The 56,970-nt window shown below is 65.2% G+C and carries 49 protein-coding genes and 3 tRNA genes (2 of these 52 cut by a window edge); 21 read left to right on the top strand and 31 right to left on the bottom strand.

What is annotated here, in order from left to right; translation table 11 throughout:
• Positions 1–1,067: the 5' portion of an FAD-binding protein gene (locus EDF56_RS04840; RefSeq protein ID WP_132385546.1), read on the bottom strand. 622 nt of this gene lie to the left of the window's left edge; 1,067 of the gene's 1,689 nt are visible here — the first part of the coding sequence; it begins with the start codon at positions 1,065–1,067; the stop codon falls past the left edge of the window.
• A gap of 212 nt (positions 1,068–1,279) precedes the next feature.
• On the opposite strand from EDF56_RS04840, the gene EDF56_RS04845 reads away from it, so the two are divergent.
• Positions 1,280–2,089, top strand: a complete 810-nt coding sequence (locus tag EDF56_RS04845) for an enoyl-CoA hydratase/isomerase family protein (RefSeq protein WP_132385547.1) — start codon at positions 1,280–1,282, stop codon at positions 2,087–2,089.
• A 45-nt stretch (positions 2,090–2,134) separates the two neighbouring features.
• On the opposite strand, the gene EDF56_RS04850 is transcribed toward EDF56_RS04845, so the two are convergent.
• From EDF56_RS04850 to EDF56_RS04860, 3 genes are all read right to left on the bottom strand, one after another.
• Positions 2,135–2,470: a DUF4286 family protein gene (locus EDF56_RS04850; protein WP_132385548.1), complete on the bottom strand. Its 336-nt coding sequence runs from the start codon at positions 2,468–2,470 to the stop codon at positions 2,135–2,137.
• A 126-nt stretch (positions 2,471–2,596) separates the two neighbouring features.
• A complete protein-coding gene (locus EDF56_RS04855) occupies positions 2,597–3,661 on the bottom strand; it encodes an AraC family transcriptional regulator (RefSeq protein ID WP_132385549.1) in 1,065 nt (354 codons plus the stop codon).
• Positions 3,662–3,898: 237 nt separating this feature from the next.
• Positions 3,899–4,870 carry an enoyl-CoA hydratase/isomerase family protein gene (locus tag EDF56_RS04860; protein ID WP_132385550.1) on the bottom strand — a complete coding sequence of 324 codons (972 nt, stop codon included), beginning with the start codon at positions 4,868–4,870 and terminating at the stop codon, positions 3,899–3,901.
• A 164-nt stretch (positions 4,871–5,034) separates the two neighbouring features.
• Here EDF56_RS04860 and EDF56_RS04865 point away from each other — a divergent pair, with 164 nt between their 5' ends.
• Entirely contained in the window at positions 5,035–6,102 is a 1,068-nt protein-coding gene (locus tag EDF56_RS04865; protein ID WP_243652383.1) for an AraC family transcriptional regulator, read from the top strand.
• A 124-nt stretch (positions 6,103–6,226) separates the two neighbouring features.
• Here the strand turns inward: EDF56_RS04865 and EDF56_RS04870 are convergent, their stop codons facing one another.
• From EDF56_RS04870 to EDF56_RS04880, 3 genes are all read right to left on the bottom strand, one after another.
• Positions 6,227–7,312 carry an alpha/beta hydrolase gene (locus EDF56_RS04870; protein WP_243652384.1) on the bottom strand — a complete coding sequence of 362 codons (1,086 nt, stop codon included), beginning with the start codon at positions 7,310–7,312 and terminating at the stop codon, positions 6,227–6,229.
• Positions 7,313–7,422: 110 nt separating this feature from the next.
• Positions 7,423–9,972 (bottom strand): transglycosylase domain-containing protein, encoded by a 2,550-nt coding sequence (locus tag EDF56_RS04875; protein ID WP_132385551.1) that lies wholly within the window; start codon positions 9,970–9,972, stop codon positions 7,423–7,425.
• A gap of 89 nt (positions 9,973–10,061) precedes the next feature.
• Positions 10,062–10,931 (bottom strand): N-acetylmuramoyl-L-alanine amidase, encoded by an 870-nt coding sequence (locus EDF56_RS04880; RefSeq protein ID WP_132385552.1) that lies wholly within the window; start codon positions 10,929–10,931, stop codon positions 10,062–10,064.
• Positions 10,932–11,650: 719 nt separating this feature from the next.
• On the opposite strand from EDF56_RS04880, the gene EDF56_RS04885 reads away from it, so the two are divergent.
• Positions 11,651–14,488 carry a ribonuclease E/G gene (locus EDF56_RS04885; protein WP_132385553.1) on the top strand — a complete coding sequence of 946 codons (2,838 nt, stop codon included), beginning with the start codon at positions 11,651–11,653 and terminating at the stop codon, positions 14,486–14,488.
• 123 nt (positions 14,489–14,611) lie between these two features.
• On the opposite strand, the gene EDF56_RS04890 is transcribed toward EDF56_RS04885, so the two are convergent.
• Positions 14,612–14,896, bottom strand: a complete 285-nt coding sequence (locus EDF56_RS04890; protein WP_243652385.1) for a DUF4242 domain-containing protein — start codon at positions 14,894–14,896, stop codon at positions 14,612–14,614.
• Between the two features lie 295 nt (positions 14,897–15,191).
• Here EDF56_RS04890 and EDF56_RS04895 point away from each other — a divergent pair, with 295 nt between their 5' ends.
• Together EDF56_RS04895 and zapE are read left to right on the top strand one after the other, a co-directional pair.
• Positions 15,192–15,971, top strand: coding sequence for a succinate dehydrogenase iron-sulfur subunit (locus EDF56_RS04895; protein ID WP_132385554.1), 780 nt, complete (start codon positions 15,192–15,194; stop codon positions 15,969–15,971).
• A gap of 157 nt (positions 15,972–16,128) precedes the next feature.
• Positions 16,129–17,244 (top strand): cell division protein ZapE, encoded by a 1,116-nt coding sequence (gene zapE / locus EDF56_RS04900; protein ID WP_132385555.1) that lies wholly within the window; start codon positions 16,129–16,131, stop codon positions 17,242–17,244.
• A gap of 534 nt (positions 17,245–17,778) precedes the next feature.
• On the opposite strand, the gene EDF56_RS04905 is transcribed toward zapE, so the two are convergent.
• The 13 genes from EDF56_RS04905 to EDF56_RS04965 all read right to left on the bottom strand — a co-directional run bounded on the left by EDF56_RS04905 (position 17,779) and on the right by EDF56_RS04965 (position 36,034).
• The gene (locus tag EDF56_RS04905; protein ID WP_243652386.1) at positions 17,779–20,106 is read right to left on the bottom strand and encodes an EAL domain-containing protein; all 2,328 of its coding nucleotides are present in this window, start codon (positions 20,104–20,106) and stop codon (positions 17,779–17,781) included.
• Between the two features lie 200 nt (positions 20,107–20,306).
• Positions 20,307–22,202, bottom strand: coding sequence for an XrtA/PEP-CTERM system amidotransferase (locus EDF56_RS04910; protein WP_132385556.1), 1,896 nt, complete (start codon positions 22,200–22,202; stop codon positions 20,307–20,309).
• Positions 22,203–22,213: 11 nt separating this feature from the next.
• Positions 22,214–23,779, bottom strand: coding sequence for an exosortase A (gene xrtA, locus EDF56_RS04915; protein WP_243652387.1), 1,566 nt, complete (start codon positions 23,777–23,779; stop codon positions 22,214–22,216).
• Complete coding sequence (locus EDF56_RS04920; RefSeq protein WP_132385557.1) at positions 23,751–24,974, bottom strand: TIGR03087 family PEP-CTERM/XrtA system glycosyltransferase; 1,224 nt, start codon at positions 24,972–24,974, stop codon at positions 23,751–23,753. The genes xrtA and EDF56_RS04920 overlap by 29 nt, the downstream gene beginning before the upstream one ends.
• Positions 24,974–26,047, bottom strand: a complete 1,074-nt coding sequence (locus EDF56_RS04925) for a FemAB family XrtA/PEP-CTERM system-associated protein (protein ID WP_132385558.1) — start codon at positions 26,045–26,047, stop codon at positions 24,974–24,976. Before EDF56_RS04925 ends, EDF56_RS04920 begins: the two co-directional genes overlap by 1 nt.
• Complete coding sequence (locus EDF56_RS04930; RefSeq protein WP_132385559.1) at positions 26,044–26,913, bottom strand: XrtA system polysaccharide deacetylase; 870 nt, start codon at positions 26,911–26,913, stop codon at positions 26,044–26,046. The genes EDF56_RS04925 and EDF56_RS04930 overlap by 4 nt, the downstream gene beginning before the upstream one ends.
• Positions 26,914–26,946: 33 nt before the next feature.
• Positions 26,947–28,140 (bottom strand): XrtA/PEP-CTERM system-associated ATPase, encoded by a 1,194-nt coding sequence (locus EDF56_RS04935; RefSeq protein WP_132385560.1) that lies wholly within the window; start codon positions 28,138–28,140, stop codon positions 26,947–26,949.
• Positions 28,141–28,189: 49 nt separating this feature from the next.
• Positions 28,190–29,875 (bottom strand): preprotein translocase subunit YajC, encoded by a 1,686-nt coding sequence (locus tag EDF56_RS04940; protein ID WP_243652388.1) that lies wholly within the window; start codon positions 29,873–29,875, stop codon positions 28,190–28,192.
• A gap of 50 nt (positions 29,876–29,925) precedes the next feature.
• Positions 29,926–30,912, bottom strand: coding sequence for an AAA family ATPase (locus EDF56_RS04945; protein ID WP_132385562.1), 987 nt, complete (start codon positions 30,910–30,912; stop codon positions 29,926–29,928).
• Between the two features lie 11 nt (positions 30,913–30,923).
• Positions 30,924–32,444, bottom strand: coding sequence for an XrtA system polysaccharide chain length determinant (locus EDF56_RS04950; RefSeq protein ID WP_132385563.1), 1,521 nt, complete (start codon positions 32,442–32,444; stop codon positions 30,924–30,926).
• A 17-nt stretch (positions 32,445–32,461) separates the two neighbouring features.
• Positions 32,462–33,106, bottom strand: a complete 645-nt coding sequence (locus tag EDF56_RS04955; RefSeq protein ID WP_132385564.1) for an XrtA/PEP-CTERM system exopolysaccharide export protein — start codon at positions 33,104–33,106, stop codon at positions 32,462–32,464.
• Positions 33,107–33,275: 169 nt separating this feature from the next.
• Positions 33,276–34,502, bottom strand: coding sequence for a pyridoxal-dependent decarboxylase, exosortase A system-associated (locus EDF56_RS04960; protein WP_132385565.1), 1,227 nt, complete (start codon positions 34,500–34,502; stop codon positions 33,276–33,278).
• The gene (locus EDF56_RS04965) at positions 34,499–36,034 is read right to left on the bottom strand and encodes an acyl-CoA ligase (AMP-forming), exosortase A system-associated (RefSeq protein WP_132385566.1); all 1,536 of its coding nucleotides are present in this window, start codon (positions 36,032–36,034) and stop codon (positions 34,499–34,501) included. Before EDF56_RS04965 ends, EDF56_RS04960 begins: the two co-directional genes overlap by 4 nt.
• A 36-nt stretch (positions 36,035–36,070) precedes the next feature.
• Here EDF56_RS04965 and EDF56_RS04970 point away from each other — a divergent pair, with 36 nt between their 5' ends.
• The 4 genes from EDF56_RS04970 to EDF56_RS04985 are packed head-to-tail and all read left to right on the top strand — an operon-like array spanning position 36,071 to position 38,871.
• Positions 36,071–37,075 carry a GNAT family N-acetyltransferase gene (locus tag EDF56_RS04970; RefSeq protein WP_243652389.1) on the top strand — a complete coding sequence of 335 codons (1,005 nt, stop codon included), beginning with the start codon at positions 36,071–36,073 and terminating at the stop codon, positions 37,073–37,075.
• A 38-nt stretch (positions 37,076–37,113) separates the two neighbouring features.
• A complete protein-coding gene (locus tag EDF56_RS04975; RefSeq protein ID WP_132385567.1) occupies positions 37,114–37,377 on the top strand; it encodes a phosphopantetheine-binding protein in 264 nt (87 codons plus the stop codon).
• Positions 37,378–37,411: 34 nt separating this feature from the next.
• The gene (locus EDF56_RS04980; protein WP_132385568.1) at positions 37,412–38,086 is read left to right on the top strand and encodes a hypothetical protein; all 675 of its coding nucleotides are present in this window, start codon (positions 37,412–37,414) and stop codon (positions 38,084–38,086) included.
• The gene (locus EDF56_RS04985; protein WP_132385569.1) at positions 38,083–38,871 is read left to right on the top strand and encodes a hydrolase 1, exosortase A system-associated; all 789 of its coding nucleotides are present in this window, start codon (positions 38,083–38,085) and stop codon (positions 38,869–38,871) included. Before EDF56_RS04980 ends, EDF56_RS04985 begins: the two co-directional genes overlap by 4 nt.
• 235 nt (positions 38,872–39,106) lie before the next feature.
• On the opposite strand, the gene trxB is transcribed toward EDF56_RS04985, so the two are convergent.
• On the bottom strand, positions 39,107–40,075 hold the full coding sequence (gene trxB / locus EDF56_RS04990; RefSeq protein ID WP_132385570.1) for a thioredoxin-disulfide reductase: 969 nt from the start codon (positions 40,073–40,075) through the stop codon (positions 39,107–39,109).
• A 178-nt stretch (positions 40,076–40,253) separates the two neighbouring features.
• On the opposite strand from trxB, the gene EDF56_RS04995 reads away from it, so the two are divergent.
• The 4 genes from EDF56_RS04995 (at position 40,254) to EDF56_RS05010 (ending at position 45,389) form a co-directional block, all read left to right on the top strand.
• Entirely contained in the window at positions 40,254–41,132 is an 879-nt protein-coding gene (locus EDF56_RS04995) for an alpha/beta hydrolase (RefSeq protein WP_132385804.1), read from the top strand.
• Between the two features lie 147 nt (positions 41,133–41,279).
• The gene (locus tag EDF56_RS05000) at positions 41,280–42,389 is read left to right on the top strand and encodes an HlyD family secretion protein (RefSeq protein ID WP_132385571.1); all 1,110 of its coding nucleotides are present in this window, start codon (positions 41,280–41,282) and stop codon (positions 42,387–42,389) included.
• A gap of 10 nt (positions 42,390–42,399) precedes the next feature.
• Complete coding sequence (locus EDF56_RS05005; protein ID WP_132385572.1) at positions 42,400–43,944, top strand: DHA2 family efflux MFS transporter permease subunit; 1,545 nt, start codon at positions 42,400–42,402, stop codon at positions 43,942–43,944.
• A 2-nt stretch (positions 43,945–43,946) separates the two neighbouring features.
• On the top strand, positions 43,947–45,389 hold the full coding sequence (locus tag EDF56_RS05010) for an efflux transporter outer membrane subunit (RefSeq protein ID WP_243652391.1): 1,443 nt from the start codon (positions 43,947–43,949) through the stop codon (positions 45,387–45,389).
• Between the two features lie 12 nt (positions 45,390–45,401).
• Here the strand turns inward: EDF56_RS05010 and EDF56_RS05015 are convergent, their stop codons facing one another.
• Positions 45,402–45,605 (bottom strand): hypothetical protein, encoded by a 204-nt coding sequence (locus EDF56_RS05015; RefSeq protein WP_132385574.1) that lies wholly within the window; start codon positions 45,603–45,605, stop codon positions 45,402–45,404.
• A gap of 223 nt (positions 45,606–45,828) precedes the next feature.
• Between EDF56_RS05015 and EDF56_RS05020 the strand changes: the two genes are divergently transcribed.
• From EDF56_RS05020 to EDF56_RS05035, 4 genes are all read left to right on the top strand, one after another.
• Positions 45,829–46,212, top strand: coding sequence for a LysR family transcriptional regulator (locus EDF56_RS05020; RefSeq protein ID WP_132385575.1), 384 nt, complete (start codon positions 45,829–45,831; stop codon positions 46,210–46,212).
• 79 nt (positions 46,213–46,291) lie between these two features.
• The gene (gene modA, locus EDF56_RS05025; protein WP_132385576.1) at positions 46,292–47,062 is read left to right on the top strand and encodes a molybdate ABC transporter substrate-binding protein; all 771 of its coding nucleotides are present in this window, start codon (positions 46,292–46,294) and stop codon (positions 47,060–47,062) included.
• A 25-nt stretch (positions 47,063–47,087) separates the two neighbouring features.
• Complete coding sequence (gene modB / locus EDF56_RS05030; RefSeq protein WP_132385577.1) at positions 47,088–47,789, top strand: molybdate ABC transporter permease subunit; 702 nt, start codon at positions 47,088–47,090, stop codon at positions 47,787–47,789.
• A complete protein-coding gene (locus tag EDF56_RS05035) occupies positions 47,779–48,435 on the top strand; it encodes an ATP-binding cassette domain-containing protein (RefSeq protein ID WP_132385578.1) in 657 nt (218 codons plus the stop codon). Before modB ends, EDF56_RS05035 begins: the two co-directional genes overlap by 11 nt.
• An 18-nt stretch (positions 48,436–48,453) precedes the next feature.
• Here the strand turns inward: EDF56_RS05035 and EDF56_RS25850 are convergent, their stop codons facing one another.
• The gene (locus EDF56_RS25850; protein ID WP_165912075.1) at positions 48,454–48,594 is read right to left on the bottom strand and encodes a hypothetical protein; all 141 of its coding nucleotides are present in this window, start codon (positions 48,592–48,594) and stop codon (positions 48,454–48,456) included.
• Between the two features lie 179 nt (positions 48,595–48,773).
• Between EDF56_RS25850 and EDF56_RS05040 the strand changes: the two genes are divergently transcribed.
• On the top strand, positions 48,774–49,253 hold the full coding sequence (locus EDF56_RS05040) for a peroxiredoxin (RefSeq protein ID WP_132385579.1): 480 nt from the start codon (positions 48,774–48,776) through the stop codon (positions 49,251–49,253).
• Positions 49,254–49,422: 169 nt separating this feature from the next.
• Positions 49,423–50,103, top strand: a complete 681-nt coding sequence (locus tag EDF56_RS05045; RefSeq protein ID WP_132385580.1) for an SDR family NAD(P)-dependent oxidoreductase — start codon at positions 49,423–49,425, stop codon at positions 50,101–50,103.
• A gap of 86 nt (positions 50,104–50,189) precedes the next feature.
• On the opposite strand, the gene EDF56_RS05050 is transcribed toward EDF56_RS05045, so the two are convergent.
• The 3 genes from EDF56_RS05050 to EDF56_RS05060 all read right to left on the bottom strand — a co-directional run bounded on the left by EDF56_RS05050 (position 50,190) and on the right by EDF56_RS05060 (position 53,904).
• Entirely contained in the window at positions 50,190–51,686 is a 1,497-nt protein-coding gene (locus EDF56_RS05050) for a hypothetical protein (RefSeq protein WP_243652392.1), read from the bottom strand.
• 77 nt (positions 51,687–51,763) lie between these two features.
• Complete coding sequence (gene folE, locus EDF56_RS05055) at positions 51,764–52,375, bottom strand: GTP cyclohydrolase I FolE (protein WP_132385581.1); 612 nt, start codon at positions 52,373–52,375, stop codon at positions 51,764–51,766.
• Positions 52,372–53,904 carry a phospholipase D-like domain-containing protein gene (locus EDF56_RS05060; RefSeq protein WP_243652393.1) on the bottom strand — a complete coding sequence of 511 codons (1,533 nt, stop codon included), beginning with the start codon at positions 53,902–53,904 and terminating at the stop codon, positions 52,372–52,374. Before EDF56_RS05060 ends, folE begins: the two co-directional genes overlap by 4 nt.
• Before the next feature lie 413 nt (positions 53,905–54,317).
• On the opposite strand from EDF56_RS05060, the gene EDF56_RS05065 reads away from it, so the two are divergent.
• Complete coding sequence (locus tag EDF56_RS05065) at positions 54,318–54,863, top strand: hypothetical protein (protein ID WP_132385582.1); 546 nt, start codon at positions 54,318–54,320, stop codon at positions 54,861–54,863.
• A 330-nt stretch (positions 54,864–55,193) separates the two neighbouring features.
• Positions 55,194–56,456: a chloride channel protein gene (locus EDF56_RS05070; RefSeq protein ID WP_132385807.1), complete on the top strand. Its 1,263-nt coding sequence runs from the start codon at positions 55,194–55,196 to the stop codon at positions 56,454–56,456.
• Between the two features lie 101 nt (positions 56,457–56,557).
• On the opposite strand, the gene EDF56_RS05075 is transcribed toward EDF56_RS05070, so the two are convergent.
• The 4 genes from EDF56_RS05075 to EDF56_RS05090 all read right to left on the bottom strand — a co-directional run.
• A tRNA-Arg gene (locus EDF56_RS05075) sits at positions 56,558–56,634 on the bottom strand.
• A 58-nt stretch (positions 56,635–56,692) separates the two neighbouring features.
• A tRNA-Arg gene (locus EDF56_RS05080) sits at positions 56,693–56,769 on the bottom strand.
• 57 nt (positions 56,770–56,826) lie between these two features.
• Positions 56,827–56,903 (bottom strand) — tRNA-Arg (locus EDF56_RS05085).
• Between the two features lie 44 nt (positions 56,904–56,947).
• A protein-coding gene (locus EDF56_RS05090) for an NUDIX domain-containing protein (RefSeq protein WP_279389697.1) crosses the window boundary here: on the bottom strand, positions 56,948–56,970 show its 3' portion. 379 nt of this gene lie beyond the right edge of the window; the window shows 23 of its 402 coding nt (coding positions 380–402); its start codon lies off the right edge, out of view; it ends in the stop codon at positions 56,948–56,950.

The raw sequence follows: 56,970 nt of genomic DNA on the forward strand, positions 1-56,970 counted from the left end.
TTCATGTAGCGCACGCCGGACTGATCGACCTGAATCGCGTGGGGTTTACCGGTGGTGCTCTGGGTGCCGGGCTTGACGTAATCGGTATCCCAGCCGGGCGCCTCGCTCATCTGGAAGCCGACCATCTGGTCCATCTGTGCGAGCACCGCGCCCTTGCGCTCCAGCTCGACGTGCATGTCGCCCGCATCGCTCTCGATCCCGTTTGACCACACCGCACGGGTGCCGGGCATGTACCGGTCGCGCATGGGCTGGTTCTGCGAGAAGCCGCCCGCGTTCATCAGCACACCGAGGCGGGCGCCCACGCGCCAAGGCTTGCCGGCCTTCTTGGTGACAACGCCAACGGCCTTGCCATCCTCGATAATCACTTCGGAAACGGGCGATTCCAGACGGATGTCGGCGGCGTCCTTCTCGATGACGGCCTTGAGCATCCGCCCTTGCAGCGCCGCCCCCGCCGTGACCCAGTGCTTCCCGGTGAGCTTGCCTGCAATGATCTTGAGCCCGACCCGCACGAGCAGCATCTTGATCGCCCACGAGTGCTTGGCGAACGGCAGCTTCATACCGTCATCAAGCTTCACCGGCACTTCGGCAAAGCCTTGGCGAAGCCGGGGCGCCCATTCCTTGCCCAGCTGGTTCTTGTCGAACGGCAGCGCGGTGACAGTGCGGCTGGTCTTCATGCCGCCGGGAAGATCGTCGTAATAGTCCGGCCAGAAGGTCGAGCCGCGCTCCATCGCCACGCCTTGCGAGACGATAAAGTCGAGCATCTTCGGCGCTTCGCGCGCATAGGCGCGGCGGCGTTCGGGACTGGTGCCGGGGCTGTCCTCGCCATCGGGGACGACCGCGTCGAGGTACTGGCAGGCGCGTTCGAAGCTGTCTTCGCCGGGATCCATGAAGCGGTTGTTCGGAATCCACATGACGCCGCCGGACTTGGCAGTGGTACCGCCGACCCATTGCGCCTTTTCGAGAATGACGACCGACTTGCCCGCCTGCTTCATCAGCAGAGCCGAAGCCATAGAGCCCGCCCCGCTGCCCACGACCACCCAGTCGAACGTCTCGTCGAACTCAGCCATCTCGCCCTCTCACCCGTGCCCCGCGCTTACATGCGCGGGCTTTGGGCGAGGTAGATCGGACTTGCCGCCCAATGGCAAGCGAAGCGGACCATCAAGGCCTTGTCACCACGCATGTTTCGCCCCGGCGAAGGCTTCGCCCACCGGACGATTGCAGGTGGCCGAACGCGGCGAGGCGCTTATGAGCGAGGGAAACGAAGGGAGACACGCCGAAAATGAGCGACGATCTGCTGCCGCTGCCGGAGTTCGGCACCATCCTGCTTGCCCGTGAGGGGCGGCTCCTGCGCATCACGCTCAACCGGCCCGATGCGATGAATGCGGTGAACCTCGAGCTTCACGACGAACTGGCGGCGGCGCTGTGGTTCGCACAGAACGATGCCGGGTCGGACGTTATCGTGCTGACCGGCGCCGGTCGCGCCTTCTCGGCCGGAGGCGACCTTGACCACATCGAGAACTCGGCACGCAATCCGCACCTGTTCGATCATGAGGCCCGCGTCGCCAAGCGCATCGTCCTGACCCTGCTCGACATCGACAAGCCGGTTGTCTGCCGCCTCAACGGTCATGCCGTAGGCCTTGGCGCGACGCTGGCTCTGCTGTGCGACGTGATTTTCGCGGCCGAAGGCGCCAAGATCGGCGATCCGCATGTCGGCATCGGCCTTGTCGCGGGCGACGGCGGCGCGGTGATCTGGGCACAGCGCATCGGCCTGACCCGCGCCAAGGAATACCTGCTGACCGGCGAACTGCTCACCGCGAGCAAGGCCGCCGAGATCGGGCTGGTCAATCACTGCGTGCCCGCTGGCGAACTCGACGAGAAGGTCGATGCCTTCTGCGCCAAACTGCTCGGCGGCGCGACCATGGCGATCCGCGCGACCAAGCTGCTGACCAATCTGGAACTGAAGCGCCTCGCCACGGCGCTGATGGACGCGGGCATCGCCTACGAAAGCGTGAGCGTGCGCAGTGCCGACCATCTCGAGGCGGTTCTGGCGCTCAAGGAAAAGCGGGCGCCGAAGTTCATCGGCCGCTGAAAGTCGTACGGAGAATGCCCCGGCCGGGGCATTCTCCGCTAAGGTTCAGGCGGGCAGCACCGGTGCGCCCAGTTCCGTGAACAGCGCGGTGTAGCACACCGCCATGTCGGAAGCGTCGCTCTGGGTCAGTTCGCCGGCAGCGGTCGCCTTGCCGATCGCGCCGAGCAGGGCCATCGGGTCCTCGCACTCGATGTCATAGATCGCGAGATAGGGGTTGGTGTCGTTGCCGATAAGCTTGGCAACCAGCTCGTAACGCTGCGCGCCGTTCATGCCGAACTTGTTGACCAGCTCGGGCAAGTGCTTGGTATTGTACCACTCGTGGTAGTCGTCCTCACGGCCGGGCAGCGGCGTGGTCAGCGCAACAAGCTTGTAACGGGGCATCGGAAATCATCCTCTCATGCGTTTGCGGGCGAACATCGCCCTGCCCCGCACGCCTGCGCAAGCGCGGCGGCGAGACGGACGAAGGCATCGCCGGGGCGACATGCACCCCGGCCGCGGGAACAGAAATTACTGAAGGAGACTGGAGCCGGTGACGAATTCGCCGAACCCGGCCGCCCCGGTGGATGAGGGGGTGAGCGCGGGACGCACAGGCACTTCCGATCCGCAATCGCCCCGATATTCGCGAGGATTAGCGCCAAAGACTCGCTTGAACATCCGGCTGAAGTGCGCCGGGCTCTTGAAGCCGACGCCATAGGCGATCTCGCTGATCGAGATATCGCGCGGATCGGAATCGGTCAGCCAGTCGCGCGCCTTGGTCAGCCGCTGTTCCCAGACGAGTTCGGAGAACGAGGTCTCGCGCAGCCGCAGCAGGAAAGAGAGGTAGCGCGGGCTGATTCCACAGCCCTTGGCCACCATCGCGGTCGAGAGCTGCGGGTCGGACAAGTGCACCTCGATGAAGCGCAGAACATCCTCGAGCCGCCGTTCGGCTATCGACTGGCGAGCCGGACGCGGCTCTTCCAGCGCGCGCACGGCATGGCCGATCAGCCCGAAAGCGGTTTCGACCAGCAGCCGCGCCGAATTCTCGCAAAGACGGCCGTCGTCGGCAAACACGTCGCCCAACAGTTGTTCGGCAATTGCCAGTTCGGGGACCATCCGCGCCCGCAGCGCCGGCACGACCAGTGCGCTGTTGCAGTCCTGCGCGACGTGCGAGCGCAGCAGGTGCGTGGGCACGGTGACGTGCAGCACTTCGCTCTGCCCCGCCTCGTCCGTGCGGCATTCGATCAGGAACGGCTCCATAGAGCGGGTGATGACGAAATCACCCTCCACCGCGACTTTGGCGCCGCACTGGTTGGAGAACGCGAATTCGCCGCGCCGGACGAACCACAAGATCGAAAGATCGGTGGCATCCTCGCGAATATGCTGGCGCGAGCGGCGGAAAAACAGGTTGCTCGCCGAACGCTGGCGAATGATCGAAACCGGCCCGACGGCCCGGCGTTCCGACCGGACGTCGACATTGGGTGCATCTTCCACCCAGAAGTCGCCGCGATAGTATTCCTGCGCCCGGTCCCCCCGGAACACTTTCTGACCTTCGTGAACATTGCGCCTGTCCAGCGCGAACAATGTTTCAGCCATGACCCTCTCCTCGGGTGCTGGGGCCGGTGCATTGCTGCGCGCGACCCGTTGTGGCGAGGCTGCGGCCGACTGCTGACGGTCTCGCAAGCTCTCGATGAACCTATCATCAGAACGCGCCGCAACTCTACATCTCATGCACCGCAATCTGCAATGCGTGCATATATTGGCCGAAGCTGCAATTTGATGCGTCTGGCGCAGCCGCGCGCGGCTTGTTCGCGCACGGCTGCGGGCCCAAAATCAGCCCTTCCGGCCCTTCATCGAGAGACGCCATTCGGGCGGATAGTTCTCGTCATGGCCCTTCACGACTTTGCCGATACCCTGCTTGAACGTGCTGCCCTTGCCGAGATTGACGTCGTTCTCGCCATCGTCCTTCATCAGCGGCAGCATGCCTTCCAGCCAGCCGGTGAGCAGGCTGCCCATATATTCGCCGCGATACTGCTTGTAGGCTTCGATGAAGGTCTTCTGCGCCACCACCACGTCGGTCGGGCGGGTGATCGAGCAAGCGTGCGCATACTTGGCGGTCTCCGCCTCCAGCTTGTCGCGCGGGACGACCGAATTCACGAAATTGCAGTTGTTCATCTCGTCCGCCGTGAACGGGCGGCCGGTGAACAGCATTTCCGAGAAACGGCGCAGGCCGACCATCTCCAGCCACTGCCACATGCGCGGGCCCCAGCCGGCGTAGCGGAACGAGGGATGACCGAAGAGCGCATCGTCGGACGAGACGATGATGTCCGCATCGGCGCACTGATAGAAGTGCCAGCCATAGCAATAGCCCTTGGCCTCGATGATCGAGATCTTCTTGAATTCCTGAAGCGGGCGGTTCCCCGAACGCGCCTTGGCGTAATAGTCGGTCAGGCCGTGGAGATAGCGGAACGAACCCGGCGGCGGGTACTTCACGTCCGGATCCTCGATCTCCAGATCGACAAGGAAACCGTCGCCCGGCTGCGGATTCAGGTAGAGATCGCCATGCTCGTCGAGATCGCCGCCGCTGCCGAGATGATCGCCCATGCCGCGGATCACCAGCACTTTCACGTCGTCGTCGATGTTCGCCTTGAACACCAGCTCGCCAAAGCGCGCGCGCATGCCGATTGTGGCGGTATTGTGCTTTTCCAGACGGTTGAACGTGATCGTGGCGATCTTGGTAACGGGGTCCTTCTCGTAGAGGACATGCTGTTCGGCGACCTTCTTGTGGTCGGCAATCGTCTTCATGGTTCTCTCCCATTCTCCCGCATGGCGCCAAAGCTGACCCCCGGGGCTTGCCCGAGTGCTGCCACAGGCAAGGCAAGGGGGATTGGCATTAGGCGCGGCATTCTCGATATTGGATGCGCGACATGAAGAGGCGGAACTGCCCGAAATACATGCGCGAGAGGACGATGCCGAAAAGGACGCCGATGGACCGCAACAGCTTCTTCAGCCTCGATGGCCCTCTGGATGTCACACCCAGCGGCGGCCAAGTGCGCGCGGCCAATTTCGCGGGGCTCGCCAATCTGGCGCGCAGCCACGGCCGCGATGCGCGCGGCATTGTCGAGCGGCACGGCATGGAAGCGCGCGTGCTGACCGATCCGGAAAGCCTGATCGCCCCGCAGCAAGTGGCGGACACTTTCGAATATTGCAGCGCGATCTTCGACGATCCGCTGTTCGGTCTCCACTTCGGCTCGATGCAGGATCCGGAAGTATTCGGCTGCGTCACCGCGCTGTGCCGCGCCGCCCCCACCGTGCGCGCAGGCATTCGCTGCCTGATCGAGTTCCTGCCGGTGGTCCACGCCCCCGATTGCGAGGTCGTGCTGATCGAGGGCCGCGAAACCGCCGAACTGACCTGGCTGGTGAACACCGATATCGGCCTCAACGATCAGGCCAATTATCAGGCCGCCATGCTCAACCTGAAGCTGCTGCAAGCGATCGGCGGGCCCGCGTTCCGGCCGAACTGGGTGAGTCTTTCGGCCGATCCACGTTCCAGCGACCTGCCGGAAATCGAGAAACTGCTGGGCTGCAAGGTGCGCGGTCATTCGCCGCGCAATTCGGTGGCCTTCCCGGTGCGCACGCTGGAACAACCGGTGCCGAGCGCCAACCGGCTGCTCTACAAGCTGCTGGGGTCCTATCTCCAGCAGGTAAAGTCGTCCCACAGTCCTTCGATCGTCGACAAGGTCAACAGCTACATTCGCGGCGCGCTCGCCTCGGGAAGCTGCTCGATCGAGCGCTGCGCGGAAAAAACCGGGATCTCGGTGCGGACCCTGCAATCGCGGCTGGCCGAGCAGGGGGTGCGCTTCTCCGAACTCGTCGAGAAGCAGCGCGAGGCGCTTGCCCGCGCCCACCTTGCCGACCGCCGCCTGTCTTTGGACGAGATCGCCGACCGGCTAGGCTATGGCGAACAGACCAGCTTCGGCCGCGCATTCAAGCGCTGGACCGGCATCACCCCGCAGCAATTCCGAGCTGGGTCCTGATTGAAGCGAAGGCAATACGCGCCTTCGCTCTACCCCCCAATCCCCGTCGTCCCCGCGAAGGCGGGGACCCCGCTTTTCTTCAAGCAACACGTCGCCCCCGCCAAGCGAGGGCGACGCCTGAAACCTACTTCTTCTCCACTTCCGTCAGCATGACTTTCGCCAGCGTCAGGAAATTCTCGGTATCCTGCTGGGCCGAGGGGATATCCTTGCGGAACGTGGTGAAGCCGTGGACCAGCCCCCTGCCCTCGTAATAGACCGTCGGCACCCCGGCCTCGACCAGCTTGGCGGCATAGGCGCGGCCCTGATCGCGCAGCGGATCGAGCCCGGCGGTCACCAGAACGGTCGGCGGCAGGCCCTTGAGATCGCCCAGAAGCGGCGACGTGCGCAAGCTCTTCGGATCGGCCGCATAGTGCTTGCGGAACAGGTCCGTCGAACTCTTGTCCAGCCCGTAGCCGTTGGCGAACAGATGTGTGGAGGGATAGTCGCCGACGAAATCCGTCGCCGGATAGATCGGCACTTGCATGATGACCGGAACCGCCGCCGGCTTGTCGCGCAGGGCAGCGGCGACGATCAGCGTCAGGTTGCCGCCTGCGCTGTCCCCGCTGAGCACCAGTCCGGTGACGTCGCGGCCCAGCGCCTTGCCATTGGCGGCGACCCACCGGGCGGCGGCTTCGCCGTCGTCCGGCGCGGCGGGCCAGGGATTCTCGGGCGCAAGACGATATTCGACCGAGACCACCGGCAGGTCGAGACGGCGGGCGATTTCGGCCGCCAGCGCGGCATGGGTATCGATGCTGCCGAGAATGTAGCCGCCGCCGTGATAGAACACGAGCACCGGCCCGGGTCCCCGCTGGGCGCGTGCATCGAACAGGCGCAGCTTGATGGGGCCCGCGGGTCCGGGCATCTCAAGATCCTTGCTCACCGCGATCTCGCCCACCGGCACGTCGCGCGACGGCAGGGCGCCGGGTGGAAGCTTGCGGATCTGCGCCAGCACTTCGGCGGTCATCGCCGGCAGGGGATGGGCCTCCTGCGCCTTCAGATAGGCTGCCACATCCGGGCGAATATATGGCGTATCGGCGGTTGCAGCGGCCGCTGTCAAAGTGGCGGCGGGCGCATCGGCCAGCGCCGGACTCAATGGCACCAGCGCCGCAGCAGCGAGCGCCATAGCCAGAGCAGACTTCCGGTAACCCCCTGCACGATCGATCTTATTCATCGATGGATCCTCTCCCTGTTCCGGAAGCGATCCTAACCACGCTAGGTGTAACTGGCGAGACGGCCCGGGCAATCGCTTGCCCGGGCCGTCAAATCATCCATCTCGGACAGTCAGTAAACTCCGCCCTGTTCCTCGACGAAGTCGGTCGTGTCGCCGGAATTGGCGCCTGCCGCAGCTTCGCGCACATCGCGGGCATGGCGGATTTCGGCCACGAGCGCATCGCGGCGGCGGGTGAACTCATCCTCGGGCGTATACTGGCGTGGTTCCGTGTCGGGCTTGAAGGCCTCCCAGATCACCGCAGCCTTGGGATCGTCGCTGGGCTCCACGCCCATGACCCGCTTGCCGGTCACGCGATCGATCCGGACCATGCGGATGCCGGCGGGCGCGATGAACGGCTGCATCGACCAGCGCGGGCGCGTGGTATCGACGACCTGCTTGAAGATCGGTGCCGCAATGCGGCCACCCTGCGCATAACCGCCCAGCGAGCGCGGGTTGTCGTAACCGAGGTAGACGCCGCCGATATAGTCCTGCGTGCCGCCCACGAACCACACGTCGGTCGGGCCGTTGGTCGTGCCGGTCTTGCCGAACAGCGGCATGTTGAGTTCGCGCAGGCGCGCGGCGGTACCGCGCGTGACCACGCCCTCCAGCATGTGGACGACCTGAAACGCCGTAGGCGCATCAAGCACTTGCTTGCCGCGACGATCCACGCGCGGCATCGGCTTGCCGTCCCATTCGGGCATGTTGCAGGTATCGCAGCGGCGATTGTCCGACTTCCAGATGACCTTGCCGTTGCGGTCCTGAATGTAGTCGATCGGCGAGGACTGGAACTGCACGCCATTGTTGGCCAGCGCCGAGTAGGCATTGACCATACGCGCGACCGTGGTTTCGCCCGCGCCGAGCGCGAAGGACAGGTAAGGCTTGAAATCGCCGATGCCGACGTTGTGGAACGTCTTGATAACGCGCGGCATGCCGGTGTCGTTGGCGATGCGCACGGTCATCAGGTTGCGCGACTGTTCGAGGCCCCAGCGCATGGTGTGGCTGCCCGCCCCGCCCTCGTTGCCGAAGTTGCGGAAGCATTTGTCGCCCAGCGCCGCGCCCTGATAGACGCAGAACGTGCCGTCCAGCACCTGCGTCGCCGGGGTCATGCCGTACTGGAGTGCGGTGGCATAGACGAAGGGCTTGATCGTCGAGCCCGGCTGCCGCTCGGCCTGAACCGCGCGGTTGAACGAATCGAGCCCGGCATCGAAACCGCCCTGCATGGCGACGATGCGGCCGCTGCCCGGCTCCTGCATCATCATGCCGCCCGAAACCTCCGGGATCGTCCGCAGCGCATAAGTCCCGGCACCGACCGGGGCGACGGCAACGATGTCACCCGGCCGCGCCGCATCCGCGACATTGGCAAGCGTGCCCACATTGCCATCGGAGAAGCCGACGCGCCCGGTGCTGCCCGAACGGTCAAGGATGATGCCGACGCGCCAGTCCTTGTAATCGATCGTCTTGTTGGCGACGATCAGCTGGGTCTGCCAGTTCTCAAGATCGTCGACATGCGCGATCGGATGCGCCCATTCGCGATTGCCCTGATAGTTGAGCAGGCCCGCGCGCAGCGAGTCGCGCACCGCCTTCTGCATCTCGGTATCGAGCGAGGTCCGCACCCAGAGACCGCCCGCATAGACGCTGTTGGGGCCATCCTCGGCCTTTTCGCCATACTGGTCGATCAGGCGGCGGCGCACTTCCTCGATGAAATAGGCGTTGGCGGTGTCGTAAGTCTCGACGCGGCGGGGAATCAGGCCGAGCGGCTGCGCCTTGGCGGCATCGGCATCGGCGCGCGTCGCCCAGCCGTTCGACACCATCTGGTCGAGCACCCAGTTACGGCGATTGATCGCCATTTCCTCGTACTGCTTGCGGCCATAGCGCTCGGGCGCCTTGGGCAGGATCGCGAGGAACGCCGCCTCATGGAGGTCAAGCTGGTCCACGTCCTTGCCGAAATAAGCGCGCGCCGCCGCCTGCACGCCGAAGCTCTGACGGCCGAGCGGAATCTCGTTGAGGTAGAGTTCGAGGATCTGCTGCTTGGTCAGCACGCCCTCGATCCGCCGCGCCAGGATCATTTCCTTGAGCTTGCGGGTGACCGAATACTCGTCGCCGATCAGGATGTTCTTGGCGACCTGCTGGGTGATCGTCGAACCGCCACGCGCACGCCCGCCCGAGCCGAGCTTGGACGCATAGTCGACAACCGCGCCGGCAAGACCGCCGAAATCGACGCCGCCGTGGGTCCAGAACGTCTTGTCCTCGGCCGAGAGAAAAGCATCGACCAGCTTGGGCGGGAAATCGACGTAACGCAGCTGCACGCGGCGCTCGCGGGCATAGCTGTAGACGATCTCGCCATCGACGCCGCGCACCATGGTCGGCAGCGGCGGCTGGTATTCGAGCAGCTTGTTGGCGTCGGGCAGGCCATAGCCGATGGCAATGTAGCTCCCGCCAAGCACGATGGCGCCCGCTGCGGCCAGATAGCCGAAGCGGCGGAACCACTTGCGCTCGCGCCAGGTCTTGCGCAGCCCCGCAAGGCGACCGGAAATGGCGGCACGGGCACCCCCACGGCGCAGGCGGAAGTGAGCATCCCCGGGGTTCTGCTCGGCGCCGTTTTCGCTGATATCGTCAGTCATTGCGACCGCCCTCTAGCATGGGGATTTTGTGCTAGGCCAGACAGGACACGATCCGCCGCGCGCTTTTCGCGTCGGACGATGCCCATCCGTCACGCCCCGGCCCGGCGCGCGAACCACGCCCGGACCGCTCGCGCGGCCGCTTCCGCAAGCTGTTGCTGCCCTTGGTGCGAGCCCAGAAAGCGCGCATCGTCCGGGTTGTTGATGTATCCGGTTTCAAACAGGACCGAGGGGATATCCGGCGCCTTGAGCACGGCCAGCGCGGCTGTCTCGATCTGGTCATGGTGCAATCCCAGCCCGCCATCCTGCATCTCGCGCAAAATAAGACCGGCGAACTGGCTCGACCCCTGTTGCGCACCGCGCTGCGAGAGATCGAGCAGGATCGCGCCGACATCTTGGCTGGTCTGCGTGAGCGTCACGCCATTGACCTTGCCCGACTGGTTTTCGCGCGCGGCGAAGCGCTCGGCCGCCTCGCTCGATCCGCGTTCGGACAGGACGTAGACGCTCGCACCGCGTGCGCCGTCGCTTTCGGCGCTGTCGGCGTGGATGGACAGGAACAGGTCGGCATTGAGCCGGCGGGCGATGTCCGGTCTGTCGGCCAGCGCGATGAAACGGTCCGTGTCGCGCGTCAGCGCCACGCGAATGCCGCCCGCTGCCAATAGCTTCTCACGGATCGCCAGCGCGACCTGAAGCGCCACCGTCTTCTCGCGCAAGTCGCCCTGCCCGGCGCCCGGATCGAAACCGCCGTGACCGGGATCGATCACTACCAGCGGGCGGCTCGCATCCGCAGGGCCATCGACGCGCGGAAGGTTCACCGGCGCATCGGCGGTCGGCAGGTCGAAGCGGACGACATATTCGAGATCGCGCGCAGAAACCGCCAAACGCGGATAGAGCACAGGCAACGCCGCCAGCAGCGCCAGAGGCGCCGACAGGAGGAGAAGCAATTGCAGCCTGCGCGACATGGGCCTGTGACTAGGCGGCGGCAATGCGCTCGGCAATCCCGCAGGACCACGCTTTCCCCCGGTTATCGGCGGAAAAACTTGTTGCGCCGGCAACCCGCCCTGCCCCGCCGAACCGGCCAATATTCCCAGGCCATCCAACAGGCTCCCCCATGCAATGAAAGCATGGCAATGACCTTGCCGTGCAAGGCTATGAATGCTAGGCGTTTCGGCCCGGGCCCATAAAACTTCCGGTCCAAGCAATTCGGCAAGTGCATGCCTACATGCCGCCGGACAGGACCGAAGAAGCCAGTACCCGGTTGCAAGATCCGGATGAATTCTGTCCGGAACGAACAGGTTGATGCGAGAGATGAGAAGCCAATTGCCGCCCTGCAAGCCGACGCCCGAAGGGGCGTGGGCAGCGTGGCTGCAATTTTCCGCGTATCCAAGATCGCATTCCGGATCACTGCGCGAACTCACTCTGGCAGACACGCTCACGTCCGCAGGCACGCCATTCGGCATGCCCGCAAGGACGATAGACAACAGAGTCGCATCCCGGGAGCCAAACGGCCCCGACTTCACCTTTACCCCCGTCCGCGCCGACGTGAGCCCAATTTCGGGTTCTGTCTCATCAGGCCTCGCTGGATACAGCGGCGCTGATGCCAAGGCTGCGGACATCATCGAACAGGATCGCGCCGTCACCGCCTTCGAGGCCGGGACCGAGCGCGCATGGAGAATACACAATGGCAACGCGCATGCTCATCGATGCGCGCCACCCGGAAGAAACGCGGGTGGCGGTACTCAAGGGAAATCGCATTGAAGAGTTCGATTTCGAATCGGCCGACAGGAAGCAGATAAAGGGCAATATCTACCTGGCGAAGGTTACCCGCGTGGAACCTTCGCTTCAGGCAGCGTTCGTCGATTTCGGCGGCAATCGCCACGGCTTCCTGGCCTTCAGCGAAATTCACCCCGACTATTACCAGATCCCCAAGGAGGACCGCGAGGCCCTGCTGGCCGAAGAGGCCGCCCATGCCGAGGAAGAAGCCGCTCTGCGCGCTTCGGAAGGCGATGACGAGGACGAGGAAGGCGGCGAAGGCTACGACGATGGCGGCCTGACCGAGGTCGACACGTCCGAGAAGGACCATGTCGCCACGATCGAGGACGGCAACGTCGAGAACGGCTTCGAAACCGCGGACGAAGACGCTGCCGAGGACGAAGGCGGCGAGAATTCGAATCGTGGCCGTCGCGGCCGTGGCCGCCGTCAGGGTGGCCGCAATTCGGGCCGCTCGAAGGAAGCCGATGACCTGCGCGCCAAGCGCATGGCACTGCGCCGCCGCTACAAGATCCAGGACGTCATCCAGCGCCGCCAGGTGCTGCTGGTGCAGGTCGTCAAGGAAGAGCGCGGCAACAAGGGCGCTGCCCTCACCACCTACCTCAGCCTCGCCGGCCGCTACTGCGTGCTCATGCCGAATTCGAGCCATGGCGGCGGCATCAGCCGCAAGATCAGCTCGGCATCGGACCGCAAGCGCCTGAAGTCGATCATTGCCGAAATGGCGCTGCCCCGTTCGATGGGCTGCATCGTGCGCACCGCCGGCCTCCAGCGCACCAAGACCGAGATCAAGCGCGACTTCGACTACCTCGCCCGCCTGTGGGACGAGCTGCGCGAACAGACGATGCGCTCGGCCGCTCCGGCGCTGATCCATTCGGACAGCGACCTCATCAAGCGCGCCATCCGCGACATCTACAATCGCGACATCGAGGAAGTGATCGTCGAGGGCGAGGAAGGCTACCGCGCGGCGAAGGACTTCATGAAGCTCCTGATGCCCAGCCACGGCCGCAAGGTTAAGCCTTACGCCGATCCGGTTCCGCTGTTCCAGCGCTTCGGCGCCGAAGACCAGCTGACCGCGATGTACGACCCGGTCGTGCAGCTGCGTTCGGGTGGCTATATCGTCATCAATCCGACCGAGGCGCTGGTCTCGATCGACATCAACTCGGGCCGCGCCACCAAGGAGCACGGGATCGAGCAGACGGCGGTCGCCACCAACCTCGAAGCCGCGCAGGAAATCGCCCGCCAGCTTCGCCTGCGCGACATGGCAGGCCTCGTCGTCATCGACTTCATCGACATGGAGTACGGCTCCAACGTCCGCAAGGTCGAGAAGGCGATGAAGGAAGCCCTAAAGAACGACCGCGCGCGCATTCAGGTCGGCCGCATTTCCAGCTTCGGCCTGATGGAAATGAGCCGCCAGCGCCTGCGCACCGGCGTTCTGGAAGCGACCACGCGTTCGTGCCCGCACTGCGACGGTACCGGCCTCGTCCGCACCGCCAGCTCGGCAGGTCTCTCAGCGCTGCGTCTCATTGAAGACGAAGCCGCCAAGGGCAAGGGCATCGTCGTGTCGCTCTTCGCATCGACCGAAGCGGCGATCTACCTGCTCAACGCCAAGCGTACCGACCTTGCCGATATCGAGGATCGTTACGGCGTCACTGTCGAAGTGATCCCCGAAGGCGAGAACGAAGGCGCGAAGATGCGCGTCGTTTCCTCGGGCCCGCGCAACGACTTCGTGCCGCGCTTCGAACCCATCGCCGAGGAGGTCGAGGACGACTTCATCGACGACGAGGAGGAGTTCGAGGAAGAAGAAGCCCGCGAGGAATCGCGCGGCCGTGACGGCGGCGACGACGCCAATGGCGAAGGCGGCTCGCGCCGCAAGCGCCGCAAGCGCCGTCGGGGCCGCAACCGCGACCGTGGTGACGAGCAGACCTCCGAGGACGCTGAAGGCGAAAACGAAGCCGACGACAGCGACGCTGACGAAGGCGCCGAAGAGAGCAACGAAGCCGAGGCCGAAGGCGAAGAGGGCATTGCCCCCGCAGCCGAGGACGAGGATGGCGAAGCTCCCCGCAAGCGCCGCCGCCGTGGTGGCCGTCGCCGTCGTAACCGCCGCAACGGCGAGAATGGCGAGCACGGCAGCGAAAACGGTGAGGCGAGCGAAGGCTCCGAAGACGGTTCGTACGAAGACGACGCTTATGACGCCCCGGCGGAAGCAGTCGTAGTCGTCGAAGCGATCGCCGAGCCGGTTGCAGCCGAAGCCGAGGAAGCCCCGAAGCCGAAGCGCACGCGCCGCAAGAAGGCCGATGCCGTGGCGGACGCCCCGGCAGCCGCCGAGCCGGTTGCGGTCGAAGCGGAAGCCGAGGAAGCGCCTGCGCCCGCAGCGGAAAAGCCGAAGCGCACGCGCCGCAAGAAGGCCGAGCCTGCTGAAGCCGCTGCTGCCGTCGTGACCGAGGTTGCTGCCGAGGAAGCGCCGGCTGTCGCAGCGGAAAAGCCCAAGCGCACGCGCCGCAAGAAGGCCGAGCCTGCCGAAGCCGTCACTGAGGAAGCACCCGCTCCCGCAGCGGAAAAGCCGAAGCGCACGCGCCGCAAGAAGGCCGAACCTGCCGAAGCAACGGCTGAAGCCCCGGCCGAGCCGGTCGCCGAAGCCGCCCCGGCCACCGCTCCGGCAGTCGAGGAAGCCACGGTATCGGCCGGTGAAGACGGCGGCGACGACTCCTCGCCGCGTCGCGGCTGGTGGCAGCGCACGTTCGGCAACTGATCCGGCCAGGGGAGCGTAAACCGCTCCTCTCCGGCACCACAGCCGACATGAACAGGGCCCCGCATGGCAACATGCGGGGCCCTTTCGTTTGCGCCGAGAATCAAGCCGACGAAAATTCTGTATTCAGACCATGCAGTTGCGCTCGGTGGTGGGATCGATCATCCCGACCACTTCGGTGATCTTGTTGGCGGGAAAGCCCGATTTCTCGGCATGCTTGCGGATCTTATCCTCGCTCTCGGCAAGGTAGATACAGAACGTCTTGTCGGCGGTGACATAGGAATGCTCCCACTGAATTCCGGGTATTTCCGCCAGAGCATCGTTCGACACTTTAGTCGCGCCGCCCAGTTCCGGGGCGCTCATGCTGCCCACGCCCGGCAAGTCCCGCTCGATCACATATCGCTTCAACATCGCCAGAATCCTTCCGTTCACAAGCCGGACAGGGCCGAGCGAGACTCGCCGCGTTCGCGGATCGGGGCCGCCCTGCCCTTGCCTCCACACGCAGATTACCGCGAAAAGGCCGCGATTTCGTCATGCGAATTCGAGGGAGACGCGCTTGCAAGCCCGCTCTGCGCTTGCATTTCACGCCGTGGCGCATGCAATCCGCCACGGCGCGTACACTTGCCCTTGCTCCGCGCCGCTGAATCGCTAGAGGGGGTCATCAGTCGCGGTTCATGCCGCAGTGCAAGATCACGGGGATTCTTTCATGGCGACCTTCACCCTCCCGGCCAACAGCAAGATCAAGAAGCAGGGCAACGTCCACAAGGCGGAAGGCGCGTCGCACGTGAAGAAGTTCACTGTGTACCGCTACGACCCCGATTCGGGCGAAAATCCGCGCTACGACACGTTCGAGATCGATCTCGACAACTGCGGCCCGATGGTTCTCGACGCGCTTATCAAGATGAAGAGCGAGCAGGATCCTTCGCTCACCTTCCGTCGTTCGTGCCGCGAAGGCATCTGCGGTTCGTGCGCGATGAACATCAACGGCTCGAACGGCCTCGCCTGCACCACCGCAATCGAGGACCTCAAGGGCGATATCCGCATCACCCCGCTGCCGCACATGGAAGTCATCAAGGACCTCGTCCCTGATTTCACGCACTTCTACGCGCAGTATGCCTCGATTCGCCCCTGGCTCCAGACGGTTTCGACCACGCCCGGCAAGGAACGCCTCCAGAGCCCCGAACAGCGCGAAAAGCTGGACGGCCTCTACGAGTGCATTCTCTGCGCCTGCTGCTCGACCTCGTGCCCGAGCTACTGGTGGAATTCCGACAAGTTCCTGGGCCCGGCGATCCTTCTCCAGGCCTATCGCTGGCTGGCCGACAGCCGCGACGAAATGACCGGCGAGCGTCTGGACGATCTGGAAGATCCGTTCCGCCTCTACCGCTGCCACACCATCATGAACTGCGCCAACGTGTGCCCGAAGGGCCTTTCGCCCGCACGCGCGATCGCAGAGATCAAGAAGATGCAGGCAGAGCGCCAGGTCTGATCGCGCCCGATCACCTGACGGCCTGACAGAACGTGAGCCGGATTGACGCAGCGGAGTGCCGACCCGATATCCGGGTCGACATCCGCTGCGCCGCGTATCCCGCGGTGGTCCGCAAGCTTATCCTGCATCCGTCCCATTTGGCCAAGCGCACTCTGCCATGACTGCCATACTCGAACGCTATGAGACGCTGGTCGCGACCGGCGAGCTTCGCTCCGATCCGGAGCAGGCTGCCGCTGCCTTGCGGCTCGACCGCCTTCAACGCGAACTCTACAAGGCAAACGCGGCAGGCGGCCTGTTCGGCAAGCTTCTCGGCAAGAAGGCCCCGCCGCCGCGCGGTCTTTACATGTGGGGCGGCGTCGGACGCGGCAAGTCGATGCTGATGGACCTGTTCCACAACACGCTCGACATCCCCGACAAGCGCCGCATCCACTTCCATGCCTTCATGCTGGAAGTTCACGCGCGCCTGCGGGACGAGCGCAAGAAGGAAACCGGGGACCCGATCCCGCCGGTGGCTGCTGCCATCGCGCGCGACGTGCGTTGCCTCGCCTTCGACGAGATGGTCGTCAACAACTCTGCCGATGCCATGATCATGAGCCGGCTGTTCACGCACCTCATCGTCAATGAGGGTGTGACCGTGGTGACGACGTCCAACCGCGCGCCCAAGGATCTCTACAAGAACGGCCTTAACCGCGAGCACTTCCTGCCCTTCATCGACTTGATCGAGAAGGAAATGGATGTACTGACGCTCAATGGCCCGACCGACTATCGCCTGCACCGCCTTGGCGGCATGGCGACCTGGCACTATCCGCTGGGCGAAGACGCGACCGAGCAGACGCGTGAGGCCTTCTACCGCCTGACCGACTACCCGCCGGAAGACAGCGACCACGTACCATCGGCCGAACTCGATGTCGGCGGCGGGCGCATGTTGCACGTGCCCAAAAGCCTCAAGGGCGTGGGCGTCTTCAGCTTCAAACGCCTCTGCGGCGAAGCGCGTGGCGCAGCCGACTATCTGGCGGTTGCACGCGCCTATCACACCGTCATCGTCGTCGGCATTCCGAAGATGGGGCCCGACCGCCGCAACGAAGCGGCACGCTTCGTGACGCTGATCGACGCGCTCTACGAGCACAAGGTCAAGCTGATCGCCGCCGCCGACGCCCCGCCCGAGGACCTCTACGCGGCGGGAGACGGCCGCTTCGAATTCGAGCGCACGGTCAGCCGGCTTAACGAGATGCAGAGCGCCGAATATCTCGCCATGGGTCACGGCGAAGACTGATCCCCTGCCTTACCGGCGTTAACGAAGTTGCGTATCGGCCAAGTCTTGCCGGGCGAAGCCTGCTGTTAACATTTTGCAAGACTAGTAACGGCTGGTCTTTGAAGGCTCGTTAAGGTCTCGAATCCCGGCAAAAGTTAACGATCAAAGCCTTAACGATCGACTCGGTCGCAGCGACTCCGCCCGGAGACCATGCGCCGCCACACCATTCACGCACCCGGTCTAGCGCCCATTCTTCAGGCAAAATTAAAGCGCCCGATCCTTGGCAGGAAGGGCGCTGTAGGTGAAACCTATTAAAAGACCAGGTATTGAACCTGGTATTTTTCGCAGATTTCCGTCGTTTTCTTAATTTGGTTGCGGCGTTTCACAAGATGAACTTACGAAACGCCGCATGAAAGCGGAAGCTTAGCGACCGCCGAGGCCGGTCCAACCCCAGCTGTAAAGACCCTTGGTCATTGTAATTACCCCATGTGAACCACCGCTGTTTCGCGGCTGTCCAAATGGATAACAATGCGTTAAAAGGTCATCAAGACTTTTTTAACCAGTGCGCCTTGCCTCCCGGCCCTTAATTTCCGTGATAAGATCCCGGAATGGGACAGGACGGCAGACATAGTACCCCTGGATGATGTCGCAATTCATGGCCCGCAGGATCTCGAGCGCGGCCAATGTCTCCACACCTTCGGCCACGACCGTGCGGTCTTGCGAATGCGCCATCTCGACGATCGACTGCACCAGAAGGAGGTCTTCCTTGTTGGCCTCCATCGCCTGAACGAAGACCTTGTCGATCTTGACCTCGCTTGCGGGCAGGTAACGCAAGTAGTCGATCGTGGCATTGCCTGTACCGAAGTCGTCGATCGACAGCTTGAGACCGGCCTGGACCAGCTTCTGGAGCATCTGGAAGGTGCGAGAGCTGCGATCGAGCCTGTCGGTCTCGGTGATCTCCAGCGTCAGCTTCTCGGGATCGAGACCGTGCAACGCGAGGATGTCGAGGATCATGCCCGGCAGTCCGGGATTGCGCAGGAGCTGCGCCGAAATGTTGACCGAAATCGACAAATCCAGCCCCTGCCGCCGCAATTCCACCGCAGCACGCACCGCTTCGTTGACGACGAAGCGGGTAATGCGTTCGATGCGGTGGAATTCCTCGGCAATACGAATGAACTTGTCGGGGCTGATCGGCCCACGCTCCGGATGGGTCCAGCGCACCAGCGCCTCAGCCCCGGTGACACGGTTGGTCGCGACGTCGAGCTTGGGCTGATAGGCTACCCAGACCTCGCCATTGTCGATAGCGCGGTCAAGCTGGGTAAGCAGCGAAATCTCCCAGCGCGCTTCGTGCTTGTGGCTGTCGTACTTGTAGACGAGCTCATCGTTGCGCACCGCCTCTTCGGCGGATTGCATGGCGCTGGCGACGCGGCTCGATACCTGACGATCGAACTCGGAATCGATACCGCAGTTAAACGAGAGGTCGATGTCGAGCCCGCCGACCTGAATGCCATTCTGGACGATGCGGTGCAGCCCTTCGAGGTTCTCGAACAGGTCGAAAGTGCTGCGGATGGTCGAGAGCCAGAGGAACATGCCGCCTTCGTGGTAGACCACAACCTGACTGTCGCTGATGCGGATGCGCCGGACGATCTCGTGCGCGATCTGTGCCTCCACCTCGCCAGCAAAGCTGCCGATGATAGCGGCGTAGTTGCGGATCTTGAGGGCCACCAGAATCCGGTTCGACACCTCGTCGTATTTGCGCAGCGCCTGAACGCTAGGCAGGCCCGAGCCGGCATTGGTTTCGCCTGCCACCTCGATCTTGTCGAGGTGCCGCATGCGAAACACCGCCACTGCTGCCATGGCGATCGCAGGAACGACATCGACCTGAATATTCTGCCCGTCGAGAAGCAACGGAATAGCTATGAGGACAACTACGAGACCCGTGAAACGATAGATATCGAGAGCCCGACCTCTGCCAACGCCTGACACAATCACTACCAGGATCAGCAAGAACGGCGGCAGCCAACCGAGTTGCATCGGCACGCCTCGCTTTAGGGTCTCAGCGGCAATTGCATGGAAAAAAGCACCCGGCGCATACCCTTGCGCGGGCAAAGGGTGCACATCGTGATACATAACCGCGCTCAGCCCGATGATCACGTCCTTGCCGCGCACGACCCGTGGGTCGAACCTCCCCTTTAGCACATCGACGTAGCTCACCGTCGGGATGGTCGTGTATTTGATCGAATAGTCCGGCCGAAACAGATCATCCACCGAACCCGATACGCCGGCAATTCTGGCCGCCAAGCTTGGAATGCGGCCGGCCGGACTGTCGGACGCGAACGGCATGCTGATACTCAGATTGAACGGATGGTTCAGCGCAAGCAATGATACGACATCGGCATCCGCGCGATAAACGGTGGGCGGAATGGTCGCAGCGTAATTGCCGCTCGCCTGGTCGTTGCTTGGAAGCGCACCAAGGAATATCCGCCCACGGTGGGCCTTCAGTGTCTTGATGAAAGCCTCGTTCCCGGGATCATCACCTACAAAGCTGAGCGACCGATCGAAGAACACGCGCCGGGCGCCTGCGGCTAACAGGTTCTGGGTCATGGTTGCATCGTCTACCCGCGGGATGTCCGCAAGCTGCAACTCCTCCAGCGTCCGGTCATCCTGCAACACGAGGGCGATCTGCCCATCGGACGGGTGCGCCCGCAACATCGTGCGACCGTTGACGATGATATCTTCAAGCGGAAGGCCCGCGTCGCTTACGCCGAGCAGGACGCCCGTCAGCGCAGCCCAGAACACGATGCGAAATCGCGGGCTTTTCCAGATCTTGGCCAAGCGCGAAAGGATCTCAGCCACGGAACCGCCTTGGAGAATGATCTCCATCGGCACCCACACCGCGCACGGATTCGCGAGGCGCGAAAATCGCGCGCTCTGGCGTCCGATAATGGCGACCTGCTATCTTCATGCACGTCCTGCAATGGGGCCTGGTGACCGGACCTAGGCCAAAGGTCCTAAGAATAGGTTAGGTTAATCCACGTTCACGATGATTCGCCGCATGGCCTTCCCTCCGCGCGGCATCAGGCTCAGGCGATCCCCAGCCGCGCGAGCGACCTGTCCAGCATCAGAAGCTGCCACAAGAGCCGCGAGTGATCGGCCCGCCCGGCAATATGCGCCTCCGCCAGCGCGGTCAGGCGCCGCAGATCGAACCAGCCGGTGCGCCCGAGCGTGGCGCTGGTCGCGATTTCCCGGGCGGTATTCGCAAGCGGTCCGCGCAGCCACTGCGCGATGGGTGTCACGAAGCCCTGCTTCGGGCGATAGAGAATATCGTCCGGCAACATCCGCCGCATCGTCCGCTTCATCAGCCATTTGCCCTGCCCGCTCCGCACGCGCATCGATTCGGGCAGGCTGGCGGCGAATTCGATCAGGCGGTGGTCGAGCAGCGGCTCACGCGCTTCAAGGCTGACCGCCATGCTCGTGCGGTCGACTTTGGTGAGGATATCCCCCGGCAGCCAGTGCTTGAGATCGGCATATTGCGCGCGGTCTAGACCCGAGCGGGCCGGGGCGCCGCGCATCGTCTCGATCACCGCGTCCTCGGCCCGATATTCGCCGCGCAGGCGCAGGAAGGCGTCCGAATAGAGCGTGTCGCGCAGTTCCGGCGGCGTGAAGCAGATGGCACGCGCATAACCCGTCGCACTGTCCGCCGCGAGCGACTGGAAGGTCGCCTTGGCGCGCAGAGGGCGCGGCGCCCAGTCCGCCTTGGGCCAGATTCGCCCTGCCGTCCCGAACACCGGACCACGCAGCGATTGCGGCAGCACCGAGCGCACCCGATCCTCCCCATGCTGGAACACGTGGCGCCGATAGCCCGCGAAAGCCTCGTCCGCGCCGTCGCCCGACAGCGCCACCGTCACCGATTCCCGCGCAAGCTGGCACACGCGCCAGGTCGGCAACGCCGAGGCATCGGCGAAAGGCTCGTCGAACATCGCCGAAAGCGTATCGATCGCATCGAAATCGTCCGGCGAGACCCGACGCGAAACATGGTCGGTGGAGAAGCGCCGCGCAATCTCGTCCGCATAGCCCGTCTCGTCCAGCGCCGCGACGTCGAAACCGATCGAGCACGTCCGCACCGGGCGCGACGACGCCTCGGCCATCAGCGCAACCACACTCGAACTGTCCACCCCACCCGACAGGAACGCGCCCAGCGGCACATCGGCAACCATGCGCGATGTCACCGCCTCGCGCATGAGGTGGAGCAGCTCCGCCTCAAGATCGGCGATTCGGCCCTTGCGGCGTTCGGCGAAAGTCACGTCCCAGTACTGCACCGGCTTCGGCATCGGCGCGCCATGGCGCAGCAGCAGCGTATGGCCTGCGGGAAGCTTGGAGACACCCTTGAGGATCGCCCGGCTGTCCGGCATGTAGCCCCAGGCGAGGTAATCCTCCACCGCCAGCGGATCGATCTCCCGCCGCAGCAGGGGATGCGCCAACAGCGCCTTGAGTTCGGAACCGAAGGCCAGACTGCCGTCGCTCAGCGGTGCAAGATAGAGCGGCTTCACGCCCAGCCTGTCGCGCGCCAGGAACAGCGATCGCGCTTCGAGATCGTAGATCGCGAAGGCGAACATGCCGTGGAGGCGCGAAACGCAGGAAGGCCCCCAGCGCTGCCAGGCGGCCAGGATCACCTCGCTATCGCCCTGCGTGCGGAACGTAGCGCCATGGGCCTCCAGTTCGCTGCGCAGCGCCTGAAAATTGTAGATCTCGCCGTTGAACACCAGCATCGCCCGGCCATCGGCAGAGGCCATGGGCTGCGGCGAGCCGGCAACGTCGATGATCGAGAGGCGGCGATGGCCCAATGCAATGCCCGGAGCCGTCCAGACACCCTGTCCATCAGGCCCGCGATGAGCGATGGCATCGCACATCGCCTCAACCCGCGCGGGATCGACGGGCTTGGGCGTCTCGAGATGGTAGATACCGGCAATCCCGCACATATATGACGGACCTAGCGGAGCTTGCCGATGCGGTCCATCCACCCTGAGGGGCGGTCCGTCGCGGCGAGGAACCGGGCGACCGCACGTTCCGCCGGTCGGCCGGGCCGATCTTCGGCGGAAAGAATCAGCATCATCGTCGGCCGTTCCCGCAGCAGCAGATGATCGCCGATCACCGCCAGCTTGAGACGGGCATTGCTGCCGGTCAGCAGACCTCCGGTGCGGTACCATGTTACCGCGAGGCGCTCGACCGTTCCGGCACCGAGAAGCCGTTCGCTGCGACCATCGGCAAAGGCGGGGCCGACACCCTGCCAGGCCCACGGGCTGTCCGGCGTCAGGGCGCCCTGCCCGAAGCCTCCGGCCTCGCGCCCTTCTCCCTGACTGGCATAGAGTGCCACGAAGACATCGACCTGATCGCCCTCACCATCCGCGTAGCGGCCAAGCAGTCGGTGGTCGGCGCCCTCGGCGCGCGGTTCCCACCAGATCGCCGGGGCATAATCGACCCGGTGCCACCCTGCGACCTCCGGTAAATCGATACGCGCCGGCACGGAGGCCTTCAGATTGTCGGCATAGTGCGCCCACAGGAATGCGCCCGTCACGATGGCTGTCATCGCCAGCAGCGCCAGCGATGCCGAAATCCGCGCCTCTCCAAGTCGTGCCAGCAGGGGATCGGCTTCGATCCGTTCGGCATCGATCATTGATGTTTCGAGCGGGCGGTCGAAGAAGCGCCAGCCTCCGGCGATCACGCCCGCCAGCACCAGCGCGAAGAAGATCCAGCCGTAGACGATGTGGTCGAACCCGGCCGCCTTTTCGGTGCCCACGAACTGCGCGGCGAAGATCGTCGCCCAGGCGCGTACCCCGTTGGCCTGCACCGGCACGACGACACAGGCCAGCAAAAACCCAGCGCGCCGCCGCCAGCTTATGAAGCAGACATTGGCGGCGAGCACGCCGAACGCGATCATGGCGATCAGGAACTTCACGCCCGAGCAGGCCTCGGCAACCTCGAACAGCCCGGCGCGCGTATCGATGAACACCCCGTCGATCCGCGCCTCGATCCCGGAGAGATGCGTCAGTGCAATCGTTATCCGGGCCGTCACGGTCTGGAGAACTTCAACCAGTTCCTCTCCGAACGGCACGAGGAAGACCATGTAGCAGAGCGGGAACAGCAGCCCGGCAGTGACTTGCGGCCCCAGCAACAGCGGCACCGATGAGGCGAGCAGCGCCACCGCCCCGGCCTGCCTTGCAAGGTCGAGGCCCGAAAGCGCGCCGAGCAGCCAAAGGAAGGCCGCCATCGCGAAGGGAACGACGCCGGGCCACCAGCAAGATGGCGTCAGTTTCGCCAGTTCGTCCCGCCGCTGCCAGACCAGCCAGCCGATGATCGGCGGGATCAGGATCACGTGGTTGTAAGTCGAGATATCCCACCACTGGCGCGCCATTGCCGACCAGTCGGGGAAAAAGGCCACGATCAGCGCCAGCCAGCCCAGAGAGATTCGCAGGAGCGCGCCGCGCCAGTGCTCCGGAACCGCATGCGCCCGCGCAAGCGAAAGCGCCTCAGGCGGCATCGCTGAGCCCCGGAGCATTGCATCCCATCAGTCCCGGCAGCGCGGCGAGCGCGGCATCCCAGCCCGCGTGAGCCTCGATCCACGCGCGCGCGGCGTGCCCAATCATTTTAGCCCTGACGGGATCTGCCGCCAGTGCGCAGACCGCCTCGGCCAGCGCCGTATCGTTCTCTCCCACGAGGAAATCGCGTCCGTCCTCGGCGGGAATCCCGGTGGCCGCGCCGGACGAGAGAACCACGGGAAGGCCCATGCTCATCGCCTCAAGCACCTTGTTCTGCACGCCGCGCGCGATTTCGAGCGGGACCAGCGCCATATCGGCTGCCGCCAGAAACGGGCGAACATCGTCAACCCGGCCCCATATGTGAATGCCGTCGCGCCCATGGTGCGCGGTCAATGCAGGCGGCGGATTGCGGCCGACGACGTGCAGGCTCGCATCGGGAAAGCGGGTGCGGACGGCGGGCATGATCCGCTCGATTGCGCGCTTTACAGCGGCCACATTGGGCGCATAATCCATCTGTCCGGTGAAGATTAGGCGGGGCCCGGTCATGTCCGCCATGCGCGGCTCGGGCGTAATTCCGGCCGGATCGAACAGGTCGCTGTCGATGCCATTGCCCATCGCTTCCACGCGGCAGGAGGGATCGGCCCGCCGCTCGCGGAACAGCCGGGCCTCGGCATCGCTGACCAGCAGCGTGGCATCGGCGCGGCGGGCGATATCGGCTTCCTCGCGGGCGAGAAGGCGGCCTTCGCGCCGCTCCATCCATGCGCGCGGGCCACGGCCCTTCGCGCCGTAGGCCTCGAACTTGGCCGAATCGACATCGACGAGATCGGCGATCACACGTCCGGCGAACTCGGCCGGGACATATTGCGCCACCTGACCGGAAAAGAGGTAGATCCCCGCAATCGGACGGGTCCGCAGCGTTTCGGAGACCCAGCGCGCCATGCGGGCATCGTGGAACGCCGTGATGCTGAGCGGCCGCCCGCGCGCCAGCGCCTCGATCCCCGCCAGCGCCAGCGTCTTTGTGCGATCGAGCAGCAAGTGGCTCGCCGCGAGTGCCGCCAGATCGCTCTCGCTGTCCCGGTCGGCGGGGTCATCGGCGAAGCAGCCGACATGGACCGGCGCCAGCCTCGCCAGCGCCTTCAGGATGTGGTGGGAACGGATCTTGTCGCCGCGATCCGGGGGAAAGGGAATCCGGTGGGCGAGGAACAGGATCTCCATTACCCAATCCCGCGCGCGATCAACGGCCCCAGCCGGTTGGCGACGAAGAGCGGCAGGCGCTGCCAGACTCTGATCTGGAGCGAGAGTCCGGCGCTTGTCGGATCGGCATTGCGTCTGGCGGCGCCCGGCGCGGTCCAGGTCCCGTAAGTCAGCGGCTCGGGCTCGAAGCCCCAGTTGCGCTTGAAGTGATAGGCGCCGCTCGCGGTCTTCGAGCGACCGAAGTCGAAATGCGTGCAACCGCGCGTGCGGGCATGGCGCATGAGTTCGAAATACATCCGGTCATTCGCCCGCAGCCCTCGCGCCGCATGGGTGCCGCCGCCCCAGTAGGGCATCGCCGCGCCCCGGTGATAGAGCGTGATGACGCTCGCGACCGGCGCCCCGGCGTGGCGCACGGTCAGGATATCCGCGTCCGCCCCGAACGCATCGATCACCGCATCGAGCAGCGCGCGCGGAAAGACCGGCGTGCCCAAATTGCGATAGCTCTCGGCAAAAACGGCGTAATGCGCCGCGCGGTCGCGTTCGGAGCTGCCGATTTCGATTTCGAGATCGTTGGCGAGACCCTTGCGCACTTCGGCGCGCTGCTTGCGCGGAATCGCGAGCAGTTCAGCCTCGTCGTCCGCCGCGAGCGGGCGGGTGAAGTTGCAGTGGCTCTCGGTCTTGAGCGCCCAATTTGCGCGCGCATCGGGCAGCACGCCGCCGCGCAATTCGATGGCGAGGCAAGACAGCCGCAACGCCAGTTCCTCCAGCGCGGCGAAGATCGCCTCGACATCGGCCTCAGGCGTGGCCAGCAGCCCGCCGCCGACGGCAAAGCCGCTCGACGCCAGCAGACGCCCGAAGACCGGCGAGTGGATCGCATCGAGCGGCAGGAAGGCGACGATTTCGCCGTGCCGCTCCTGCACCAGCGCCAATGCGCGATTGCCGGTGGCCTTGGCGACCGCGACGAACCAACACGGACGATGGAACGGCGTGGCATCGGGATGGCGCGCCAGAAAGCTCTCGATCCGGGCAAGTTCGTCGGGATCGTCGAGATCGGGCAGGCGCAGACTCGCCGGAAGCGAAAACGGTGCGTTCATGCCGCCAGTGCCGTCACGCCCGCCGCCTCACGCGCGGCGATCTCGTCCATCCGGCCCCAGCGGAACTCGCCGATAAGCCGGCGCAGCTTCCCGGCCATCACGCCCAGATTGGTGTAATGGCGCAGCCGCGAACGCAGCGGCGCATTGTCGACGCGCGGCTGACTCGGGTCGATTTCCCAGGGATGGAAATAGAACACCGCCGGGCGCCCCTCGCCGTTCACTTGCCGGATCGCCCAGCGTGAGAAGCCGTACGGCAGGACACGGAAGAACCCGCCGCCGCCCGCCGCGAGTCTCCGCCCACCGAAAAGCGCGGTAGTCACCGGGATTTCCACGAAATCCGACCCGGAGATCGGCTGGAATGCGAAACGCGGCGCCTCGCGCCAACCGTAGTGATCATGCACCACCGGCGCGACGCTGGACGAGTAGCGATAGCCCTGCTCCGCCAGCACATCGAAAGCCCACGGCGTGCGCGCATCGATGGAAAAGCTCGGCGCACGATAGCCGGTGACGGCCACGCCCGCCGCATCCTCGATGGCCTTGCGTGCGCGGGAGAGGTCTTCGCCGAAACGGTGCGGGTCCATGCGGAACACGCGCTCGTGGTCCCAGCCGTGGCTGGCGATCTCATGCCCGGCCTCGACGATCCGGCGGATCACCGCTGGATGCCGCTCGGCGATCCAGCCCAGTGTAAAGAACGTGCCGACCACACCGGCCTCGGCAAAAAGCGCCAGAATTTCATCGCAGTTCCGCTCGACCCGGCAGGGCAGCGAGGGCCACTGGGCGCGGTCGATCACGGTCTCGAAGGCGCCGACCTGAAACCAGTCCTCGACGTCGACCGAAAGCCCGTTGATCGGCCGCATATCACGCATGTCTGGCTCCAATTCCCGGCGCGCGCAGTCGGATCAGGCCGCCGCGCGGTGGCCTTCGCCGCCCTCGAACCATTCGATGAGCATGGTCAGCATGTGGCGCAGCGTGGCCTCCTGCTCCTCGACACGCGTTTCCAGCCGGGCGACTTGCGCCTGTGCCTGCGCGAGCTGGTTCTGAAGCGTAGCGATTGCCTGCGGATCGCCAGTGGCGGTGCGATCCACATGCTCCGCCGCTGCGGCGAGTTCGAGAACCGCGCGTTGCAGCTCGTCGATCTGCATATCGCGCTCGGCCAGCGCGCTCTCGATCATGGCGGCAGTGGCCCCGGTATCGAGAACCACGGCCTGGCCAGCCGGTTCGGCGTGCACAGGCGCCGGCGAAGGCGCCTTGGCCGGCCGCGGGCTGACGAGCGCGATGGCGCCATCGTCATCAAGCTCACCCAACACTTCGTTCAGCATGGAGACGTCGATCCGCACCCGCTGCTCGACTGCACCCAGCAGCAGCAGGCGGTTGAGCACCTGATTGATCCGGCGCGGAATGCCGCCGGTCGCGGCATGGATCGCGCCATGAACCTCGTCATCGAAGGCAGGGCGGCCCTGCCATCCGACGCAGGCGAGCCGGTGCTCGACATAGCTACGCACTTCGCCTGCCGTCATCGCGGTAAGATGATGCGTCGCGATCACGCGCTGGCGCAGCTGCTCCAGCTGGTCGCTTTCGAGCAGCGTCGTGCGAAACTCGGGCTGTCCCAGCAGCAGCGTCTGCAACAGCGGATGCGCGCCGAGCTGGAAGTTCGAGAGCATGCGCAGTTCTTCGATGGCGCTGATCGAAAGGTTCTGCGCCTCGTCCACGATCAGCAGGCAGCGACGACCGGCGCGCGCCTCGCCGTGGAGGAAGTGCTCGATGGCGCCCAGCGCCGAGGCCTTGTCGTGCCCCGCCACCGGCAGGCCGAACTCCTGCGCAACGACATGGACGATCTCCTCCCCGTCAAGCGCGCTGGTCACCACGAGCGCGGCGGTCAGCTGCGCGGGGTCGATCGTCGCCATGAGGTGCGCCACCAGCGTGGACTTGCCCGCACCCACTTCGCCGGTGATGACCACGAAGCCCTCACCCTGCGCTAGGCCATAGCCAAGGTAGGACAGCGCCTTGCGGTGCGTCGCGCTCTCGAAATAGAACGCCGGATCGGGGGTGAGCTGGAAGGGCCTAGCCCGGAGCCCGTAGAAATCTTCGAACATTTCCTGTTCTCCTCGCGCACTGCTTAAAGCGCGAATTAAAGCGGAACTCTTAAAAACTGTACCTCAGCCCGGCGAGGGCAGATGCGGTCCAGATATCGTCATCGAACGTATCGTCGCGGCTGGCGCCATCGATGCTGAGCGCGAGCGACGCGCGCAGGCGGCGGGCCAGCATGCGGTAATAGGAAGCGCTGCCGCCATAGCCGGTGACATTCCCGGTCAGCGGGTCGCTGCTCGACAGCCAGTTGGCGTAGACGCTGGTGGACCAGCCCGCCTCGCGGCCCAGACGGCCGGAGAGATAGGCGGCCAGCCACCAGTTCTCGTCCACCGTACCGTTCGCGGCGGCGAGCACCGAATCCTCGCGGGCGATGAAGCGGCGGTGGTCGTAACCCGCGCCGATCCCGGCATCGAGGCGGCCGAAGCGCGTCGAATAACTCGCTGCGAAGCCCTGCGCCCGGAACACCGCCGAGCGCACCGATCCCAGCGCGCCCGACAGACAGGTGCCGCCGTTGAGCGAGGACACGCAGCCGCGCAGGTCACCCGTTACCGGATCGCGCACGGCCTCGAAATCGTCGGGCAACTGGTCGATCACGCGGTTGAGCTGGCCGCCGAAGCCCGAGATATTGTTGTAGACCGCAAGGTTCACGCTGCTGCGGTCGTTCGGCGCCCAGGCCAACGTGCCGCCATAGGCTGTCCCGCCATAGCGCCGCCCGACATGGGCCGAGAGCGAGGTGCGCCGGCTGGGCCGCCACATGACCGCCACATCCCAGATCAGCCCGCTGACATCATAGGCGAGTTCGCGCGGCGCGCTCTTGTCGGTCCGATAGCGGCCGTCGCTGCCGATCACCGGGTTGCCGTCCGCATCGCGCAGCGCATCGCGGCTAGACACTTCGACATCCTCGTAACCGAGCGCGCCGACGACACGCACGGTGCGGCTGACCGGCACCGTCACCAATCCCCGCGCCTGCATGTCGCGCACGCGCTGGTCGAGGTTGGAGATGTCTTCCTGATAGAAGCTGCCGCCGACGCCAAGGCCCACGGGCAGGATCACATCGGGTTCGACGCCTGCTTCCAGATCGGCGACCTGGGTGACGCTGCTGTCGAAGATGTCGGGTCCGACCGCGCCGCCATAGGCACCGGGCTCGTCCACCTTGGTGTAACCGGCGCGGTAATCGGCCGAGAGATTGAGGTCGCCCGCGCGGGTCTTGAACGAAGGGCCGCCATAGACGGTGTAGATATTGGTGCGCGAGGTGCCCGGCAGTGTGCCACCGGACAGCGCCGATCCGCCTGAGCCTACCCGTGTCTGCGTCGCCAGAGCGCCCGCTTCCAGCGTCAGCCCCGGCAGCACGGTGGTATAGCCGCGCGCGACACCGCTCAGCACGTCGCCATTCGACGCCCGGCCCCAGCCGATCTGCTTCTGGTAGCGGACCGAGGCGGCAAGCGCATTGTTGCGCCCGGTGATCGAGGCATCGACGCCGACCGCGAGTTGGGTCCAGGTGAGTACGTCGCTACCCGGCGAAAGTTCGGCGGTAACGATCTGATCGACCTCGATATAAGGCGTGATGGCCAGCTGGCGAGCGCCTTTCGCGGCGCCATGCCCCGTCCCCCCGGCGCTCTTGCCCGTGGCACCGGAATCGGCACCCGTGGCACTCGTGCCGCCCATGCCGGAACCCGTACCGGCCATGCCCGCCGCACCGCTACCCGCGACTTGCGCCTGGGCTTCGACGGGTACCAGCATCATTACGGCAAGACACGCTAAGGCCGGGTACGCAAACACACTTCCAACGCTCATCCACTGTACCCGTAATAGGATCCGAAGCGACGACCGCTCGGGCTGAACTGCGCGCCGTTAAGCAGCAGTTGGACATTGGGGCAGGCATCGAGCAGCGACACCGCATCATCGAGCGCGCCCTGCCCGGTCCGGTCGGCGCGCACGATCACCACGGCCTGTCCGACATGCTTGGCAAGCTCGGCAGCGGGTGACGCGGCCAGTGCCGGCGGCGAATCGAAGATCACGATCCGGCGCTGGGTACCCTCGGTCAGGCGGCCGAGCACTTCGGCGGTGCGCGAGGTGGAGAGATATTCGCTGTCGTTGACGGTCGTATCGCCAGCCGGAAGCACCCAGAGCCCGGGCACGTCGGTGCCGAGCACGCAGTCGGCCACGTCGATGGTTTCGTCCATCAGCGCATCCATAAGTCCACGCCCGCCCGGCAGACCGAGGGTCGAAAGGATCGACGGCTTGGCGAAGTCGGCATCGACCAGCAGCACTTCGTTTTCCTTCTCGGCCGCGATGGCGAGCGCGAGATTGAGCGCGCAGTAAGTCTTGCCCTCACCCGGATGCGGCGAGCAGATCAGCACGCGCTGCGCGGCCGCACCGGCATTCTGGCGCCGCAGGTCCGCCGCCTGTACCAAGAGCTGGCGCTTGACGATGCGGAACTCTTCCAGAAGCGCGGTCACGGTGCCTTCGGGCACGATCAGGCCCTGCTCGCGCAGCCGTTCGCGGTCGATCGGATGGCGCGGGCCGGTGAAAGTCACCGGGGACGGCGTTGCAGGCTCCACCGGACGGGGGCTCGTCTGGACTGCCGGTTGCACGGGTACGGGCGGCGGCGTCTGGACCTGAGCCGCCGAAACCTCGGGCACAGCCGGAAGCACGGGACGCGTCATGCGCGAAAAATCGAAGCGGCCGGCCGCGCGCTCGATCAGCGATTCACGCTTGGCCGGGACGGCATCGTCTGCGGTCGCGCCGGGCTGCGGGATCTTGCTCTGTTCGGTCATAGTCACGGTCCTCAGGTCACCGTGCCCCGCTGGATGAACTCCACCGCGAGCAACACCACGAAGAGCCCCCCGAGCGCCGCCCCGCCGCCGTAGAACAGCTTGAGCTTGCGGCGACGCATCGTCCGCACGCCATCGGTCACGTGCTGGGAAATCGCGCCCAGCACCGGCAGTCCGGTGGCCTTCTCAAGCCCTCCGGCCGTGGCGAAGACCGAACGGACGCGCCCCAGTGCGAAGGCCGCCACACAGCCGCCGCCGATACCGACCAGCAACACGCCGAAAAGCAGCAGCGGGCGGTTGGGCGCGATCGGCTTGCGCGGGCTCGTCGGCGGGTCGACCACCTGGAACTTCACGGCCTCGCGCCCGGTCTTGACCTCGCCGCGCAGGCGCAGTTCCTCGCGGTCTTGCAGCAGCTTGTCGTACTGTTCCTTGAGCACGTCGTAATCGCGGTTGATCCGCTGCGCCTCGGTCGCCAGCGCGGGGTCCTGAATGGCCGAGGCGGTCAGCGAGCCGATGTCGGACTGAAGCCCGGCCTTGCGGGCGACGAGCGCCTGAACGGCGGCCTGACGCTCGGCACGGATCGACTGGAGCGAGCTGTACGCGGGGTTCGGCGTGCCGCCGCCGCTCGCGGCCTCCTGTGCCGCCGGGCCCTTGAGCGCGGCGATCTGGTTGCGCGCGGCGATCACGTCGGGATGGTTTTCGGTCAGGCCCCGGCCGCGCAGTTGCACCAGATCGGCCTGCGCATGGGCCAGCGCGGCAGCCGCGCCGCCAACGCCGGTACCGGCGATCGTGCGCGGCATGCTGGAAAGCTGACCGTCGATCGAGGCCAGCGCGCTCTGCGCGGCGACGAGATCGGCCTCGACATCGCGAAGCTGCGTGCGCGAGGATTCCAGCCGCTGCACGACGGCAGCGCCGCCTTGCGCCATTTCCGGGTGCTGCGCCTCGAAAGTGGTGCGGCGCTGTTCGGCGCTTTCCAGTTCCTTCTCGCGCACCTGCAACTGGCCGTTCACGAATGTCAGCGTTTCCGCCATGTCGCCCCGGTCGCCCGAGAGATTTTCCTCACGGAAGATGTCGATCATCTTCTGCGCCACTTCGTGCGCCAGCCGGGCATTCTCGGCATCGGAAAACGAGCCGTAGTCGGCCCTGGCAGTGATTTCGAAGAGGTTGTCCTCCTGGCTGACCACCTTGACCTTGTCGCCCAGCCGCAGCACCGCCGCTTCCATCTGGGCAGGCGTATTCACGGTTTCGCCCAGCCGGGTGCCGCGCACGACCTTCTCAAGGTTGACGGCGCTGGTCAGCGTCTGGCGAATGCGCTCGATATCGCGCTTCTTGTCCGCCACGCCGATGCCGACCTGCTCGGCCAGCGCATCGTCGAGCTGAATGAAAATGCGCGCCTGCGATTCGTAGGCATTGGGAATCAGGGCGACCACCAGCCAGCCAAGCAGGCAGATCGCCCAGGCCACGCCCAGCGCAATCCAGCGCCGGTGCCAGACGCTGTGGATCGCGCTCAGCAGTTCTTCGTAGAGGCCGTTCATGTCACCCTAGGTCCCTCTTAGAACATGCTTTCGGGGATGATGATCACGTCACCGGGGCTCAGCATCACGTTGGCCTTGCTCTCGCCCTTCTTGAGCAGATCGGCGAGGCGCAGCTGATATTCCTTCTGGGTGCCGCTCGCCTTGTCGAAGCGGATCAGCCGGGCGCGGTTGCCCGCCGCATATTCTGACAGGCCGCCCACCGCGATCATCGCATCGAGCACGGTCATGTTGGCACGGTAGGGGATCGAGGCGGGCTTCTCCGTCGCCCCGACCACGCGAATCTGCTGGCTGAACGTGCCTGCAAAACCGTCGACAATGACGGAAACGAGCGGGTCCTGGATATATTGCGAGAGCTGAAGCCGGATGTCCTCGGCCAGCATTGCGGGCGTCTTGCCGACGGCCGGCATGTCGCTGATCAGCGGCGTGGTGATGCGCCCATCGGGCCGGACCTGCACTTTAGCGCCCAGTTCCGGGTTCCGCCAGACGAAGACCGTCAGCTGGTCCAGCGGACCGATCACGTACTCCTCGCCGGGCCCCTCCTGCATCGCCACGAACTGCGCGGGCGGCAGCTGCGGGCGCGAGGCTGCGCTTGCAGACGCCGTCAGGACCACGCTGGCAAGCGCGGTTCCGCCCAGCAGACGGACAAAGCGGGAGTGCGGCATAAGCTCTTCCTTCCAGCGCCGATCCACGGAGGAAATGCTTCCCCGTCGCAGACCCGGCAGAATTCAGCCTCCGCTATCGGTTGAAAGGGTGAACATTGCGTTAGCCAATTTGCCCGGAATCCGGTCAGTCCCGGAATGAGACAACCTGAAAGAGAGTCTTAACGCCCTCTCACACCAGCATTTCGCGGGCCGGACCCTGCCCCAGGAAGGCGGCCGGACTGGCGCTGGCCCCATAGGCCCCGGCAAGGAACACCGCGACCAGATCACCCACTTCGGCGCGCGGAAAACCGCCCTTGTCCGCCAGTTTGTCGAGCGGAGTGCAAAGGCATCCGACGATCGAAGCCTCTTCCTCGACCGGGGCGTCAAAACGCGTGGCGATGGCGGAGGGATAGTTGCGGCGCACCACGGTTCCGAAGTTGCCCGAAGCGGCAAGCTGATGGTGAAGACCGCCGTCGGTTACGAGAAAGACCTCTCCGTGGCTCTCCTTCCGGTCGATCACGCGGGCGATATAGACCCCCGCCTCGCCCACCAGATAGCGCCCGAGTTCGATGCAGAAGTCGGTCTCTCGCAGGACTTCCGGCAGCGATTCGAAACGCTCGGCCAGACGCGCCCCCACTTCGGCAAGATCCAGCGGCACGTCGCCGGGGAAATAGGCAATGCCGAAACCACCGCCCAGATTGCAGTGCGGCAGCGCCGAGCCACTCTCCTCTGCCAATCGCGCGGCGAGATCCAGAGTCTGCCCGTGTGTGTCCGCAATGGCGGCAGCGTCGAGTGCCTGCGAGCCCGCAAAGATGTGGAAGCCGCGCCATTCCGCGCCGCTCGTCACCACTTCGCGCACTAGGGCAGGCACACGCGCGGCGTCGACGCCGAAAGGCTTGGCACCGCCGCCCATCTTCATGCCCGAGCCCTTGAGGTCGAAATCGGGGTTCACGCGAATGGCGAGGCGCGGTGTACGGCCCAACTTTTCGCCGATGGCGAAGGCCCGGCGCGCTTCGGCCTCGGATTCGAGATTGAGCGTGACGCCCGCGACGATCGCCGCCTCGATCTCGCGATCGCGCTTGCCCGGGCCGGCAAAGCTGACTTTCGCCAGATCGATCCCGGCCCCGCGAACGATCTCCAGCTCGCCGCCCGAGGCGATGTCGAACCCGTCGACAAGGCCGTTCATCAGGGAAAGCAAGGGCGCGAAGGGATTGGCCTTCACGGCATAATGCAGCGCCAGCCGCGCAGGCATGGCCGCGCGCAACTGCGCGACCCGCGCACGGACGAGATCGGCGCTGTAGAGGAAAAGCGGCGTATCGCCCGCCTGCTCGACCCATTCGGTCACCGGCTCGCCGCCGACAGCCAGCACGCCATCGATTGCCGCATAACCGGCCGGAATCGGACCGAGCGGCTTCACGACGCCATCTCCGCCAGCTCAGCGGCAAGGCCGGTGCGATCGATCTTGCCATTGGGGCCGATCGGCATGGCCTCGCGCCAGTGAATGGATTTTGGAATCATAAAATTAGGCAAATCTTCCTTGAGCTTGCGCGTGAGTTCTTCTTCCACACCTGAACTTCCCGGCATCGCCCTCACGACAAGGTGAACTGCCTGCCCCAGACGCGGATCGGGCAGGCCCAGCGCCACCACCTCGGCAACCAACCCGGTTGCCAGTGCAGCCTCCTCTACTTCCTGCGGACTGATGCGGTTGCCGGCGGACTTGATCATGGCGTCACGGCGTCCGACGAAATAGAGCAGGCCATCGGCCGCGCGCCGCACCCGGTCTCCGGACCAGACCGCCATGCCGCCATAGCGCGACGCCGCCGGAGCGGGCTTGTAGCGCTCTGCGGTGCGTTCCGGATCCTGCCAATAGCCTTGCGCGACCAGTGGCCCGGAATGGACGAGTTCACCCTCTTCTTCGTCCTGAGAAACTTCTCCCAATTCATTTATAACCAACACTTCTGCATGCGGTATCGCCATCCCCATCGAGGTGGGGTGCGTATCGATCAACGTGGGATCGAGATACGTCGAGCGAAACGCCTCGGTCAGGCCATACATGGCGAAAAGCCGCGCATCCGGGAACAGCGCGCGCAGCCGCCGAACGAGATCCACGGTCAAGGCCCCGCCACTGTTGGTGAGGCGGCGCAGCTTGGCCGCCGTCTCGGCCGGCCAGTCGAGTTCGGCTATCTGCACCCAGAGCGGTGGCACGGCCGCCAAAGTCGTAATGCCGTGCCGCTCGACCGCCTTCACGACGTCACGTGGCACGAGATAATCGAGAGGGACGACGCAGCCCCCCGCGAACCAGGTCGAAAACAACTGGTTCTGCCCGTAATCGAACGAGAGCGGCAGAACCGCCAGCGTGCGATCATCGGGTTCGAGACCGAGATACTGCGCCACGCTCTCGGCCCCGAGCCACATGTTGGCATGGCTGAGCATGACGCCCTTGGGCCGACCGGTGGAGCCGCTGGTATAGAGAATCGCTGCCAATTCGTCCGGATCGGCCTGAGACGGCGCCAGATCTCCAGCGAGCGCCGCCGCCTCGGACAGTGCGGCCGCTTCCTCAACAACACGGCAGGCGACCGGGACGTCCGCGTCGCCCAACGTCGCCAGTCGCGCGGGAGTGCCGATCAGCATCACGGCGCCGCTATCCGCAAGGATATGCGCGACTTGCGCGTGCTTGAGCAGCGGGTTCACCGGCACATGGATCAGCCCCGCGCGTGCGGCCGCCAGCGGCATGAGGCAGGTGAGTTCGCCTTTGGCCGCCCATGTCGCGACGCGCGCACCTTTTTGCGGAATTTCCTGCGCCAGCCACGCCGCCAAGCGGGAGACACGCGATCTTAAGGCCTTGTAGTCCAGAGTCTCCCCACGCAGCACCAGCGCCGGGGCATCGTCTTGCCCGCACAGCGCCAGATGGTCGAGCGGCAGGATCGGAGTATCGGGACTGCCACTCATGTCGAGGAAAAGCTCCGCAGAAGGTTGTTAGGCTACGTGGTAAAGGTCGATTATCACCGCGATCTTAAGCAAGTGCAATCGGACGGCCAGCTAGCGCTCCGGCTTTCCGAGAGCAACCAGCACGCCCCGTTCGACCGGCTCGACTGGTTCGTTATGCTGGCCGAGCACTGCGACATGGATCCATTGATCGCCGTCGCGCGCGATGGAGACACTCTGGCCGCACTGGCGCTGGCCAATAATTTGGGTGAACTTCAGGCGCTATCCAACTGGTATACCTTTCGTTTTCGCCCTGTCGCGAGCGATACCGAGGCCTTGTTGACCACGCTTGCCCGGGATCTTGGAAAACGGGCGCACCGGCTGACGTTGCGCGGTGTGCCGGACGAGGACGACAGCGCGGCCTTGCTCGCGCGCACGTTCGCGCGCGCAGGCTGGCGGGTCTTCCGCGAACCTTGCGACGTCAATCACGTCCTGCCCGTAAGTGGCCGCAGTTACGAAGAATATATCGCGGCGCGCCCCGGTCCCTTGCGGTCCACGCTGAAGCGCAAGTCCGGCAAAGTCTCCACCATGATCCTCGATCATTTCGATGCCTCGGCATGGTCGGCTTACGAAGATATCTACGCCGAAAGCTGGAAAGTCGCCGAAGGCAGCCCCGCTTTCCTGCGCGCCTTTGCCATGGCCGAGGGACAAGCCGGGCGGCTGCGTCTTGGCATCGCTCAGGTCGGCGGCGAGGCCGTGGCGGCGCAGATGTGGACAGTCGAGGGCGGCACCGCGTGGATCCACAAGCTGGCGCACCGGGAAAGCGCCAAGCCGTTTTCGCCCGGCTCGGTGCTGAGCGCGGCTCTTTTTCGTCATGTCATCGATGTGGACAAGGTCGATCTCGTCGACTTCGGCACCGGCGACGATCCCTACAAGCGCGATTGGATGGAAATTGTGCGACCGCGATACAGACTGGAGATGTACAGGCCGCTCGATCCCAGAAACTGGCCGAATATCGCCAAGGGGGCCGCACGCCGCCTTGCCGCAGCCGCGAAGCGCGGCTAGAGGCGCGGAGATTACGATAATGCCCGAAGAGAGGGGCCATGCCAGACGATACCGACCTGCTGCTGCGCCGAATCCTGACGGACGTGCTGGGCCTCAAGCAGGGACAAGCCGATACTTTCCAGGCGGATACCGGCCTGTTCGGACACTTGCCCGAGCTCGACTCGATGGCGGTGGCCGGCCTGCTGACCGAGTTGGAAGACCGACTGGACATCATCATCGAGGACGACGAGATCGACGGCGAGATGCTGGAGACCTTCGGCGGCCTGCTCGAATTTGCCCAGGCCAAGCGCGCCACGGCCTGACCGGCCTTAGCGTCGTTACCGGGGGGACCGTCGCATGACTCCCCTGCTCTGGCCTTGCCCGCAAGCGCATCTCGGCGCAGGCGAGGAATATGCGCTCGTCTGCGATCGGGGCCGCGCGCGGCGACTGCTGATCGTGCCCGCCCTGTTCGACGAAGCGAACCGCTTGCGGCGTTTCACGGTCGAGGTGATGCGACGGCTCGATAGGGCCGGCGTAGACACCTTCCTGCCCGACTTTCCCGGCACCAACGAAAGCCCGCGCAATCTTTGCGATCAGGACGCCGATAGCTGGCGCGCGGCTATGACCCTCGCCGCTGAGCATTTCGGCGCAACGCATGTGCTTGCCCTGCGCGGAGGGCGCCTGTTCGCTCCGGTTGGGCTTCCCTCATGGCATTACGCCCCGGTGAAAGGTGCGAGCATCCTGCGCTCGATGGTTCGGGCCCGAGTGCTCGCAAGCCGCGAGGCGGGGCGAGAGGAGGCACGCGAAATCCTGACCGAAATGGCGCATAGGGAAGGCGTGGTTCTGGCCGGATATTCGCTCGGTGCGGCCCTGTTCGGGGATCTGGAAACACGCGAACCGGATCCGTCCGCCGCGATGATTGCGCAGGACCAGCTCGGCGGCAGCGGCCTCTGGTTGCGCGCCGAGCCTGACGAGGATGCCGCCCAGGCCGATGCGCTTGCCGCCCTGCTTATCGCGGGATTGGGCGCATGAACCGGCGGCATTTCAGCTTTGCCTGCGAAAGTGCGCAGCTTGCCGCGACGCTCGACGATGCTTCGGGCACCACCGCCTTGCTCATCGTCTCCGGGGGCAACGAGACACGGGCGGGAGCATGGAACAGTCAGGCTCTCCTTGCCGCCCGTGTCGCCGCCGAAGGCTATCCGGTCCTCCGATTTGACCGGAGGGGTGTCGGCGACAGCGAAGGCGACAATCGAGGCTTTCGTTCAAGCGCGCCGGATATCGCCGCCGCACTCGCCGCCCTGCGCACGGCGTGCCCGCAGGTCATGCGTGTAGTCGGATTCGGCAACTGCGATGCGGCCAGCGCGCTGATGCTGGCTGGCGGAGCGGGTTTCGACGCCCTGATCCTGTCCAATCCCTGGACTTTCGCAGAAGATTCCGCCGACGAGCCCCCTGCGGAGGTCGTGCGCAATCACTATCGGCGGCGGCTTGGCGATGCGGCCGCACTCAAGCGCCTGCTAACGGGTAAAGTCGCTATCGGGCCGTTGCTACGCAGCCTCTTTGCGGCAGCGCGGCCTATTCCGGGTCGGCCGAAAGGTCTCGCAGCGGAGATCGCCTCCGGAGTTGTGGGCTTCAGGGGGCCGATACGCTTCCCGATCGCCGGGCGCGACCGCACGGGGCTCGCTTTTCTGGCGAATTGGGACAAGTCGGACGACCGCTTGCGCATCTGTTCCGATGCCACGCACAGCTACGTCGAGCCTGAGGCTCAGGACTGGTTGTTCAGGCAGGTTTTGGAAATACTGCGAACCACTGCGCACTGACGCTTCGAGCGTCAATGCGCAGCCTTCGAACGCAGGGTTCACCTCACATCCCTCCGTCGCCCCCGCGAAGGCGGGGGTCCCGCTTCCTTCTCTCCACGTCGCGAGAAAAAGCGGGGTCCCCGCCTTCGCGGGGACGACGGGGTTTTATATTCGACGCTGATACTTGGAGTGTTGCGTGTTTGGTATTCAGGTGGGAGAGCCGTCTTCGAGCCGCTCTCCCTTCCCGATCAGATAGTTACGCCTCGACCTTAGCAGCTTCTGCGAAGTCACGGTGGGCAAGGTAGCGCTCGGCATCGAGCGCGGCCATGCAGCCGGTGCCGGCAGCCGTGATCGCCTGGCGATAGGTATGGTCCATGACGTCGCCGCAAGCGAAGACGCCCGGAATTTCGGTCTTAGGCGTGCCCGGTTCGACCAGCAGGTAGCCGGTCTCATCCATCGGCAGCTTGCCCTTGAACAGTTCGGTCGCCGGAGCATGGCCGATGGCGACGAAAGCGCCGTCTGTAAGGATTTCGCTCTGCTCGCCGGTCTGGGTGTCGATCAGAGCCAGCGCGCGCAGGTCGCCGTTCTCGCCTTCCATGAAGCGCTCGACGCGCTTGTTCCACACGACCTTGATCTTCGGGTTGGCGAAGAGGCGGTCCTGCAGGATCTTCTCGGCGCGAAGGCTGTCGCGGCGGTGGATCAGGGTCACTTCGTCCGAGTGGTTGGTGAGGTAAAGCGCTTCCTCGACAGCGGTGTTGCCGCCGCCGATCACCACGACCATCTTGCCGCGATAGAAGAAGCCGTCGCAAGTGGCACAGGCGGAAACCCCCTTGCCCGACAGTTCCTGCTCACCCGGAACGCCCAGCCACTGCGCCTGCGCGCCAGTGGCGATGACCAGCGTATCGCCTTCGTAGACGTCGCCCGAATCGCCCACGGCGGTGAACACCGGGCCCTTGAGATCGACCGAGGTGATCACGTCGTACATCATCCGCGTGCCGACATGGACGGCCTGCGCCTCCATTTCCTGCATCAGCCAGGGGCCCTGGATCACTTCGCGGAAGCCGGGATAGTTCTCGACATCGGTGGTGATGGTCAGCTGGCCGCCCGGCTGAAGACCCTGCACCACAATGGGTTGCATGCCTGCACGCGCACCGTAGATCGCGGCGGACAGGCCACCGGGGCCGGAGCCGATAATGAGCATGCGGGTCTTGTGCGTGGTCGCCATTTACGAAGCCTCCGGCCTATATCTCTTGAAATTGATTTCGTGAAAATCGTCGGGGCGCGAGATAGGGCCAAGCCCCCCGGTTTGCCAAGCGTTTCGGGCCTCATCGAAATACTTGATCCCCGCAAATCATCGCTTCGTCGCAGTTGACCTTATCTCCGTGGCAGATCACGCTTCGATGATGGACAGCCAACTCGGACCTACCTCGAACCGCTTCGTATCGCAGCGCCTGCGCCTCAACTATGTCGATTGGGGCAATGCGGAAGCGCCGCCACTGATCCTCCAGCACGGCGGGCGCGACCATTGCCGCAGCTGGGACTGGGTGGCCGAGGAACTGCGCCGCGACTGGCACGTGATCTGCCCGGACTTGCGCGGTCATGGCGATTCCGAATGGTCGCCCGAGGGGCATTACGGCATGGACGCGATGGTCTACGACTTCGCGCAGCTCGTGCACACGCTGGGTTACGACAAGGTCACGATCATCGCCCATTCGCTGGGCGGCGGGATCACCACGCGCTTCGCCGGGATGTTTCCCGAGAAGGTGGAGAAGTTCGTCAATATCGAGGGCCTCGGCCCCCCGCAGCATATCCGCCGCCAGATGGAGGAGCGCGGCGCGGGCGAACGGCTGCGCCAGTGGGTGGACGACAAGCGCCGTGCCTCGGGCCGCACGCCGCGCAAATATGCGACCCGGCGCGACGCCTATCAGCGCATGAAGGAGGAAAATTCCTTCCTCACCGACGAGCAGGCCCGCCACCTCACCATCCACGGCACCAACCGTAACGAGGACGGCACCTGGAGCTGGAAGTTCGACAATTACGTGAACATCTGGTCGGTTTCCGACATGCCCACCAGCGATGTGATCGCCCTGTGGCAGGCGATCACCTGTCCGATGCTGATGCTCTGGGGCAAGAACAGCTTCTCGCAGAGCCCGGCCACCGACGGCCGCGTGGACTATTTCCCGTCGGCTGAACTGATCGAGTACGAGAATGCCGGCCACTGGCTGCACCACGATCAGTTCGACCGTTTCATGACCGATGTGAAAACCTTCCTCGCCCGCTGAATTCTTCCCGCGTCTTCAGCCAAAATCGCATTCGCGATCAGGCCCACGTTCCTCTTGCGATCCTCGCATAGCTGATACTAACTATGCTTACTATCTGTGCCCCCGAGTCTCTCGTCCGGGAGCCGAGGGGCACGCGAAGGAACCAGAATGAACGCGGAAACCTCGATCGTGGCCGAAGACGAAGGCGTCTCGGTTCCCTCCGCCCGCCGCAAGCCCTTGCGCGCGGTGCTGATGCTGGCGGGTCCGCTGATCGTGCTGACCGGAGCCGGATGGTTCTATCTCTCCGGCGGGCGCTACGAGGAAACCGACAATGCCGCGCTCCAGACCGGCATGGTCGCGATCAGCCCGAATGTGGCCGGCACCGTGGTCGACATCGCGGTCCGCGAGAACGAGCATGTCCGCAAGGGACAAGTGCTGTTTCGCATCCGTCCCACCAACTTCACGGCCGCTGTTGATTCCGCCGAGGCCGAGCTTGCCAAAGCCCAGACCGACGCCGCCTCGCGCCGCGCCGATTATCAGGAAGCGCTGACCCAGGTCTCCGCGGCCCAGGCCCGTCACGATTTCGCCATGGGCGAGGCCTCGCGGCAGAAGTCGCTGACCGGCGAGGGCATTTCCTCACGCGCCCAGTACGAACAGGCCTCGACCGAGGCGCGCACGGCGCTTCAGGCCATTGCCGCCGCCGAAGCGCGCGCCGAGAGCCTCCGTGCCGGTCTCGCCGGGCATGTCGAGGGCGATACCTCTGCGCTTCCCGACGTGCGCAAGGCGGCCGCCAAGCTGGCGCAGGCACGCATCGACCTTGCCGATACCGAAGTCCGCGCGCCACAGGACGGCATCGTCACCCGCGTCAACCAGCTTCAGGTCGGCAACTACGTATCACCCGGCCGCGCGGTGTTCATGCTGACCGGGCTCAATTTCTGGGTGCAGGCGAACTTCAAGGAAGACCAGCTGCGCTACATGCGCGCCGGCCAGCCGGCGACGGTAACGCTGGATGCGTTCCCCGATCATGCCTTCAAGGCCCATGTCCAGAGCTTCAGCCCCGGGACCGGATCGAGTTTCTCGGTGCTTCCGGCCGAAAATGCCACGGGCAACTGGGTGAAAGTGGTGCAGCGCCTGCCGGTGCAGGTCACGCTGGACGAACCGGCGGGCAACCTGCCGCTCGGCGCGGGCCTGAGCGCCAGCGTCAAAGTCGATACCGGCCACGAACGCCACCTCTTCGCCGCCGATACCTCGTCCAATTCCGCCGCGCGCAAACCCTGAGCCGGTGCGGATGCCGCCGGTGCCCGCAGCGCCCTCCCCCTATCCGTCGCCGTTGCAACGGCTGCTGATCACAATCCCCTGCATGTTGGCCTCGACCATGGTCGCGGTGGACATAACCATTGCCAATGTCGCCCTGCCGCACATGCAGGCCAGCCTTTCCGCCTCGCAGGAACAGGTGCTCTGGGTGCTGACCAGCTACCTTGTCGCCAGCGCCATCGCCACGCCGCTCAGCGGCTGGCTGGCCGGGCGCGTGGGACGCAAGAACGTGATGCTGTTCTCGGTCGCCGGGTTCACGCTGGCCTCCGCGCTCTGCGGGCTTGCCACCGATCTCCAGACGATCATCCTCGCCCGTTTCCTGCAAGGCGCTTGCGGAGCGGGCCTGGTCCCGCTCAGCCAGGCGATCCTCCTCGACATCAATCCGCCTGAAGAACACGGCAAGGCCATGGCGATCTTCGCGCTCGGCTCCATGGCCGGGCCGATCATCGGACCAACGCTGGGTGGGTGGCTGACCGACGCGCTGACGTGGCGCTGGGTCTTCTTCATCAACCTTCCGTTCGGCGCCCTGTCTTTCCTGGGCATGCTGGCATTCCTGCGCCGCCGTCCGAGCCGATTGCAGACGCGGTTCGACCTGCTGGGCTTCGTGCTCGTCTCCGTTGCGCTGACAACGCTGCAACTGATCCTCGACCGCGGCGAGCACCTCGACTGGTTCGATTCCGGAGAAATCCGGATCTACGCCCTGATCTGCGGGCTCGCGAGCTATCTCATGGTCGTGCATATGGCCACCGCGCGCGATACCTTTATCCGGCCCGGCCTGTTCAAGGACCGCAACTTCGCGATCGGCTCGATCTTCTCGATGATGATCGGCGTAGTCGCCTTCGCGACGATCCCGATGATCGTGGTGATGACTCAGTCGCTGCTCGGCTACTCGGCACTACAGGCGGGCTTCATCAGCCTGCCCCGCGCGATCGGCACGCTGACATCGATGCTGTTGGTCTCGCGCCTGCTCAAGTACGTGGACACCCGCGCGGTGATCGTCACCGGGCTCGTACTCATGGGCTCGGGCATGCTGATGTATTCGCATGTCGACCTTTATGTGGACCAGCGCACGTTGGTTTTCGCGGGGCTTGTGCAAGGGCTGGGCAGCGGGATGATCTTCGTGCCGCTATCCGTCATCGTGTTCTCGACGCTCGATCCGGCCTTGCGCAACGAAGGCGCGGCGATCTTTGCGCTCACCCGCAATGTCGGCAATGCTGTCGGCATCTCCGCGATCCAGTACGAATATCTCCACTTCATCGCCCAGTCGCAAAACGACCTCGTCCAGCACGTACGGCCTGATAATCCCATGTTCGTCTGGGCGCGGCCCGATTTCGACTTCGGATCGCAGCAGGCCATGAGCGCGATCTATGGCGAAATTTCGCGGCAGGCGACGATGGTGGGCAATATCACACTGTTCCATTTCGTATTCGTGTTGACCCTTTGCCTGATCCCGCTCGTGCTGCTGATGCGCGTGCGCAAGGTCGAGGCGGACACCCATACACTGCCCATCGGGGAATGACCTTGCGCAAGACCGCTACCCTTCTTCCGCTCCTGCTCTGCGCCGCCTGCACGACGGTAGGGCCGAACTATGCGCCACCGGCCCAGCCCTCGGCCGAAGCCGGTTATGGCGCCGCATCGCACGAACAGGCGGCGCTCGGCGATGCGGCGCAGGCCGATTGGTGGAAGGCCTTCGGCAATCCGGATCTCGACACGCTGGTGGCCCGCGCGCTGGCGGGCAACCACTCGCTCGCGGCCTCGCGCGCGACGCTGGAGAAGGCCCGCCAGCAGGTCGCCGCCGTGGCCGGACGCCAGCTGCCGCAGGTCGACGCCAATGCCCGCGCCGAATATCAGCGCGTCAACCTCGCGGCGTTCGGCCTTTCCAGCGATTCCCAGTTTGGTTCGATCCCCAATCCGAAGTTCGACCTCTATACGCTGGGCGGGGGTGTCAGCTACGATCTCGACTTGTTCGGCGGCACCCGCCGCGCACTTGAACGGGCCGGCGCTCAGGCCGAAGCCGAAACCCGCGCGACCGAAGCCGCGCATCTGATGATCGCCGCACGCGTGGTGGGTCAGGTCCTCGCCATCGCCGCGCTCAATGACCGCCTTGCCACCGAAAAGGCCCTGATTGCCGAGGATGAGCGCAACGTCTCGCTCACCCAGAAGCGCGAACATGCCGGCGAAGGCACCGGCGTCGAGGTTCTGAGCGCCCAGGGCCAACTCGCCAACGACCTTGCGGACGTGCCCTCCGTCGAGCAGCAACTGGCCGAAGGCCGGGCGATGCTGGCGGTACTGCTGGGCATCTCGCCAGCGGAACTGGGTGCAATCGGGTTCGGGCTCCAGGCCTTCACGCTGCCCGCCAGCGTACCCGTCGCCCTGCCCTCGGCGCTCGTTCATTCCCGCCCCGACATCCGCGAAGCCGAGGCGCAGCTTCATGCCGCCGTTGCAGGCGTGGGTGTCGCCACGGCCAATCTCTATCCCGACATCACGCTGGGGGTGACCTCAAGCCAGTCGACGTCCGAGCTGGACAAGATGTTCAGCAACAAGTTCAATGCCTTCGACATCTTCGCCGGGCTTTCCGCGCCGATCTTCCACGGCGGCACGCTCAAGGCCGAAAAGCGCGGGGCAGAAGCCGAAGCCCGCGCAGCTGCTGCACAGTATCAGGAGGTCGTTACCGAGGCATTCGGGCAGGTTTCCGGCCTGCTGGCGGCTCTGGGCAATGATACGCGCGAACTCGCCGCGCGCGAGACGGCGGCGCAAGTTGCCGACCATTCGCTGCGGCTATCGCGCCGGAGCTTCGAAGTCGGCAACAGCGGCGTGTTGCAAGTGCTGGATTCGGGCCGTTCCTACCAGCATGCCCAGTTGGCGCTGGTGGATACGCGCGCGCGTCAGTTCCAGAACGTCGCCCGGCTCTACGCCGCCACGGCCGGTGGCTGGGTGCCCGCGCCGCCGGTCGCCGCGCGCTGAATGCCACCCGTTTCAGGACAACAGGTAGCAGCCCAGCAAGACCCAGCAGGCAATGCACATCGCCACCGCGATAGTTAGCGAACGAACATCCCGTCCCTGGCGATTTCCGTCTCGTTCCGCACTACCCAGCGCCAATTCCGGCCCGGGAATCATCATTCCAATGGCCGAATCGAGACGGCGTTCGAAGCGGACAATCTTTTCGTCGGCAATCTTCATCCACGCATCCTCTCTCGTGCGCGGGCGCGACCGGAGGGCTTTTGCCCCCTGTTCCTTTTCCGGACCGCCCCCGCGACTCCCTTATCGCCCGACTTTTTGACGTGGCGATCCGAAGCCAATGGCCTCATCGGGGATGCTATCAGATAGATGTCTTCCTGCAACGCCTCTCCATTCCGGCACTTCCGCGTGGATTGACCGGGCCGGCAATGGCATAGGGCCCATCATGACTGGCCGTTTTCCTCAACTCTCGATCCGATCACGGCTTCTGTGCGGTGAGGAAATCGCCATGGGCCCGGGCAAGGCCGACCTGCTTGAGGCGATCCGCGCGCATGGCTCGATCTCTGCTGCGGCGCGGGCGATGGACATGAGCTATCGCCGTGCCTGGCTGCTCGTCGACGCGATGAATCGCTGCTGGGCGCAGCCGCTAGTGGCCACTTCGCCCGGCCGCGCGGGTGGCTCCGGCGCGCAGCTCACCGAGGCGGGGGAGACGATTCTGGCCCATTACCGCGCCCTGGAGCAGCGAATCGAGCAAGCCGCGGACAATCCCGACACTGCCGCGCTCGCGGCCCTGCTGCGCCCGATTCCGACCGAGCGGCAAGAGCACTGAACCGTACCTGAAGGTGCCCTAGGCAAGACCTGCGCGACCATATACAGCCGGATACAGTTGTTTCGGGAGGTATTTGAAGATGCTTAGGCTTCGCGCCCTGTTCCTGCCTGTCCTGCTCCTTCTTGCCTCGCTCTGTTCGCCTGCCATGGCCCAGTCCGACGGCCCGCTGGTGCTTGCCGCCGCGAGCCTTCAGGAAGCGATGAACGCCGCCGCCGATGGCTGGGCCGCCAAGGGCCATCCGCGCCCGAAGATTTCCTTCGCCGCATCCTCGGCGCTGGCCCGCCAGATCGAGGCCGGGGCGCCCGCCGACATCTTCGTATCCGCCGACGAGCCCTGGATGGACGAAGTTCAGGGCAAGGGCCTGATCCGTAACAAGACGCGCGTTTCGTTCCTCACCAACAGCCTCGTGCTGGTGGCACCGAAGGGCAATGCGCAGAACATCGCCATCAAGCCCGGCTTCCCGCTGGCCCGCGCGCTCGGCAACGGGCGGCTCGCGGTGGGCGATCCGGCGGCGGTTCCGGCAGGCATCTATGCCAAGCAGGCGCTGACCAATCTGGGCGTGTGGGATTCGGTAAAGGACCACCTCGCCCCGGCCGAGAACGTGCGCGCCGCGCTGGCTCTCGTCGGACGCGGCGTGGCCCCGCTCGGCATCGTCTATGCCACCGATGCCCGCGCCGAACCCGCCGTGCGCGTGGCCGGTGTGTTCCCGGCCAATTCGCACGCCCCGATCAGCTATCCGGTGGCCGTGCTGACCGCCTCGCGCCACCCGGATGCGGAAGGCTTCCGCCGCTTCCTGCTCTCGGGCGAAGGCAAGGCCCTGTTCCGCCGCTTCGGCTTCGGCACCAAGTAGCCGGCCCTAAGTACACGAGGGCCGCATGACCGCACTGACCGGCGAGGAATGGGAAGTCCTGCTGCTGTCGCTCAAGGTCAGCGGCGTCGCCATGGCCTGCGCGCTGCCGCTGGCTTTCGCGCTGGCCTGGGTGCTGGCGCGCTGGCGCTTTCCCGGGGCCATCGTGCTGGACGCGCTGGTCCATTTGCCGCTGGTGCTGCCGCCGGTGGTGACGGGCTGGCTGCTGCTGATCGCGCTTGCCCCGAACACCGCGCTCGGCCGGTTCTTCGAGAACACGTTCGGCCTTAGCTTCATGTTCCGCTGGACCGGCGCGGCGCTCGCCGCCGCGATCATGGCACTGCCGCTGATGGTGCGCGCCATGCGCCTGTCCATCGAGGCGGTGGACCGGCGCTACGAGCAGGCCGCCCGCACCCTTGGCGCAGGCCGCCTGCGAACATTCGCCACGATCACCCTGCCCCTCACCCTGCCCGGTATATTGGCGGGGCTGGTGCTCGGCTTCGCGCGATCGGTGGGCGAATTCGGCGCGACGATCACCTTTGCCTCGAACATTCCGGGCGAGACGCGCACCCTGCCGCTCGCCATCTACAGCGCCTTGCAGGTTCCCGGAGCGGAATGGCAGGTGGCGCGCCTTGCCGGCCTGTCGATCCTGCTGTCGCTGGCCGCATTGGTCATTTCGGAATGGCTGGCCCGCCGCCACCGGGCGGGAGCGATGCGCTATGTCATTTGATGTCTCGATCAGCCTCAAGCGCAGCGGCCGCATGTTCGACTATACCTTCAAGGCCGAACAAGGCGGGCTGACCGCGCTGTTCGGCCCGTCCGGCGCGGGCAAGACCACCCTGCTCGACATGATTGCCGGGCTCGTACGCCCGAGCAGCGGCCATATCGTGATTTCCGACGACGTGGTGTTCGACCGCGAACGCCGCATAGACCTGCCGCCGGAACGCCGCCGCTGCGGCTACGTGTTTCAGGACCTGCGCCTCTTCCCCCACCGCAACGTGCGCGAAAACCTGCTCTATGGCTGGCGGCTCGCCGTGCCGGAGCACCGCTGGCTCGATCTCGACACCGCGCTGGACGTGCTCGGGATCGGCCATCTGCTCGGCCGGAGGCCCGCCACACTCTCCGGCGGCGAGGCCCAGCGCGTGGCCATCGGACGGGCCCTGCTCTCGGGTCCGCGCGTGCTGCTGATGGACGAACCGCTCGCCTCGGTCGATGCCGAGCGGCGCGACGAAATCCTGCGCGTGATCGAACGCGTGCGCGACGAACTGCGGCTGCCGATCCTCTACGTCAGCCACGACCGCGCCGAAGTAGACAGGCTGGCCGACCGCGTCATAGCGATCGGAGCCCACCCCGCTACCTTGCCGCCAGCGCCGTAGGCCTGGGGCCAATTAGCCTCAGCCCGTGAGCCCAATCGCCAGTGCGGCTGCAAGGCCGATCAACGACGCGATCAGCAATCTGTCTTCGGATTTCAAAAATCGTGCGCGCTTTTCGCGGCGTCCGGGGTGCCGACCGGAATAAAGGCGGGCGTGCTTCATGCTCATCCTCCTCCGCAAGCCAGATATCTCCCGGCCGCGCCGAAGAATGGCATGGCGATGGTTTCGGTGGATTTGATCTTCACGGTGAAGAGGTCTTAACCCGCGCGGCATTGCCCCTCCGCGCGGCGGCCCTATATCTGCCGGCGTTGCGATTCACTTGCAGACAAAGGATAAACTCCATGACCATCGCCGTTGGTGACAAGCTGCCCGACGTGAAGCTGACCAAGGCCGGCGAAAGCGGCCCCGAACCGGTACAGAGCGCCGACTTCTTTGCCGGCAAAAAGGTCGCCCTGTTCTCGGTTCCCGGCGCTTTCACGCCGACCTGCTCGGCCAAGCACCTGCCGGGCTTCGTGGACAAGGCCGCCGAACTCAAGGCCAAGGGCATCGACGAGATCGTCTGCACCGCCGTCAACGATGCCTTCGTGATGGGCGCGTGGAACAAGGCCTCGGGCTCGGCCGACGTGACCATGCTGGCGGACGGCAATGGCGATTTCGTCAAGGCCATCGACCTCGTGATGGACGGCAGCGGTTTCGGCATGGGCGAGCGCGGCAAGCGCTTCTCGATGGTCGTCAATGACGGCGTTGTCGAACAGCTCAACATCGAAGCGCCGGGTGCTTTCGAGGTCAGCTCGGCCGACCACATGCTCGGCCAGCTCTGATCCCGGACTGACCATGCGAAAGGCGGCTCTTCCTCGGAAGTGCCGCCTTTTTCGTGCCTGAACTGTCGGTATTTCGCATCGGCGGGGCGTTGGCTTGAGGACGGCTGCCCTCCCCGGCTTGTCGCCCCCCGGCCCGCGCGATAGCCTCGCCGCAAATAGAGGAGTTTCCATGGCCCGTTCGGTTATCGTCACCGGTGGATTCGGTGTTCTCGGCAATGCCGTCGCCGCCGCCTTCGCCGCCCGGGGCGACAAGGTCGCCCGCATCGACTTCGCGCCCTCGGCCAAGGAGCCGCTGGCGGGGGCGCTAGATATCGGCAGCGTCGATCTCACCGATGGACAGGCGACCGGCGCGGCGCTCGACGAAGTGGTGAGCGCGCATGGCGGGATCGACATTCTGGTCAACATCGCGGGCGGCTTCGTCTGGGAAACGCTGGAAGGCGGATCGCTCGCCTCGTGGGCGAAGATGCAGGCGATGAACCTGACCACTGCGGCCACCATCACCCAGCTTGCCCTGCCCGGGCTCAAGGCTTCTGCCGCCGGGCGCGTGATCAATATCGGCGCGGGCGCGGCGATCAAGGCGGGCATGGGCATGGGCGCCTATGCGGCTTCAAAGTCCGGCGTTCACCGCCTGACCGAGGCATTGGCCGAGGAACTGGCAGGAACGAGCGTCACGGTGAACGCAATCCTGCCCAGCATCATCGACACCCCCACCAACCGCGCTGACATGCCCGACGCCGATTTCTCGACCTGGGTCCGGCCCGAGGCGATTGCCGATGTGATCCTGTACCTCGCCTCCGACGCCGCGCGTGCGGTTACGGGCGCGCTGGTGCCGGTGACACGCGGCGGCTGAATATCGTCCAATCCCGTCGTCCCCGCGCAGGCGGGGGCGACGAGAGTATGATTTAAAGTTCCGCGCCCCGTGGACGGATCGAACTGTCAGTGCTTGCGCCTGACATAGACCACCACCCCGTCCACACCCCGGAAAATCCGCGTCCAGTGCGGCGAACGAGCCAGTTCACCCGCGAGCGGGGCATTGTGATCTTCCTGAATGAGAAACGCGACCGGGTGCCACTTGGCGATCACGTCGACCAGCGGAACGTACCCGTTCTCGATCCCGCCGTTGTACTGCCACTCGTCATGGCCATAGCGGTAATAGCGCCCGTCATAGGCCACGCGCCAGTCGGGCCATCCGGCATCGATGATCGGGCCGCCATAGGGAAAATCGGCATAGACGGTGCCGCGCAGATGCTCCTGCCGCAGCCGGGCGATGCTCTCCAACGGCAAAGTCGCGGCGAAGCGCGTGGGCGCGAGCAAGGGCGTCACCACCGCGACCAGCGCCAAGGCAACGACCGGAAGCCAGCGCGGGATAGTCGCCTCGTCCCGTTCCTCCGAACTCGCCCCGCGCGCGATCACCGGCACCATCGACAGTGCCCAGAACAGCGCGAAGCGATAGGCCAGCGCAGTCATCGCCAGCAAGGCCAGCGCCACCAGCACTTCCGCCGCGCCATAACGGCGCGTGCGCAGCACGATGCGCAGCGTCAGCAGCACGACTGCCAGCACCGGCACGGCATTGCTCCAGTTGGCCGGGATCCACAGCGGCCGCCATTCGCTGGCGCCGATAGCCAGGCTCATCTCGGCATTGGTGGCCGAGATCGCGAGGATCGAGAAACCGTCCGGCGTTGCGAAGATCGCGGCTATTGCGATCACCGTCAGCGCGGCGGCAGCAATCGGCAAGGGCCCGGTACGATCGCGCAGCCAGTCCAGCAGGCCAACGGCAGCGTAGATCCCCAGCGCCAGCGCACCGATGCTCACCGAAGGATGGAAATTCTGCCACAGCACCAATAGCGGCGCGCCGAGCGCGATCGTCACCAGCGGGCGCAGGCGCAATTGCAGGAGCGCCAGCAGCAGGCCGAAGCACAGCGCGGCGAAACTCTGCGGACGGATGCTCGCGGTCGGCAAGGCGGCAAAGAATGCGAGAGTCAGCGCGAGCGCTACGGCCTGACGGCCCGCTCCGCGATGGCGGCAGGCCGCCGCCACGGCCCAGAATCCGCCAAGCCAGCACAGCGCGTCAAACACCCGCAGCGCGCCCCAGCCCCCGGCCATGCGCACCGCTGCCATGCTCGCCTGCGCCAGCCAGCCAACGGCGGGCAACGGTTCTCCAAGGTGAAGCGCGGCGAAAGGCTCACGCGCAATCGGGCCGCCGTGGGCAAGGATGATCTCGCCCAGCTTGAGCTGCCAGAAGATATCGACGTCCCAGACGCGGCGCAGCAGCAGCACCAGCAACATGCCCGCCGGAACCAGCACGGCCGCACGGTCCAGCCACAGGCGTACAGCGCTTGTGCCCCCACCCGAGCACCGCCCCTCGCCCGGCGCTTTGACAGTTTCGATCCGGCCGCTCAAACCCACCCCCGCGCGGCACCGTGAATGGGCCACCCGGCATCCATCACCGCATGCCGGGGCGCTGTTCAAGCCCCCCGTATGCTAAAACCGCGCGGAAACGGGGATAAGCGTCAGTAGCCCATCAGGCTTAGCACTTCCTTGCGGCTGCGCTCGTCCTCAAGGAACGTGCCCATCATGCGGCTGGTGATCATGCTGACGCCCGGCGTGCGCACGCCGCGCGCGGACATGCAGGCGTGGCTGGCCTCGATCACCACGGCGACACCGTGCGGCTTCAGGTGGGTCCAGATGCATTCGGCCACTTCGGCGGTCAGGCGTTCCTGGATCTGCAGGCGCTGCGCATAGCCCTGCAGCACGCGGGCGAGCTTGGAGATGCCCACCACGTGGTTGCGCGGCAGATAGGCAATCGCCGCCTTGCCGATGATCGGCGCCATGTGATGTTCGCAGTGCGACTGGAACGGAATGTCCTTGAGCAGCACGACCTCGTCATAGCCGCCCACTTCCTCGAACACGCGCTTGAGGTGGATGGCCGGATCCTCGCCATAACCCTGGCAATATTCCTTCCACGCCCGCGCCACGCGCTTGGGCGTGTCGATCAGGCCCTCGCGCTCCGGATCGTCGCCGGACCAGCGGATCAAGGTGCGGATCGCGTCCTGCACTTCTTCCGGCACCGGGGGCTTCTTTTCGAAAGGGCTGTCCTCGTCGGGACCGACCAGGCTGCTCATCCCTTGATACTCCTTCGCAATCTTTCCTGTAGGTGCAGCCGCATGAGCTGCCCCTTGCGGCGAAACAGACCGCGCCGCTCGATCGGCTCGAACATCTCCCCGGGTCGTTCCGGATCGAGCAGAGCGCTTTCCCCCAGCGCTCTTTCAGCATCGGAGAGATGTTTCAAGGGCAAGCGTTCGAGATGTTTGCCCACCGGCACAAGGCTTTCGATCATCGCGGCCATCGAATCGTGGCGATCCAGCGCCTCCACGATCACGTCCTCCCGCTTCCCGCAGTGTTCGGCAAGCAATCGAATGCGCAAGGCGCGGATCGCGGGCACGACATGGGCATTGGCCGGCCGCGCCGCGTCGATGAACACGTCGCACTCCGAATCGAGCCCCATCGAACGGTTGTTCATGTTGGCCGAACCCACGCGCAGGATCTCGTCATCGACGATCAGCAGCTTGGCATGGACATAGATCGGCGTGCCGTCGGACGCGCGCGGGTGGAAGACGTGGAAGCGCCCCGCATGATCGGCATTGCGCAGCGTCTTGATCAGTTCGACGCGCGCGGTGTCCATCGCCACCTGTTCGAGCCAGCCGCTGGCACTGAGCGGGTTGATGATGACGAATTCGGGCGGGTCAGGCTCGATCAGGCGTTCGGCGATGGCCTCGGCCACCGCGCGCGAGGCGAAATACTGCGTCTCGGCATAGACGAAACGGCGCGCGCGGCGGATCTGCTCGACGAACAGCTCCTCGATCTCGGCCACTTGCGTACAGCCTTCGTACTCGGCGCGGGTACGAGCGATACCGATCTCGACATTCTCGAACTCGGCCACGAGATCGGAGGGCCAGGGGCTGAACTCCTGCGGTGCGCACGGCGCCAATTCGGCGCCCCCTGCAACCTGCCAGCGATCGCGCCCGAGATCGCCCAGCGTGGCCGCCACCTCCCCTTCCATCACCATGGTGACGTCGTGCCAGGGTCCATAGAGCCGCCCGCTCGGCTTGCGGCGGCGCGGGTCATGCGGGCGGTGTTCCGGCGTGTCCCAGCGGTCGGAGGTCATGTCGATCCCCCCGCAGGCCGCGAAGACATCGTCGATCACCACGATCTTCTGGTGATGGCTGCATCCGATGGGATGCGCACCGTCGAAGCGGAAGTGAATGCGTTTGCGCAGCGCCCAGCGCACCAGATCGATGACCATGGTGCCGCGAAACAGCGACTTCACCAGCGAGACGTTCCACTTGAGCAGCAGGATTTCCAGCTTCGGCTTGGTGTGGACCAGCCAGACGATGAATGATCCCAATCGCGCCGGGAAATGCTCCCCCCGCCCGCCTTGCCACCAGCGCCGGCCGGCAGGGAGCAAGATGCGCGAATCAAAGTCCCAGCCGATCATGAAGATCCGCTGGCGGGCATCGTCCATCGCTTCCCGGATGACCCCAAAATAGGCGGCGGCATCGATCACGACATGCGCGCGCCGGGCCTTGGCATAGCGCCAGACCGACGGGGAGACCGCCCCATCGTCGATCCCGCTCGAATTCTCGGTATTCACGCGTCCACCCGTCCGATCCGGTAACCACCACCAGGGGCCCCAGCGAACCAGAGCGCAACAAGTTCCCGAGAGCAAGCGGAAGGCTTCGATCACATGACGGTGGGATGACCGCACAGTTCATCGCATGTAGCCACCGAGGCGCCGGATTTACGCCGATTCGCCGCAAATCGCGGTCGGTCCGACGGTTGATCCGGCACCGTTCACCCGCCATTCCGTTACAAACATGCACATCGCATGTCTTTCATCCCCGCTCCTTCCCACGCGCAAAAGCGCGCGGAGCGGGTTCCGGCAAGAGCCGGGCAGAGCCGTCCGGGTCGTCTTTTTCCGGACCAGTTTTTTGAGGCCCTCTCGCGTTGGAGGGTTGCGTGTCGGTCGCCGCCGGGTCGGTGCCCGCATGGAGAAGGAGTTACGCCATGAAGAAATCGCTCATCGCTGCCGCGCTGGCTGCCGCAACGCTCGTTCCCGCCGCTGCCATGGCACAGGCCGCACCGGCCGCTGCCACCCCCACGGCAGGCGCCAAGGTCTACGACCCCGAAGGCAATGAAGTGGGTTCGGTCGAAGCGGTTCAGGGCGACGTCGTGACGCTCAACACCGGCACCGCGCGCGCCGGACTGCCCAAATCGGCCTTCGCCACGCGCGACAAGGGCCTGACCATCGGCATGACCAAGGCCCAGCTCGAAGCCGCCGTTCAGGGCGCGCAGGCGAAGTCGGCCGAGACGCTGTCTTCCGCGCTCGTCGTCGATGCCCCGGTCAAGAGCGCAGACGGCGTCGTGCTCGGCACCGTCAGCAAGGTTGACGGCGACAACGTGACCGTGGCGCTGAAGACCGGCTCTGCCGTCGCTCTCCAGAAGAGCGCCATCGGCGTCGGCACTGATGGTACCCTCGCGCTTGGCGTGACGGCGGCCCAGTTCAACTCGCAGGTTCAGGCCGGTGCTGCCGCTTCGGGCGCCGGCAAGTAAACGCCAGGCGCGAATCGGGCTGCGGCGCAAACCGCTCCGAATCGACAAATCCGGAAGGGTCGGGATCGCCATGTGCGCTCCCGACCCTTTTGCGTATTTTCGGGGAAAGTCCTTGCGATGCGCGGCCGCACGGGGGCATTGGAGCATTTCCGGATCGGGTGAAATCCTGTCGACTCGGAAAGTGCGGCTACCAAGGGGGTGCCGCAAGCCCGCCGCACGGTTCCGGTGCGGCGATCCCTTGCCTCCTTTGCGAACGGAACTCCATTGCCTCTCGCGGATCACCTCCGGACCTTCCAGAAGTCCGTACCCGGTATCGACCAATCGCTGGACATGGCCCGCCGCCGCGCCGCCACCGTGATCGGCGCCATCCTGCTTGGCCTCGTTGCGATCCTGTTCGCGTGGATGGGCGACCTTGCCCAGAAGATCTTCAGCCAGTTCCAGGCCGAGCACCGGTTCGCACCGCTGGTACTCACGCCGCTGGTCTTCGCCGCCACGGTGGCGATCGCCCATCGCTGGGCTCCGGGAGCGCGAGGCTCCGGCATTCCGCAAGTCATGGCGGCCGGGCAGGATCTTGAACTTACCCGTTCGCGGTTGCTTGCCCTGCCCACCGCCGTCACCAAGCTGCTGCTGACAACGGTGATGCTGCTGGCCGGCGCCTCGGTGGGACGCGAGGGGCCCACGGTGCAAGTGGCCGCCTCGATCATGGTGACCTGCCATCGCATCCTGCGCGTGCCGATCTCGGCCGGCGTGCTCATCGCCGGGGGCGCGGCAGGTGTTGCCGCCGCTTTCAATACGCCGCTGGCCGGTGTCGTCTTCGCCATCGAGGAACTGGCGGCCGCTTTCGAGCAGAAAGTCGCCGTACTGGTCATGGGCGCCGTCGTCATTTCGGGCCTCGTCAGCCTCGCGGTGGCGGGCGACTATGTCTATTTCGGCACGATGCGCGAGACGCTGGGCGTGGTCCCGGTGCTGCTGGTGACGCCGGTTGCGGGAATCGCAGGCGGCGTGCTGGGCGGGCTGTTCTCGCGCACATTGCTGGCTTTCGCGCGTAGCGCCCATCCCACATTCCTGGCCGTGCGGCGACGCCCGGTGTTGCTCGCCCTCGCCTGCGGGTTCGTGGTCTCGGTGGTGGGCGTGGTGAGCGGCGGATCGACCTGGGGCACCGGCTACGAAACCACCCGCCACATGATCGAAGGGCACGGCACCGCCTCTCCCTGGTTCGGCCCCGCCAAGTTCCTGGCGACCGCCGCCACGGCGGTCTCAGGTGCGCCGGGGGGCATTTTTGCGCCCTCACTCTCGGTCGGCGCCGGGCTCGGGCAATTGCTCGCCTACGGCTTCCCCGACTATCCGATGCCGGCCATCGTGCTGCTGGGCATGGTCGGCTATTTCGTCGGCGTGGTGCGCGCGCCGCTGACCGCCGTCATCATCCTGATGGAGACGACGGCCAGCCGGGGGATGATCGTGCCATTGTTTCTGACCGCGATCATCGCGGATGGTGCAAGCACGCTGGTCTGCAAGGAAAAACTCTACCACGGCCTCTCGAAGGGCTTCGCGCGGCCGAAGCATCCGGACGACGCCGAGCCGGTGCATAGCTGATTCGCACGCCGGCACCGACTGTCCGGCCCGCGTGAGACCAAAACACGAAAAACCCCGCTAAGGTCAAAGCCTTGCGGGGTTTTTCGTATGTCGCTGGCAATTGGTGCGCCCGGAACGATTCGAACGTCCGACCCTCAGATTCGTAGTCTGATGCTCTATCCAGCTGAGCTACGGGCGCACAGATTGCCTATGTATCCAACCATCAACACAAAGCCGCGAAAACTCCCGAAGGAGAATGGTGCGCCCGGAACGATTCGAACGTCCGACCCTCAGATTCGTAGTCTGATGCTCTATCCAGCTGAGCTACGGGCGCAAAGTGCTTTATGTATCCATCCACCAACACGAAGCCACAAAGACCCCAGAAGGAGAATGGTGCGCCCGGAACGATTCGAACGTCCGACCCTCAGATTCGTAGTCTGATGCTCTATCCAGCTGAGCTACGGGCGCGTTGGAGAGGCGCCAATAGGAGGGGATTCTCACCTCGTCAACGCCTATATCGCACTCAGGTGAAGGA

Source organism: Novosphingobium sp. PhB165 (genome assembly GCF_004341845.1).
Taxonomy (GTDB): domain Bacteria; phylum Pseudomonadota; class Alphaproteobacteria; order Sphingomonadales; family Sphingomonadaceae; genus Novosphingobium.

What these genes read in the sequence shown, in the direction of transcription:
- EDF56_RS04845 (WP_132385547.1), top strand. Translation starts at nt 1,280, where the DNA reads ATGAGCGACGATCTGCTGCCGCTGCCGGAGTTCGGCACCATCCTGCTT.
- EDF56_RS04850 (WP_132385548.1), bottom strand. Translation starts at nt 2,470, where the DNA reads ATGCCCCGTTACAAGCTTGTTGCGCTGACCACGCCGCTGCCCGGCCGT.
- EDF56_RS04855 (WP_132385549.1), bottom strand. Translation starts at nt 3,661, where the DNA reads ATGGCTGAAACATTGTTCGCGCTGGACAGGCGCAATGTTCACGAAGGT.
- EDF56_RS04860 (WP_132385550.1), bottom strand. Translation starts at nt 4,870, where the DNA reads ATGAAGACGATTGCCGACCACAAGAAGGTCGCCGAACAGCATGTCCTC.
- EDF56_RS04865 (WP_243652383.1), top strand. Translation starts at nt 5,035, where the DNA reads ATGCCGAAAAGGACGCCGATGGACCGCAACAGCTTCTTCAGCCTCGAT.
- EDF56_RS04870 (WP_243652384.1), bottom strand. Translation starts at nt 7,312, where the DNA reads ATGAATAAGATCGATCGTGCAGGGGGTTACCGGAAGTCTGCTCTGGCT.
- EDF56_RS04875 (WP_132385551.1), bottom strand. Translation starts at nt 9,972, where the DNA reads ATGACTGACGATATCAGCGAAAACGGCGCCGAGCAGAACCCCGGGGAT.
- EDF56_RS04880 (WP_132385552.1), bottom strand. Translation starts at nt 10,931, where the DNA reads ATGTCGCGCAGGCTGCAATTGCTTCTCCTCCTGTCGGCGCCTCTGGCG.
- EDF56_RS04885 (WP_132385553.1), top strand. Translation starts at nt 11,651, where the DNA reads ATGGCAACGCGCATGCTCATCGATGCGCGCCACCCGGAAGAAACGCGG.
- EDF56_RS04890 (WP_243652385.1), bottom strand. Translation starts at nt 14,896, where the DNA reads ATGTTGAAGCGATATGTGATCGAGCGGGACTTGCCGGGCGTGGGCAGC.
- EDF56_RS04895 (WP_132385554.1), top strand. Translation starts at nt 15,192, where the DNA reads ATGGCGACCTTCACCCTCCCGGCCAACAGCAAGATCAAGAAGCAGGGC.
- zapE (WP_132385555.1), top strand. Translation starts at nt 16,129, where the DNA reads ATGACTGCCATACTCGAACGCTATGAGACGCTGGTCGCGACCGGCGAG.
- EDF56_RS04905 (WP_243652386.1), bottom strand. Translation starts at nt 20,106, where the DNA reads ATGGAGATCATTCTCCAAGGCGGTTCCGTGGCTGAGATCCTTTCGCGC.
- EDF56_RS04910 (WP_132385556.1), bottom strand. Translation starts at nt 22,202, where the DNA reads ATGTGCGGGATTGCCGGTATCTACCATCTCGAGACGCCCAAGCCCGTC.
- xrtA (WP_243652387.1), bottom strand. Translation starts at nt 23,779, where the DNA reads ATGCTCCGGGGCTCAGCGATGCCGCCTGAGGCGCTTTCGCTTGCGCGG.
- EDF56_RS04920 (WP_132385557.1), bottom strand. Translation starts at nt 24,974, where the DNA reads ATGGAGATCCTGTTCCTCGCCCACCGGATTCCCTTTCCCCCGGATCGC.
- EDF56_RS04925 (WP_132385558.1), bottom strand. Translation starts at nt 26,047, where the DNA reads ATGAACGCACCGTTTTCGCTTCCGGCGAGTCTGCGCCTGCCCGATCTC.
- EDF56_RS04930 (WP_132385559.1), bottom strand. Translation starts at nt 26,913, where the DNA reads ATGCGTGATATGCGGCCGATCAACGGGCTTTCGGTCGACGTCGAGGAC.
- EDF56_RS04935 (WP_132385560.1), bottom strand. Translation starts at nt 28,140, where the DNA reads ATGTTCGAAGATTTCTACGGGCTCCGGGCTAGGCCCTTCCAGCTCACC.
- EDF56_RS04940 (WP_243652388.1), bottom strand. Translation starts at nt 29,875, where the DNA reads ATGCTGGTACCCGTCGAAGCCCAGGCGCAAGTCGCGGGTAGCGGTGCG.
- EDF56_RS04945 (WP_132385562.1), bottom strand. Translation starts at nt 30,912, where the DNA reads ATGACCGAACAGAGCAAGATCCCGCAGCCCGGCGCGACCGCAGACGAT.
- EDF56_RS04950 (WP_132385563.1), bottom strand. Translation starts at nt 32,444, where the DNA reads ATGAACGGCCTCTACGAAGAACTGCTGAGCGCGATCCACAGCGTCTGG.
- EDF56_RS04955 (WP_132385564.1), bottom strand. Translation starts at nt 33,106, where the DNA reads ATGCCGCACTCCCGCTTTGTCCGTCTGCTGGGCGGAACCGCGCTTGCC.
- EDF56_RS04965 (WP_132385566.1), bottom strand. Translation starts at nt 36,034, where the DNA reads ATGAGTGGCAGTCCCGATACTCCGATCCTGCCGCTCGACCATCTGGCG.
- EDF56_RS04975 (WP_132385567.1), top strand. Translation starts at nt 37,114, where the DNA reads ATGCCAGACGATACCGACCTGCTGCTGCGCCGAATCCTGACGGACGTG.
- EDF56_RS04980 (WP_132385568.1), top strand. Translation starts at nt 37,412, where the DNA reads ATGACTCCCCTGCTCTGGCCTTGCCCGCAAGCGCATCTCGGCGCAGGC.
- EDF56_RS04985 (WP_132385569.1), top strand. Translation starts at nt 38,083, where the DNA reads ATGAACCGGCGGCATTTCAGCTTTGCCTGCGAAAGTGCGCAGCTTGCC.
- trxB (WP_132385570.1), bottom strand. Translation starts at nt 40,075, where the DNA reads ATGGCGACCACGCACAAGACCCGCATGCTCATTATCGGCTCCGGCCCC.
- EDF56_RS04995 (WP_132385804.1), top strand. Translation starts at nt 40,254, where the DNA reads ATGGACAGCCAACTCGGACCTACCTCGAACCGCTTCGTATCGCAGCGC.
- EDF56_RS05000 (WP_132385571.1), top strand. Translation starts at nt 41,280, where the DNA reads ATGAACGCGGAAACCTCGATCGTGGCCGAAGACGAAGGCGTCTCGGTT.
- EDF56_RS05005 (WP_132385572.1), top strand. Translation starts at nt 42,400, where the DNA reads ATGCCGCCGGTGCCCGCAGCGCCCTCCCCCTATCCGTCGCCGTTGCAA.
- EDF56_RS05015 (WP_132385574.1), bottom strand. Translation starts at nt 45,605, where the DNA reads ATGAAGATTGCCGACGAAAAGATTGTCCGCTTCGAACGCCGTCTCGAT.
- EDF56_RS05020 (WP_132385575.1), top strand. Translation starts at nt 45,829, where the DNA reads ATGACTGGCCGTTTTCCTCAACTCTCGATCCGATCACGGCTTCTGTGC.
- modA (WP_132385576.1), top strand. Translation starts at nt 46,292, where the DNA reads ATGCTTAGGCTTCGCGCCCTGTTCCTGCCTGTCCTGCTCCTTCTTGCC.
- modB (WP_132385577.1), top strand. Translation starts at nt 47,088, where the DNA reads ATGACCGCACTGACCGGCGAGGAATGGGAAGTCCTGCTGCTGTCGCTC.
- EDF56_RS05035 (WP_132385578.1), top strand. Translation starts at nt 47,779, where the DNA reads ATGTCATTTGATGTCTCGATCAGCCTCAAGCGCAGCGGCCGCATGTTC.
- EDF56_RS25850 (WP_165912075.1), bottom strand. Translation starts at nt 48,594, where the DNA reads ATGAAGCACGCCCGCCTTTATTCCGGTCGGCACCCCGGACGCCGCGAA.
- EDF56_RS05040 (WP_132385579.1), top strand. Translation starts at nt 48,774, where the DNA reads ATGACCATCGCCGTTGGTGACAAGCTGCCCGACGTGAAGCTGACCAAG.
- EDF56_RS05045 (WP_132385580.1), top strand. Translation starts at nt 49,423, where the DNA reads ATGGCCCGTTCGGTTATCGTCACCGGTGGATTCGGTGTTCTCGGCAAT.
- folE (WP_132385581.1), bottom strand. Translation starts at nt 52,375, where the DNA reads ATGAGCAGCCTGGTCGGTCCCGACGAGGACAGCCCTTTCGAAAAGAAG.
- EDF56_RS05065 (WP_132385582.1), top strand. Translation starts at nt 54,318, where the DNA reads ATGAAGAAATCGCTCATCGCTGCCGCGCTGGCTGCCGCAACGCTCGTT.
- EDF56_RS05070 (WP_132385807.1), top strand. Translation starts at nt 55,194, where the DNA reads ATGGCCCGCCGCCGCGCCGCCACCGTGATCGGCGCCATCCTGCTTGGC.